At 44.1% G+C, this 57671-nt stretch carries 34 protein-coding genes and 1 pseudogene (2 of these 35 only partly in view); 23 read left to right on the forward strand and 12 right to left on the reverse strand.

Annotated elements, in window-relative coordinates:
- The 3 genes in view from BFS30_RS20980 to BFS30_RS20990 are tightly spaced (at most 26 nt apart) and all read left to right on the forward strand, a layout consistent with a single transcriptional unit that may run on beyond the window.
- Positions 1–2259, forward strand: the 3' portion of a protein-coding gene (locus tag BFS30_RS20980; RefSeq protein ID WP_069382578.1) for a SusC/RagA family TonB-linked outer membrane protein. Its footprint begins 846 nt before the window's first position; only the last 2259 of its 3105 coding nucleotides appear in the window; the start codon falls outside the window, past its left edge; it ends in the stop codon at positions 2257–2259.
- Between the two features lie 18 nt (positions 2260–2277).
- Complete coding sequence (locus tag BFS30_RS20985) at positions 2278–3876, forward strand: RagB/SusD family nutrient uptake outer membrane protein (RefSeq protein ID WP_069381081.1); 1599 nt, start codon at positions 2278–2280, stop codon at positions 3874–3876.
- A 26-nt stretch (positions 3877–3902) separates the two neighbouring features.
- Positions 3903–5318, forward strand: a complete 1416-nt coding sequence (locus tag BFS30_RS20990) for a hypothetical protein (RefSeq protein WP_069381082.1) — start codon at positions 3903–3905, stop codon at positions 5316–5318.
- Positions 5319–5455: 137 nt separating this feature from the next.
- Here BFS30_RS20990 and BFS30_RS20995 read toward each other — a convergent pair whose 3' ends face one another.
- Positions 5456–5974 carry a GNAT family N-acetyltransferase gene (locus BFS30_RS20995; protein WP_069381083.1) on the reverse strand — a complete coding sequence of 173 codons (519 nt, stop codon included), beginning with the start codon at positions 5972–5974 and terminating at the stop codon, positions 5456–5458.
- Between the two features lie 20 nt (positions 5975–5994).
- Positions 5995–6600, reverse strand: a complete 606-nt coding sequence (locus BFS30_RS21000) for an FMN-binding negative transcriptional regulator (protein ID WP_069381084.1) — start codon at positions 6598–6600, stop codon at positions 5995–5997.
- A 73-nt stretch (positions 6601–6673) separates the two neighbouring features.
- Here BFS30_RS21000 and BFS30_RS21005 point away from each other — a divergent pair, with 73 nt between their 5' ends.
- Together BFS30_RS21005 and BFS30_RS21010 are read left to right on the forward strand one after the other, a co-directional pair.
- Positions 6674–8155 (forward strand): PLP-dependent aminotransferase family protein, encoded by a 1482-nt coding sequence (locus tag BFS30_RS21005; protein ID WP_069381085.1) that lies wholly within the window; start codon positions 6674–6676, stop codon positions 8153–8155.
- 66 nt (positions 8156–8221) lie between these two features.
- Positions 8222–9397, forward strand: coding sequence for an aldose epimerase family protein (locus BFS30_RS21010; protein WP_069381086.1), 1176 nt, complete (start codon positions 8222–8224; stop codon positions 9395–9397).
- Between the two features lie 97 nt (positions 9398–9494).
- Here the strand turns inward: BFS30_RS21010 and BFS30_RS21015 are convergent, their stop codons facing one another.
- From BFS30_RS21015 to BFS30_RS21040, 6 genes are all read right to left on the reverse strand, one after another.
- Entirely contained in the window at positions 9495–11180 is a 1686-nt protein-coding gene (locus tag BFS30_RS21015) for a sodium/sugar symporter (protein WP_069381087.1), read from the reverse strand.
- A gap of 36 nt (positions 11181–11216) precedes the next feature.
- The gene (araA, locus tag BFS30_RS21020) at positions 11217–12707 is read right to left on the reverse strand and encodes an L-arabinose isomerase (RefSeq protein WP_069381088.1); all 1491 of its coding nucleotides are present in this window, start codon (positions 12705–12707) and stop codon (positions 11217–11219) included.
- A 38-nt stretch (positions 12708–12745) separates the two neighbouring features.
- The gene (locus BFS30_RS21025) at positions 12746–14131 is read right to left on the reverse strand and encodes a glycoside hydrolase family 27 protein (RefSeq protein ID WP_237028630.1); all 1386 of its coding nucleotides are present in this window, start codon (positions 14129–14131) and stop codon (positions 12746–12748) included.
- Complete coding sequence (locus BFS30_RS21030; protein WP_069381090.1) at positions 14091–14789, reverse strand: L-ribulose-5-phosphate 4-epimerase; 699 nt, start codon at positions 14787–14789, stop codon at positions 14091–14093. The genes BFS30_RS21025 and BFS30_RS21030 overlap by 41 nt, the downstream gene beginning before the upstream one ends.
- A complete protein-coding gene (locus BFS30_RS21035; protein ID WP_069382579.1) occupies positions 14776–16485 on the reverse strand; it encodes a ribulokinase in 1710 nt (569 codons plus the stop codon). The genes BFS30_RS21030 and BFS30_RS21035 overlap by 14 nt, the downstream gene beginning before the upstream one ends.
- An 82-nt stretch (positions 16486–16567) precedes the next feature.
- Positions 16568–17278, reverse strand: a complete 711-nt coding sequence (locus tag BFS30_RS21040) for an NUDIX hydrolase (protein WP_069381091.1) — start codon at positions 17276–17278, stop codon at positions 16568–16570.
- 173 nt (positions 17279–17451) lie between these two features.
- On the opposite strand from BFS30_RS21040, the gene BFS30_RS21045 reads away from it, so the two are divergent.
- From BFS30_RS21045 to BFS30_RS28090, 4 genes are read left to right on the forward strand one after another with little or no spacing between them, the layout of a single operon-like run.
- Positions 17452–18411 (forward strand): glycoside hydrolase family 43 protein, encoded by a 960-nt coding sequence (locus BFS30_RS21045; protein ID WP_083252157.1) that lies wholly within the window; start codon positions 17452–17454, stop codon positions 18409–18411.
- Position 18412: 1 nt separating this feature from the next.
- A complete protein-coding gene (locus tag BFS30_RS21050) occupies positions 18413–20395 on the forward strand; it encodes an alpha-L-arabinofuranosidase C-terminal domain-containing protein (protein WP_069381092.1) in 1983 nt (660 codons plus the stop codon).
- Positions 20396–20412: 17 nt separating this feature from the next.
- Positions 20413–22569, forward strand: coding sequence for a family 43 glycosylhydrolase (locus tag BFS30_RS21055; RefSeq protein ID WP_069381093.1), 2157 nt, complete (start codon positions 20413–20415; stop codon positions 22567–22569).
- On the forward strand, positions 22569–25022 hold the full coding sequence (locus BFS30_RS28090) for a BNR-4 repeat-containing protein (RefSeq protein WP_237028631.1): 2454 nt from the start codon (positions 22569–22571) through the stop codon (positions 25020–25022). Before BFS30_RS21055 ends, BFS30_RS28090 begins: the two co-directional genes overlap by 1 nt.
- 24 nt (positions 25023–25046) lie before the next feature.
- Here the strand turns inward: BFS30_RS28090 and BFS30_RS21065 are convergent, their stop codons facing one another.
- On the reverse strand, positions 25047–28169 hold the full coding sequence (locus BFS30_RS21065; protein ID WP_420488427.1) for a hybrid sensor histidine kinase/response regulator transcription factor: 3123 nt from the start codon (positions 28167–28169) through the stop codon (positions 25047–25049).
- 765 nt (positions 28170–28934) lie between these two features.
- Positions 28935–29093: pseudogene (locus BFS30_RS28235) on the reverse strand (two-component regulator propeller domain-containing protein); the annotation flags it as partial.
- A gap of 365 nt (positions 29094–29458) precedes the next feature.
- Between BFS30_RS28235 and BFS30_RS28135 the strand changes: the two are divergent.
- The 12 genes from BFS30_RS28135 to BFS30_RS21120 all read left to right on the forward strand — a co-directional run bounded on the left by BFS30_RS28135 (position 29459) and on the right by BFS30_RS21120 (position 52331).
- Positions 29459–29587, forward strand: coding sequence for a hypothetical protein (locus BFS30_RS28135; protein ID WP_257785586.1), 129 nt, complete (start codon positions 29459–29461; stop codon positions 29585–29587).
- Positions 29580–32783 carry a SusC/RagA family TonB-linked outer membrane protein gene (locus BFS30_RS21070; protein WP_083252158.1) on the forward strand — a complete coding sequence of 1068 codons (3204 nt, stop codon included), beginning with the start codon at positions 29580–29582 and terminating at the stop codon, positions 32781–32783. The genes BFS30_RS28135 and BFS30_RS21070 overlap by 8 nt, the downstream gene beginning before the upstream one ends.
- Before the next feature lie 38 nt (positions 32784–32821).
- Positions 32822–34798, forward strand: a complete 1977-nt coding sequence (locus BFS30_RS21075) for a RagB/SusD family nutrient uptake outer membrane protein (RefSeq protein WP_237028632.1) — start codon at positions 32822–32824, stop codon at positions 34796–34798.
- 19 nt (positions 34799–34817) lie between these two features.
- Positions 34818–36020, forward strand: a complete 1203-nt coding sequence (locus tag BFS30_RS21080; RefSeq protein ID WP_069381095.1) for a DUF5000 domain-containing lipoprotein — start codon at positions 34818–34820, stop codon at positions 36018–36020.
- 29 nt (positions 36021–36049) lie between these two features.
- On the forward strand, positions 36050–37303 hold the full coding sequence (locus BFS30_RS21085; protein ID WP_069381096.1) for a DUF4998 domain-containing protein: 1254 nt from the start codon (positions 36050–36052) through the stop codon (positions 37301–37303).
- A 78-nt stretch (positions 37304–37381) separates the two neighbouring features.
- Entirely contained in the window at positions 37382–38212 is an 831-nt protein-coding gene (locus BFS30_RS21090) for a family 16 glycosylhydrolase (RefSeq protein WP_083252159.1), read from the forward strand.
- Positions 38213–38228: 16 nt separating this feature from the next.
- Entirely contained in the window at positions 38229–39467 is a 1239-nt protein-coding gene (locus BFS30_RS21095) for a hypothetical protein (protein WP_069381098.1), read from the forward strand.
- Between the two features lie 217 nt (positions 39468–39684).
- Entirely contained in the window at positions 39685–43776 is a 4092-nt protein-coding gene (locus tag BFS30_RS21100; protein ID WP_069381099.1) for a hybrid sensor histidine kinase/response regulator transcription factor, read from the forward strand.
- Between the two features lie 209 nt (positions 43777–43985).
- On the forward strand, positions 43986–47162 hold the full coding sequence (locus BFS30_RS21105) for a SusC/RagA family TonB-linked outer membrane protein (RefSeq protein ID WP_069381100.1): 3177 nt from the start codon (positions 43986–43988) through the stop codon (positions 47160–47162).
- A gap of 11 nt (positions 47163–47173) precedes the next feature.
- Entirely contained in the window at positions 47174–48871 is a 1698-nt protein-coding gene (locus BFS30_RS21110) for a RagB/SusD family nutrient uptake outer membrane protein (protein WP_069381101.1), read from the forward strand.
- A gap of 76 nt (positions 48872–48947) precedes the next feature.
- The gene (locus tag BFS30_RS21115; protein WP_083252161.1) at positions 48948–50474 is read left to right on the forward strand and encodes a glycoside hydrolase; all 1527 of its coding nucleotides are present in this window, start codon (positions 48948–48950) and stop codon (positions 50472–50474) included.
- 9 nt (positions 50475–50483) lie between these two features.
- The gene (locus BFS30_RS21120; protein WP_069381102.1) at positions 50484–52331 is read left to right on the forward strand and encodes a glycoside hydrolase family 35 protein; all 1848 of its coding nucleotides are present in this window, start codon (positions 50484–50486) and stop codon (positions 52329–52331) included.
- Positions 52332–52375: 44 nt separating this feature from the next.
- Here BFS30_RS21120 and BFS30_RS21125 read toward each other — a convergent pair whose 3' ends face one another.
- The gene (locus tag BFS30_RS21125) at positions 52376–54004 is read right to left on the reverse strand and encodes a sodium/sugar symporter (RefSeq protein WP_069381103.1); all 1629 of its coding nucleotides are present in this window, start codon (positions 54002–54004) and stop codon (positions 52376–52378) included.
- A gap of 96 nt (positions 54005–54100) precedes the next feature.
- Entirely contained in the window at positions 54101–54991 is an 891-nt protein-coding gene (locus tag BFS30_RS21130) for an inositol oxygenase family protein (RefSeq protein ID WP_069381104.1), read from the reverse strand.
- Positions 54992–55149: 158 nt separating this feature from the next.
- Here BFS30_RS21130 and BFS30_RS21135 point away from each other — a divergent pair, with 158 nt between their 5' ends.
- The gene (locus BFS30_RS21135; protein WP_069381105.1) at positions 55150–56166 is read left to right on the forward strand and encodes a LacI family DNA-binding transcriptional regulator; all 1017 of its coding nucleotides are present in this window, start codon (positions 55150–55152) and stop codon (positions 56164–56166) included.
- A 146-nt stretch (positions 56167–56312) separates the two neighbouring features.
- Positions 56313–57671, forward strand: the 5' portion of a protein-coding gene (locus tag BFS30_RS21140) for a glycoside hydrolase family 127 protein (protein ID WP_083252337.1). Its footprint extends 1047 nt past the window's final position; 1359 of the gene's 2406 nt are visible here — the first part of the coding sequence; its start codon is at positions 56313–56315; its stop codon lies beyond the right edge, outside the window.

Genomic DNA, 57671 nt, shown 5'->3' on the forward strand with positions numbered 1-57671 from the left:
ATCTTCAGCAATGCCGAGATTGATGCACTGGGAGCAGGAACGAACTGGCTCGACGAGATGCTGGTTAAAAATGCGCCGACACAAAATTATGTGCTTGGAGCTTCCGGTGCTTCGGAGACCTCGGTATACTCTCTTGGTTTGTCTTATACCGGACAGGCAGGGGTAGTTGGTGGAAAGAAACTATCTAACTATCAACGCTATGGTTTTAGGATCAATTCTGAGCATAATTTTTATAAAGACATTCTTAAGATCGGTCAGCATCTGACTTATTCCGATATCAAAAACAATGGAATTGGGGTAGGTAATCAATATAATAATTCCTTACGCGGTGCATTTAATACCAGCCCTTTTGTTCCGGTTTATGACGATCAGGGTAATTTCTTTGACAACAGTAAGTCGACCTGGAATAATGGAGAGGCAAATCCATACGCCTTAATGGTGCTTAATAATCAGAACAGACGCAATACTCAAAGGTTGTTGGGCGATATCTACCTGGTGGTGGAGCCTATCAAAAACCTGAAATTCAGAACAAGTCTGGGAATGGACTATAGTGCCGGAGAAAGTAATTCTTTTAAACCGATTTACAACCTTTCTATTTATGCCTACAATACGGTAACCAGCGCAAGCCAGTCGATGAATAAAGGCAAGTCTTTGATTTGGGATAACCTGTTAAGTTATAAGTTCGACCTTAAGAAAGACCATGTTTTTGAAGTCATGGCAGGAAGTTCGGCATATCGTGCCGATGGCTCCAATATTTTTGGTACTAATACGAACCTGATATTTGAAGACCTGGACCATGCCTGGCTGAGTAATGCGCTCAATAAGAACAGTGCAGGAATTATCATTGGTGGGGGGCCTATTGATGCAGATCGCAGGCTTTCTTATTTCGGTCGTTTAAATTATAATTACAAAGAAAAATACCTGATCAATGCGACTTTCAGGGCTGATGGTTCTTCCAGGTTTGCCGCTCAAAACCGCTGGGGCTATTTCCCATCAGTTTCCGCAGGCTGGATTGTAACCAATGAAAGTTTCCTTGAAGGACAGAAAGGATGGCTAGACTTCCTGAAACTCCGCGCCAGCTGGGGACAGGTAGGAAATCAGAACATCGCGGCATTCCAATACTTATCACCAATTACCTTCGATAAAGTCAACTATATTTTTGGAGATAAAGAAGGTGTACTTACGCCGGGTGCTTATCCAAGCAGACTCGGTAATCCTAATGTGAAATGGGAAACTTCTGAACAAACAGACCTTGGTTTTGATGCGACCCTGCTTAAAGGAAAGTTGAGTGTAAATTTCGACTGGTATAAAAAAACAACCAAAGACTGGTTGATTTCCGCTCCGATTCTTGCCACTGCAGGAGCATTACCTCCCTTCATTAATGGTGGGAATGTGAAAAACTCGGGTCTAGAACTGGCGGTATCTTATAAAAGCCACATTAATGAATTCAATTATTCCATAGGAATAAATGGCGCTTATAACAAAAATGAGGTGGGGAAGATTCCTACAGCGGATGGCATCATTCATGGATCATCAAACCAGCTTTACGACAACTCATCGGAATTTTACCGTGCTGAAAATGGATTCCCTATCGGATATTTCTGGGGATTAAAAACTGCGGGTATTTTCCAGAATGTGGACGAGGTGGCCAATTATAAGGCACCTAATGGCAAAGTAATCCAGCCTGCTGCAGCTCCCGGTGATGTGAAATATGTAGACCAGAATGGAGATGGCATTATCGATAACCTGGATCGGGGAATGATAGGTAAGCCTAATCCCGATTATACCTTTGGGATTAACCTGACCGCAGATTATAAAGGATTTGATTTTTCCCTGGTTGCTTCGGGTGTTGTGGGAAATGACATCGTTCAATCTTACCGCAACCAGTCCGGGCAATATGGTAACTATACAACCAGAATTCTGGACCGCTGGCATGGAGAGGGGACTTCTAATACCATTCCCCGTGTTACCGACGACAATAGAAACTGGACTTCTTTCTCTGACTTGTACCTGCAAAAGGGTGATTATTTAAGACTCAGCAACATTACCATTGGTTATGATTTCGGAAAAGTGTTGAAAAAGAGTTACCTGAAGCAATTGCGGTTGTATGCCTCTGCATTGAACGTTTATACTTTCACCAAATATGACGGTATGGATCCTGAAATCGGCTATGGTACAGAAGGGTTCGCTTCCGGCATCGACATTGGCTATTATCCAAGACCAAGAACATTCCTGTTTGGTGCTAACCTTAGATTTTAACCTCCAGAATAGAAAATTATGAAAACTATAACTATAAAATTAAGCATCTGCGCAGTTTTTCTTTTGACAATGGGCGCCTGTAAAAAAGGTTTTCTTGATGCGGAACCCATGACCACAGCAACTGATGTTAACTATTATAAAACACCGAAAGATGCACTTTATGCATTGGTTGGCTGTTATGATGGATTGCAGATCGTTTGGTCTGATGGTGTGGCTTTGCCCGTAGCTGCAGAAGTGATGTCCGACAATACCTTCGGGGGTACTGGAAATTCGGATGGGTTCGGTTATCAGATGCTGGATGAATTTGATAAATCACGTTCTCCCTCAGATCAGAACCTCTTTGGCCGTAACTGGATCTTATATTATCAGGCTTTATATCGTTGCAATGTGCTGATCAGTAAAATGGACCAGATACAATGGGGTAGTGATGCTCAACTGAGAAAGACCTATGAGTCGGAAGCGCGCTTTTTGCGTGCCTACCTGTTATTTGATATGGTCCGTTTATGGGGAAATATTCCTTTATTAACAGCGCCTTCAGCCGAAAATGTTCCCCAGGCAAACCCTGATGCCGTTTATAAGGTAATTGCAGACGATCTGGTTTTTGCAGCAGAAAATATGCCGGCAACTGCATACCCTGCACAAGCAGTAGCTGATCATGGCAGAGTAACCAAATACGCAGCGGAAGCATTGCTGGGTAGGGTTTTTCTATACTATACTGGTTATTATGCAAAGCCAGATCTGGTTGGAGTGGTTAATAAAACAAAAGCACTGGGCTACTTAGAGCATGTAATCAGCACAGGTGGGTATGGTCTGATTCCTGATTTTGCTAAATTATGGCCGGCTGCTTCGCTTGACGCTTATGTCGGAGAAGATCATAAAGAAACTGTTTTCGCCATTAAATATACCTTTACAAGCGATTATAATGGAAATACGGACGGCAACCACTGGATGGTATTTGGAGGCCTGAGAGATCAGTCTTTCTATCCATACGGCAGTGGCTGGGGTGCAGAAACGGTGAATCCTAAATTGTGGAATGCCTATGCCGCTGGTGATACGCGTAGATCAGGTTCAATCATTTCTATCACAGATGAAAAGATTCCATTTGTCAGCCAGAATAAACAAAGGGAGTATACCGGATATTATATCAAAAAATACAGTCCGATGATTGGGCTGGATGGTAAACCTTTACCGAATGCGAATGGGAATCCAAATTTTCCCATTGGGCAATATCAGGATTATGTGTCTATACGCTATGCCGATGTATTGCTGATGGCCGCGGAACTGGGTAGCACAAATGCGCAGACCTATTTCAATGAAGTGCGACAACGTGCCTATCAGGGTGCATTTACGCCATTGGCGGTAAGTCAGGAGAACATTATGAAAGAACGCAGATTGGAATTTGCCTTTGAAGGCATTCGTTATTATGACCTGCTCCGTCAGGGTGTAAATAAGGCGGCGCAAGAGATTGCGGAAAGCACGACCTTACTAAATGGCGGTCAACCGGTCACTAAAACGATCTCAGCGGGCAACATCATCCTCACTAAAGGACTTCAACAAATTCCTAATACTGAGATTACCCTGTCTAACGGAACCTTAAAACAAAATGCGGGCTGGTAGCCGCTTCATCACTTAATCGAATAGAAATGAAACGATATAAAAAATTCCTGGCAATATGCCTACTGCCTTTGCTGCTGTTCGCCTGTAAAAAGGATAAACATACTCTGGGAGAAGTTCTCGATAAATCTGAAATCAAATTTTCAGTCCTGCAAGATAAAAAAGCGGATGCCGGAGGAAATACCGTGATTCTCAAAAATATGACGCCTGGTACTTTGCCTATGTGGGATTATGGTACCGGAACCTCTACAAAAATGACTGATACGGTGAGGTTTGCTTTTGCCGGCGACTATGTAATCCGTTTCTCTGTATCCACGGGTGGCCGAATTGTTAAGCTGGATTCTGTGGTGGTTAAAGTGACGCAGGACAACCTGAATTATGTCAATGATCCGTTATGGAAAGCGCTTACTGGTGGTGTCGGCAATGAAAAAGAATGGGTATTGGACACCGAAGGAAAATTCTTCAATGGGCCGATGTATTTCTATGGAACCAGTAATGGCTGGCTCAAAGAAGGAGGGCCATGGAAAGATGGTGCTGTTCAAACAGGTTGTTATGGCAGTGATTGCTGGGTCTGGGAAGCTGGTTTAGGTGATACCTATCCAAATAATATGACTCAGGGTAATTATGGTTCGATGACCTTCAGTTTAAAAGGCGCCGCGGTTTTTAAAGCTGTAAAACCGATGGAAAACATCAACAGTCAGACTGGAACTTACTTTTTAAATGTTGCCGGAAAGATCCTGACCATTAACAATGCGACGATCTTAAGAGGATATAAACCTGCAAAAAATGGCATCACAGGGATCAGTAACTGGACCAATTACAAGATCCTGTCGCTTGACGAAAATACCATGCAATTGGGGGTATTAAGAGATAGAGATGTGGATGGGGAAGGACCTGCTATGATTGTATACAACTTTTTAACCAAAAATTTCTCCGACAATTATGTTCCGCCGGTGACCGGACCTGACGAAGGTTTTGATCCGACGTTTAAGGCTGGAGAGTTATTAAATATGCTAACCGGAACGGGATCCGCAGGTAGATTGTGGAAGATCGATGCAGAAGGTAATCCCATCGACTGGATTGCCAAAGGCAAAGGCTGGACCAAATCTCATAACGATAGCCGCGACTGGGGTTGGAATAATGCCCTGGATGTAGTGGCTAAAGATTCCTGGATCTTGTTTAGCCGTATTGGAGGATTGAAGTACACCAGAAATCAACATGGCGTAGTCAGCTCGGGAACTTTTACAATTAATGAATCGACGAATGAAGTGACCTTAAACGGAGAGTTATTGATCCAGTTTCCCGGAAGCTTTATTACACCGTTAAAAAACACGTTTAAGGTGGTAAAAGCCTTTCCCGGCAAGGTCGAAAGTAAAGGCATCTGGTTCGGTACGGACTATAATGTCGAAAAAGACGAATGGTTTGCTTTCCATTATATCTTATAAACGTATACGCTCTATATATTAATTAAACCTTTCAGGAGCCTGTTTTTTATAAACAGCGCTCCTGATTTTTTATTTTGCCTTTATGCTGCTCCACTAAAATTCTGAATAGGATCAGGACATCGTTAAGAAGCACCTCCTTACAATCTTTTTTTCATCATGATGTCAATCTGTTCATCATCGCCCATTTTAAAGATGTGCTGATCGAAGGCTACAAACCCATTCCTGGTATAGAATTTTATCGCCCTTAAGTTTTCTTCCCAAACGCCCAACCAGATGGAGGATTTCTTCAATAGCCTGGCTACTTCCAGTGCTTTTTCATATAACAGTTGTCCTACTTTTTTACCATGGTAGGCGCTTAGCACATAAATGCGCTCTATTTCAAGCGAATTTTCGTCCTGTAGCTCAGTCTGCGCCTGTCCTGTATTTACTTTCAGGTACCCGATGGGACTTTGATCTTCCCAGGCGATGTAGAACCTGGAATCCGGATGGTTAACCTCCGTACTCAGTTGTTCCTGACTGAAATGACCATCCAGGTATTTTTTCATATCAGCTTCGGTATTGCTTTCTGCAAAGGTTTCAAAAAATGTTTGTCGCCCGATTTGCTGTATCGTCTCCATATCCTCAATGGCAGCCCGACTGATTTTAATGTTCTCCATAGTATGTTGTGATTTCTAAGCTATAATTTTCGAATGTAAGTTGCCAGATCATTTTCAACGGTACTGCCGCCTTTTTCCAGGTGATTAGCGATTCGCTGCCGTTCAACTTCGGTTTTATTCTGGCTTATTTTCTTTTGTCCCTGCAACTCGGTTACTTCCAGCTCAAAAGCAACGATGCCCCTCATCATCCCAATTTTAAACTTGTCGGAAAGGCTGTTCCATTGCGCTAAATAGTTTTGATCATAAAATCCGATCATCTCTTCCAGGACTTTGATTTTGGAACCCTCATCTTCCAGGATTTTTGCTTTGCCATAGGCATGTATAGAAATGTAATCCCAGGTTGGAACACTTTCTACTTTATCGTAATGAACAGGAGAGATATAGGCATGTGGTTCTGTAAATATGATCAAAGAAATATTGGTTTCTATATATTTCACCTGTTCATTGGCAATGGCAAAATGAGAACTTAAAACTAACTTATCCCGGGTGTCATATATAAAAAAGGGCAATTGAGTCGCAATAGGAATCTGCCCCTTGTTGGTGATGATTGTTGCAAAGCTGTATTGCTTCATAAAGGCAATCTTTTCTGCCTTGTCCCTAAACTGAAATTGGTTCGGTATATACATATTTGAGCCCTTCCTTTTGTTTCCTCAAAAATACCCCATAATTGGATTATCTTAGTAGGCCAATCTTGATAAAATGAATAGTCCAATTTCCCTGCAGCTTTTCAATAAGATCTCATTTGCTCCTTCTTCCCACAGAGCTGTTTATCTTCAGCTTTCAGATGTGATCCTATCCTCAATAAAAAAGGGCAAACTTCGCTCCGGACAAAAGTTGCCTGGTTCGAGAGAAGTCGCCGCTTTATTGAAAATTAACAGAATTACAGTTGCCAGGGCCTATGAAGAATTACAAAGCCAGGGCTGGCTGGAAAGCTTTGTGGGCAGCGGCACCTTCGTATCCTCACATATTATAGATCACGAACCAGAAAACCTGGGTGGGGGCCTTGTACCTGCTTCATTAAAAAAGGCCGGTTTTGTAATGCCGTCCCAGAACTACCTGGATAGCGCCTCTGATCATCCCATTATGGAGTTACATTTAGACGATGGTTACCCGGATGCCAGACTGGCACCACTAAAGGAGTTTTATCGGGCTTACCGTACTCAGTTAACGCGTAGCGGATTATATGATAAATTTGGTAGTTACGGCAATCCTGCGGGCCCGGGCTATTACAGGGAGGCGATAGCGAGCCACCTTAATGAGACGAGAGGTTTAAAAGCAAAGGCGGATAATATTCTTTCTGTAAGAGGAACTTTAATGGGCATTAACCTGGTCTGTAGTGCTTTGATCAATCCTGGCGATGTCATAGTTTCAGGTATTCCGGGTTGGAAAAGAGCAGAACATAATTTTATCCATGCCAGGGCCAGACATATCGGAATAAAAATAGATGAACACGGAATCATAGTTGATGAACTGAGGGAAATCTGCAGGAAACAAACCGTAAGAATGGTCTACGTCACACCGCATCATCATTATCCCACTACCGTATCGCTCCGTATCGACCGGAGGTTGGAACTTTTGAGACTGGCTAATGAATATGGCTTTATCATTTTTGAAGATGATTACGATTATGATTTTCACTATAAGCATAGCCCATTATTGCCACTGGCCAGTGCCGATGAAAATGGAATGGTAATTTACTGCGGTTCATTCGGAAAAAGCTTTTCCCCTGCTTTCCGCATGGGATATCTGGTCGCGGCAGAAAATGTGATACAACACCTTGCCCGGGTTCGTATCTTGCTGGACAGACAGGGGGATCATATTTTAGACAATGCAATGGCGGAGCTGTTAAACGATAATACGGTACGCCGTTACCTTAGGAAATCTTTGGCAGTATATGAAGAAAGACGTGACCTCTTCTGCGGATTATTAAGTGCTGAATTGAAAGATAAGGTCAGCTTTGCTATTCCTGAAGGAGGTATGACAGTCTGGACGGAATTTGATCCCTCCATAAATCTGGAAGAACTGGCAAAAAAAGCGTTCAGAAAAGGGCTTTATATATCCGATGGTAAAGCACACCAATACCCTGACTACAAAACGAACGGTGTTCGTCTGGGATTTGCCTCTTCTTCAAAAGAAGAATTGATAAAAAGTGTGGAAATTCTCAAAGGGCTTGAATATTAAATGTTATTTTGACATTTAATATTCTTTTTCTACATTAGAGATGAGATCAAATATAGATTTAAACGTATGAACAACAGACTTTATCCAACCTGCCTGGCCCTGGTTTTTATTGGGGTTTTGAGCGGATGTACCAGTTCCTTAAATAAAAAAAACGCATTCAGTGATACCTCGGCGGTGTCAACCTTGTGGGTTCCGGATTCCGGAGCTTTTAAGGGAGAGGTAAAGGGGAAAACAGTGGGCCTCTATACTTTAGTAAATAAGAACAATGCAAAAGCAGTAATTACCAATTACGGGGGGCGCCTGGTTTCTTTATCAGTACCGGATGCAAAAAACGGGTTCACAGATGTTATTTTGGGCTACGATAGTTTAAAATCGTATCAGAAAAAAGGAGAGCCTTTTTTTGGTGCTTTGATAGGGCGCTACGGAAACCGCATTGCAAAAGGCAAATTCAATTTAGATGGAAAACCTTATCAGCTGGAATTGAATGATGGAATAAATACGCTGCATGGTGGATCCAGCGGTTTTTATGCGCAGGTATGGGATGCTAAAAAAGTTAACGATCAGACCCTGGAACTGAGCTATTTCTCTAAAGATGGGGAAGGGGGCTATCCGGGTAATCTAAAAGTTAAGGTAACTTATGAGCTGACGGATGATAATGAGGTTAAAATCAGCTATACTGCAAATACTGATAAAAATACGGTGGTTAATCTGACTAATCATGCCTATTTTAACCTGAATGGGGCAGGAGATTCTACAATTACCGATCATTTACTAAGCATTGACGCGGATTCTTATACGCCGGTTGATGAGACTTTAATTCCAACGGGAAAAATAGAAAAACTTGCAGGTACGCCCTTTGATTTTAATAAACCAACTTTAATCGGTGCAAGAATCAATGAAAGCAATGAGCAATTGAAATACGGAAAAGGTTACGATCATAATTTTGTGTTAAGAAAAGCTGCAGGTCTGCAAAAAGTGGCCACAGTGAGTAGCCCAAAAACAGGTATCGTAATGGAGATTTTAACGGAAGAGCCGGGTCTTCAGTTTTACAGCGGAAACTTTTTAACAGGAGCCGAACATGATGGAAAGGGTAAAGCTAGTTATCCGCACCGTTCTGCATTTTGCCTGGAAACACAACATTTTCCTGACTCACCAAACCAGCCTGCTTTTCCGACAACAACATTGAAAGCGGGACAGGAATACAAAACTGTAACAGTTTATAAGTTCTCCCTGAAGAAATAAACAAAACGACAGGAATAAAAAAAGAAAAATGCCCCCAAAAAGCTAAACACTTTATGGGGGCATTTTTATGAGTAGAAAAATTAAGCATAGTGAAGTTCTACCAGAACTTCACATACAATGCTGCAATAAGCAATAATGTAATCACAATCAGCGCCATTGTAGATGGGGCCACCTTGAACATGGATTTATCCAGTTCGAAAGCTTTAGGATTTACCTTAGGTCCCGCCAGACTCATCAGAATCATAATGGCCATGGTAAAGAAGAAAGAGAGACCCATACAGATATGGAACGGAATCTCAAAACCACCTTTACCGTTTGGATAAGCGGTGTACAGGAAGGTATCATTGCCAAGCAGACCCGGAGCCATTTCATTAAAGAAAACGGAGAAGAGGAATCCGGCCAGTACACCTGCAATTGCCGCACTACCAGTTGTTCTTTTCCAGAACATCCCCAGGATAAACATGGCAAATACCCCCGGACTGATAAAACCGGTATATTTCTGGATAAAGGTAAACCCACCTTCTCCACCGATTCCCAGAAGATCGTTCCAGGTAAAGAGCACCGCTAGGATCATGCCCACAAATACGGTTGTCCTACCCACTAAAACCAGGTTCTTTTCTTCAGTACCTTTTTTAAAATACTTGGCATATATATCCAGAGTGAAGATCGTCGAAATGCTGTTTACTTTCCCGGCAAGAGAAGCCACGATTGCCGCGGTTAATGCCGCTACAGATAATCCCTTAAGACCGGTTGGTAAAAAGGTAAGTATTGCGGAATAAGCCCCGTCTTTACCACCAATCAGTTGAGGTAAATGCCCGCCTTTGTACAATACAAACGCCGCAATACCTGGCAACATCACGATCAGCGGCATCATTAGCTTTAATAGACCGGCGAAAAGAATACCTGTTCTTGCTGTTTTAAGATCTGCGCCCAAAGCACGTTGGGTGATGTATTGGTTACATCCCCAGTAGTTAAGGTTAATGATCCAGATACCGGCTACATAGGATGCCAATCCAGGGAAGGTAAGGTATTTACTGATCTCATTTTGTGTCGATTCCGCAGTAGGTTTAGGGATGATCATTTTGAAATGCTCTGGAGCATGATCCATCAATACCTGGAATCCGGCGATGGCATTGGCACCAACACCAAATTTCTGACCAACGACTGTTAAGGCAATATAAGTAGTCACCAATCCCCCGAAGATCAGTACCGCTACCTGAATCACATCGGTATAGGCCACTACTTTCATGCCTCCCAGGGAAATGATCAGCGCAAATACCGCAAGTCCGATCATGATCACATGCAGATAATCTCCACCTGTAAGGCCGTTAATGGCCACTGCACCCAGATAAAGAATAGAGGTCAGATTCACGAATACGTATAAAAACAGCCAGAAAACGGCCATAATCAGGGCAACGGATTCATTATACCTGGTCTTCAGAAACTGGGGCATGGTATAGATCTTATTCTTGAGATAGACCGGAATGAACCATACCGCAACGATAATCAGCGCGATGGCTGCAATCCATTCGTAAGCCGCTACAGCGATTCCCAGAAAGAAACCTTCGCCACTCATACCGATAAATTGTTCGGCAGAAATATTGGAGGCAATCAGGGAAGCACCAATGGCCCACCAGGTCAGCGTTCCTTCAGCCAGAAAAAACGCTTTGGCATCATGCTCGTTCTTTTTACGCTGTCGGTAGATGTAATATCCATAGCCGGAAACGACTAAAAAGTAGATGATGAAAACTACATAATCTGTAGTTACTAAATTGTTGTTCATAGTGGCTCTATTTGGTTAGTTTGAACAGGTTTCTGATTATTTATAAAAGATTTCGTTCCATTGCAGCTCATTTCTAAACTGGTTGATTTTTGTGTCGGCACCAATGTTTAGGTATTCTATGCCGGCAATGTTGGCGAAATCCAGTAAATGTGCGGTATTCAGGTTCTGACTATAAGCGGTATGGTGTGCACCTCCGGCATAAATCCAGGCTGCACATCCCGTTTTCATATCAGGAAGTGGTTTCCATAAAACCTGTGCAACAGGTAATTTTGGCAATTGGTGCTCCGGTTCCACGGCTTCCACTTCGTTTACGAGCAGGCGGAATCGATTGCCCATATCGATAATAGAGGCGTTGAGTGCATTTCCGGCGGCTACACTGAAAATCAGTCTGGCAGGGTCTGCTTTGCCTCCAATACCAAGGGGATGTACTTCCAGTCGTGGTTTTTCATTAGCCAGAGAAGCATCAACTTCCAGCATATGTGAGCCCAATACCATGGAGTTGGCGGGGTCAAAATGATAGGTGTAATCTTCCATAAAGGCATTTCCTCCGGGTAATCCGGCACCCATTACTTTACAGGCACGTACCAGTGCTGCAGTTTTCCAGTCGCCTTCTCCGGCAAATCCGTATCCCTCGGCCATTAACCGTTGGGCGGCAATACCAGGCAATTGAATCATGCCATGCAAATCTTCAAAAGTATCGCTGAAACCTTTAAAATTGCCCTCCTCCAGGAATTTCTTAAGGCCAAGTTCTATTTTTGCGGCTTCATAAACAGAGCTGTGTCTGTCGCCACCAGGCAGCAGGTCGGCGGTCATGATGTAACTCGCCTGGTAAACTTTCAGGAGCTCCTGAATCGATTCTTCAGAAATGCTGTTGATCACCGCAACAAGGTCACCGATGCCATAGGTATTGACCTGAAAACCAAACTTCAGTTCGGCTTCTACTTTGTCGCCATCCGTAACAGCTACATAACGCATATTGTCGCCAAAACGGGCAAATTTAGCGCCCTGCCAGTCGTGCCAGCCGGCTGCCGCTCTGGTCCAGATATCAATTTCCTTTAATACTTCCGGGTCCTGCCAGTGTCCCACCACCACCTTTCTGTCTTTACGCATCCGGGTCACCATAAATCCAAATTCACGATCGCCATGAGCACTTTGGTTGAGGTTCATAAAATCCATATCAATGGTACTCCATGGAATGTCACGGTTGAACTGGGTATGCAGGTGAAGCAGCGGTTTTTGAAGGATATTTAAGCCTCTGATCCACATTTTTGCAGGAGAGAAAGTATGCATCCAGGTGATTACGCCAATACAATTTGCCGTGATATTGGCCTGTTGTAACGTTTCAAATATCTCCTCCGGTGTTTTTACTACGGGTTTATATACGACCTTAACGGGGATCTGCGGTGCAGTATCCAGCGATCCGGCAACTTGCTGTGCATGTTCCGCTACTTGTTTTAAGGTTTCTTCCCCGTACAGGTGCTGGCTTCCGGTAATGAACCAGACTTCTAATTCTTTTAAGTTGATCATATTTCGTTGGTTGTCTTAATTATATTTAGGTCTTTTGATTATTTAATTGCTGAAATCCGGTACAAGCCTGCTCCATGTTTATTGATGCTTGCGGTAAAGTTGCCCTTAGCGGTGCCTTTGTCTGTCTTGCTCCATAGGTCTCTGACTTTACAGGACCCGCTAAAACCAAGGTCGTTCAGATTTACAGCGATCTCTATAGGCTGATCAGCATCACCAGGATTAAAAAGTGCGACATACTTATCACCGGTTTTCGGATCATCTGCTACCCAGCAGATCCCGTACTCATTACGGAACAGCTGTTTGTTGTTGCTGCTGCTGTTCAGCACATGAATTACTTCCGGGTTGTTCAGCAGTGATAAGGTAAAGGCATCATTGCTGGGCAGATCGCCGCCAAACATCAATGGAGAGCGGAATATGGTCCAGAGGGTCATCAGGGTATACTGCTCATCTTTGGTAAATGCGCTCATCCTGGGATTTCCACGTTCAGCCCGGATCCCGATTTTTCCGAGAGGAAGCATATCCCCGTCCGGCCAGGCACCAGCTGCACGATATTTGTTCCAGCGCTCAAATACTTCGAAATGATCTTTCAGCATAGGCCAGTTGTCCCAGAAGTCGTCCACCGTGCGCCACATATTGGCATGTCCCTGAACATGGGAAGCACTGGCTATGGGAGTTTCTCCGGGGGAGGTACTCAATACGATTTTTCTCCCCGTCAATGCAATCGCTTTACGGATCATTTCCACTTCTGCGGTATGGTAAGGCCTGGAAAGGTCATCTACCTTTATGAAATCCACGCCCCAGGAGGCATATAGTTTGAATAAAGAATTGTAATATTCCTGGGCACCATCACGCCCAGCTACTACAGTGTACATATCGCGCAGCCACTGACACTGCAATTCTGTACTGTAAATGTCTTTCGCAGTTGCCTTACTTCCCATAATGGGCAGGTTGCGTTTTACGGCTTCAACCGGAATACCCCGCATGATATGGATGCCGAATTTCAATCCTTTCTTATGAATATAGTCTGCCAATGGCTTAAACCCTTTACCACCAGCTGCAGAAGGGAAACGGTTTACTGCGGGTTGAAACCTGCCATATTCATCAAGTACATAATCCGGATTGGTCTCATTATACCCATGTGCTTTGTCATTGCCTACATACCAGCGGATATCTACGATCACATATTCCCATCCAAAAGCCTTCAGGTTTTTAGACATATAATCTGCATTGGCTTTTACTTCTGATTCCACTACGGTAGGACCAAAGCAATCCCAGCTGTTCCAGCCCATAGGAGGCGTCTTTGCCCAGTCATGAAAGTCTTTTTGCTGTGCCTTTACGGTGGCCAGTGTTCCAAACAGGAACGCTGTTGCCAATACGATTTTTTTACTGACCATAATAACTGTCCGGACCATGTTTACGTTCAAAATGTTTTTTAATTAATGCAGCTTTCAATTTTGGCGACTGCGGATTAATCTGATTGGTCAGCATAGCCATTTGTGCTACAGATTCCAGTACAGCGCTATTATACACTGCTTTTTCTGCGGTCTTCCCCCAGGTAAATGGAGCATGATTTCCAACCAGGATCATTTCGACTTCATGATGACTATAGCCGAGTTCTTTAAAATGGTTAATGATCTGGAAACCGGTTTCATACTCATAATTTCCTTTGATCATTTCATCATTCATCGGTGGGGCGCAAGGAATATCCACCGTCAGGTGATCAGCATGGGTGGTCCCAAAAATAGGAACATCCATTTGCGCCTGAGCCCAGGAAGTGGCATAAGTAGAATGCGTGTGTACAATGCCATTTATGCCATCCCAATGCTTGTAAAGGACGGCATGGGTTTGGGTATCTGAGGATGGTCTGAGTGATCCCTCGATGGTATTTCCGTCAAAATCTACGATCACCATTTTATCTGGCGAAAGATCTTTGTAGGGCACCCCACTTGGTTTAATGGCAAAAACGCCCTCATCCCGGTCGGCCGCACTCACATTTCCGAAAGTAAAAAGTACCAGGTTTAGCCTTGGTAGCTCCATGTTGGCCTCGTAGGCCATTTCACGTATGTTTTTATAACTGCTCATGATAGCTTGGTTTGATATCTTTCTGATGATGGTGTTCCAGGTAATTGCCTAAGGCCAGGTATTCCTGGTATTGTTTGCGGTATCGCGCTATATTTTTCTGATTTGGCTGATATTCTGCTTCGAATCCTGTGCCCATTGCTTCCATTGCCGCTTCAATATTTGGATGAATTCCAGCCGCTACAGCTGCAAACATGGCGGCTCCCAATGCGCAGGTATGCTCAAACCGGTGAATTCTGATGGGCATTTCCAATACGTCTGCCATCATCTGCATGATGTAAGGTGATTTTTTGGCTACTCCGCCTATGCCGATAATACCTTCTACCGGTACACCCTGATCTCTGAAACGTTCAACGATACACTTGGCACCAAAACAGGTCGCCGCTACCAGGGCCCGGAAAATACGGGGGGCATCGCTGCCCAGGCTTAAGCTGGTGATAGCTCCTTTGAGTTCCTGATTGGCATCTGGAGTTCGTCTGCCATTTAACCAGTCAACAGCCAGCTCTCCTGACTCTTCATCAGTCAATAGCTGGGCTTGTTCGCTTAGACGGGAAATAATTTTCGATTCCAATTCCTCTTTTAAAGCAATAGCAGTTGCTCCATCAATCAGAGCAGATGCAGAAAGCAATTGATTTAAAGGCCAGCTGATTAAGTTTTTAAACCAGGCATATACATCACCAAAGGCCGATTGGCCTGCTTCCAGCCCCATCATTCCCGGAATAACAGAGCCGTTTACTTGTCCGCAGATGCCCTTTACCAGTCTGCCATCAAGGTCGGCAGAAGGAGCAATCAGGATGTCGCAGGTACTGGTACCCATGATTTTACATAGGTGATAAGGGGCGATTTGTCCACCCACTGCACCCATATGTGCGTCAAATGCACCTACTCCAACTACTACCTCAGTGGATAATCCTAAACGGGTTGCCCATTCCTCACTCAATATCCCCGCTGCCTCATCTGAAGTATGGGTGTCCTGAAAAAGTCTTTCCCTGAATCCGGACAATAGGGGATCCAGCTGACTGAAAAATTCATCAGGTGGAAGGCCGTCAAACTGTTCCGCCCAAAGGGCTTTATGTCCGGCCGCACAGCGACTTCTTTTCATCTTCAGGACATTATTGCCCCCGGTAAGCAGGAAGGGAATCCAGTCGCAGTGTTCTACCCAGGAAAAGGCAGCATCGCGGACAGCTGTATCTGCCCTTAATACGTGAAGAAGTTTTGCCCAGAACCATTCTGAAGAATAAATCCCGCCAACATATTGAAGGTAATTGGTCTCAAATTTAGTTGCGTGTTCATTAATTTCTGCAGCTTCCCTGATTCCGGTATGGTCTTTCCAGAGCACGAACATGGCATTTGGATTTTCTTCAAAACCGGGGGTAAGCGCCAGAGGCGTTCCGGTTTTGTCGACAGCTACAGGGCTGGAGCCTGTGGTATCCACAGAAATTCCTTTTATAGCGCTGGCTATACTGGAACCACCAGCTTTTGCGATACAATCTTTAACCGTATGCTCCAATCCCTCGATATAGTCCAGCGGATGTTGTCTGAACTGATTTGAGGAGGGGTCACAATACAGGTTTTTCTGCCATCTTTTATAATAGTAGACAGATGAGGAGAGCTCGGCTCCATTTTCGGCGTTTACAATTACAGAACGCACAGAGTCGGAGCCGTAATCAATACCGATGACATATTTGGTTAGTTTCATGGTCATTACAATAAACGTCTAATTAACGTTTATTTTTTTGACAAATGAAAATTATTGTGAAATTTCTTTCAGATTGCCTGGATTACATACTAATCAGATGCTCTGGATTAGGGATGAAATTCAGGAAAGATTGGAACTTGGCTTTGTATTTATTTTTATCAAGTGTATAATAAAAAGCTCCCCGTTTGGAGTTGGATTTATCTTTTTCCGTGAGTTTGATGAGCAGGTCGGTAGAGTTGACTTTACGGATAAAATTCCGGTTGTCGATCTTGGTGTTGTATACCTGTTCATAAAGATTCTGCAATTGAGGAATGGTAAACTTTTTCGGCAGCAACTCAAATAGGATAGGGTGTAAGGCCGCTTTGTAACGAATTCTTTTTTTAGCTTCTTCAACCATTAAGTCATGATCAAAGATGAGGGAGGGAGCTTCATTAATCAAAAACCATTCTGCATGGTAGCTGTCGCTGATCTGTGTTTTGTATTTATTGATGTCTATCAAAGCAAAGTAGGCCACAGATATGGTACGTTCTATCGGGTCTCTTTCCGGACTTCCATAAGCTTTCAGTTGCTCCAGGTATAAATCTTTAAGGCCGGTCAGCTGATAGAGAATGCGTTCTGCCGCGCCATATAAGTTTTCATTAGCTTCCACAAAACCACCCATCAGACTCCATTGGTCTTTCGCCGGCTGGAAACCTCTTTTGATAAGTAATATTTTCAATTGTTCGCCGTCGAAGCCAAAGATGATGCAGTCGACCGCAACCAGAACGCGTGTCTGTTCAGTATAGGTAATCATATAGAGGGTATATTTATCAAAAGCAATTTATAAAAATTTAAGGCAAAGCTACAAAAATAATAATCGTTGATTTGACGTTTAATATTTAATTCCTACATTAGCCTTGGTCGGACTGAAAGCCTGAAGGCTCCTTTTCGAACACAACCAGATCACCAACGAAACCAGAACCAAGTATGAATTTTTTAAAATGGCAGCCTGCTCTGCTGATTTTAGCAACTCTTGCCCCTGATATTTCCTTTGCTCAGGCCATAAAAAAAGACGGCAATCCAATCATTACGGATAAGTTTACTGCTGATCCGGCGGCAATGGTTTATAAGGGCAGCGTTTACCTGTACACCGGACATGATGAAGCCCCGGATTCGAAAAATTTCTATGAAATGAAAGAATGGCTGGTCTATTCTTCGGCTGATATGCTCAACTGGAAAGCACATCCTTCCCCTTTGAACGTAAAAGCTTTTGAATGGGCAAAAGGAGATGCATGGGCCTCACAGGTCATCGAACGTAATGGGAAATTTTACTGGTATGTTGCGGTTGAGCATCAGAAAGGAGGGAAGGCGATAGGCATTGCAGTGGCAGATCATCCGCTAGGCCCCTTTAAAGATGCGGTCGGTAAGGCTTTAGTCACTAATGAGATGACCACTTCCTCTAAAATCTCCTGGGATGATATTGATCCTTCGGTAATCATCGATGATGATGGGCAAGCCTACCTTTTTTGGGGAAATACGGCCTGCTATTATGCGAAACTAAAAGAAAACATGCTGGAGTTTGATGGCCCGGTAAATACGGTTCAGGGTTTGCCAAAATTCACAGAAGCACCGTGGATCCATAAACGTAATGGCTGGTACTACCTTTCTTATGCGGTAGAATTTCCGGAAAAGATAGCCTATTCGATGAGTAAAAATATCAATGGGCCATGGACCTATAAAGGTATTTTAAATGAAATAGCCGGCAATTCTAATACGAACCACCAATCCATCATCCAATTTAAAGGAAAAGATTATTTCATTTACCACAACGGCGCAATCAACCCCAATGGAGGCAGTTATCGGCGTTCTGTTTGTATAGACAGGTTATACTACAATAAAGATGGGAGTATGAAAAAGATCATCATGACTACTGAAGGCATAAAATAATATGAAATACAAAAGCAACTTAATCGCCCTGCTTATGGCCGGGACTTTTTTTAGTGCAGCGGCACAACAACCGGAAGTTATTGTAGTCAATGCAGCTAAATCCGAAGGGAAAGTATCACCTACCATGTGGGGGGTGTTTTTTGAAGACATCAATATGGGGGCAGATGGCGGGATCTATGCAGAAATGGTAAAGAACCGTTCATTTGAATTTCTAAAACCATTGATGGGTTGGTCCGTACAGGGAAAGAAGATCGGAGAAGGCGACCTGCTGATATTGAACAGGCAGGGGGCAAACCTTGCAAACCCGAGGTTTTTGAGGGCAGCCATTAAAGGCGCTGCAAAAGGAGAGGCAGGGATGAGTAATGAAGGCTTTAAAGGAGGCATGGGCGTGAAAAAAGGTCTTAAGTACGACTTCTCGCTGATGTACAGACAGCAAAGCCCCGGGATCACTTTGCATGTGGAACTGGTAGACGGCCAGAATAAGGTACTGGCTGCGGGCTCGCTGAAACCAGCTGATGCTTCCGGGGAATGGAAGAGCCAGGAGCTGAGTTTCATTGCGGATGCCACGGCAGCGAAAGCCAGAATGAACATCTGGTTCGAAGGTAGCGGAGTATTAGATATGGACATGATTTCTTTATTTCCTACGGATACCTGGAAGGGACGTAAGAAAGGAATGCGTGCAGATATGATCCAGATGCTGGCAGATATGAAACCTGGTTTCATACGTTTTCCAGGCGGTTGTATTGTCGAAGGAATCGACCTGGCCAACCGGTATCAATGGAAAAAAACAATAGGCCCTATCGAGGAACGTCAATTGATCGTGAACCGCTGGAATGTCGAATTCGAGCATCGCCCATCGCCGGATTATTTTCAGACTTTCGGACTCGGGTTTTTTGAGTATTTTCAACTGGCTGAAGATATTGGTGCAGAGGCTTTGCCGATCCTGAACTGCGGAATGGCTTGTCAATTCAATACTGCTGAGGTTGTTCCGCTAGACCAACTGGATCCTTATATTCAGGATGCCCTGGATCTGATTGAATTTGCCAATGGCGATGCTTCTACAGAATGGGGTAAGGTGCGTGCAGGAATGGGACACGCGGAGCCATTTAATATGAAGTATTTAGGAGTAGGTAATGAGAACTGGGGACCTCAGTATATTGAACGTGCAAAAGCATTTCAGCAGGCCATCAAAGCAAAATATCCGGCAATCAACCTGATCTTCAGCTCAGGCACAGGCCCTGATAATGATGAATTCCGGTACCTGGATAAAGAACTGCGTAGTATGAAAGCGGATATTATAGATGAACACTATTACCGTTCTCCGGAATGGTTCCTCAAAAATGCAGCACGTTACGACAATTACGACCGTCAGGGGGCAAAGATTTTTGCCGGAGAGTATGCGGCACATATCAAAGGAAACGCTATTGGAAGCAACCGCAACATCTGGCAGGCAGCACTTGCTGAAGCGGCCTTTATGACGGGATTGGAACGCAATGCCGCCGTAGTCAACATGGCTTCTTATGCCCCTCTGTTTGCGAATACTGAGGGCTGGCAATGGGCGCCCGACTTAATCTGGGTAGACAACATGAACATCTACGGGACACCAAATTATTATGTTCAGAAGCTTTTCTCTACCAATAAAGGTACGCAGGTTTCAACAGCTTTGCTGGATGGGAAGGCGCTTTCCGGTCAGGATGGCCTGTATGTTTCTGCAGTGCTGGATGAGCTTAAAAAAGAAGTCATCGTTAAATTGGTCAATACCAATGAAACAGAACGAACCAAACAGGTTAATTTCGAAGGAATAAAGAAACTGGCTGCGAGCGGAAAGCTGACGACGGTTAAAGGTGATCTTACAGACCAGAATTCTATAGAGAAACCTTCAAATATTGTTCCTGCAGAATCGATGCTGAAGCTGAAAGGAAAAAATGCAGTGATAAAAATGCCGGCAAACTCTTTTGTAATGCTCAAAGTCAGTTATAAATAGGTCACAAATAAACCACAATGAATATAAAACTCAACTTTTACCATCATAAATTATTACTGAGCTGCATTGTTTTTGTGCTGGCCGGCTGGCCCGCGATGGCCCAGAAACAGAAAAACTCAGCTTATCTTTTTACCTATTTTACCGGTAATGGTGGTTTAGAAGAGTCCATCCGTTTTGCAATCAGCAACGACGGCTATACCTACAGGGCACTGAATAATGACCAGCCCGTTATCAGCTCGGCAGCAATCAGTTCAACAGGAGGGGTGCGTGATCCCCATATTTTAAGGGGAGCAGATGGTAAAACCTTCTATATGGTGGTTACAGATATGGTGGCCGCTAAAGGTTGGGACTCGAACCGGGCAATGGTCCTGTTAAAATCTACCGATCTGGTCAACTGGACTTCAAGTATCATCAATATTCAGAAACGCTTTCCCGGTCAGGAAAATTTATTGCGCGTATGGGCACCCCAGACAATATATGATCAGAAAGCAGGTAAATATATGATCTACTGGTCAATGAAACATGGTGCTGAGCCGGATAAAATTTACTGGGCTTATGCCAATAAGGACTTTACGGATCTGGAAACAGCGCCTAAACAACTTTTCTTTAGTCCAACCAATGGCGCTTGCATTGATGGCGACATCATCTTCGACCAGGGAAAATACCATTTGTTCTTTAAAACCGAAGGAGAGGGGTTAGGAATTCGTGTGGCCGTTTCGGATCAGCTAAAAGAGGGCTATGTGCTGCGGGAAGGCAATGTACAGCAGACAAAGGACCCGGTGGAAGGTGCGGGGGTATTCAAACTCAATAACGGAGAAGGTTATATCCTGATGTATGATGTATACACCAAAGGGCGCTACCAGTTTACCAAAACAAAAGATTTGAAGCAATTCACAGTAGTCGACCATGAGGTGAATATGAACTTTCATCCCCGTCATGGAACGGTGCTCCCCATTACTACGCAGGAAGTAACAGCATTACTAAAAAAATGGTATAGCCCTGCGAATGTGTTGAATTCTTTCCGGTCGGCCGCAATTAAAAAGAAAAATGTGGTTACAGATACGGTCGCCTCAACACTTTATCTGCCGCTAAAACAGGGTACTTCGCTTAAATCTTTTGATCCGGGTTTTCTGATCTTTCCAGGTGTGGAAATCAGTCCGAAAGCACCTTACGATTTTTCAAAAGGCCCCCTAAAGCTAAAAGTCAGTGTACCTGGCAGGAAATCAGCGGTATATGAAGTTACTGCTGCTGTAGACGGGAATCCGGTCCTGAACGGCTATTATGCCGACCCGGAAATTTTGTACTCGCATAAAACAGGAAAATACCATTTGTATCCTACCACGGATGGTTTTACAGGTTGGTCGGGAACGTATTTCAAAACATTCTCTTCATCAGATCTTGCAGACTGGAAAGATGAAGGAGTGATTTTGGATTTGCCTAAGGAGGTGAGCTGGGCAAAGAAAAATGCCTGGGCACCAACAATCGCGGAAAAAAAGGTCAACGGCAATTATAAATACTATTATTATTTTACTGCTGCACAGAAAATAGGAGTGGCAGTTTCAGATGATCCTTCCGGCCCTTTTAAAGATAGCGGAAAGGCACTCATCGCAGAAAAACCTCAGGGAATTAAAGACGGACAGGAAATAGATCCGGATGTATTTACAGATCCTGAGAGCGGTAAAAGCTATTTGTACTGGGGAAATGGTTACATGGCTGTGGCCTTATTAAATGAGGATATGGTCTCTATTGATTCTTCATCAGTTAAAGTAATCACTCCTGATGAGACTTTTAGAGAAGGAACAGAAGTGTTTTACCGGAAAGGTAAGTACTATTTTTTATGGTCCCAGAATGATACCAGAGATGCAGATTATGGGGTGAGGTATGGGATTGCTGATTCACCTACCGGTAAAATCAGTAAGCCTGAAAATAACCTGATCCTTTCTAAAGATGTAAAACAGCAGATCTATGCGACAGGACACAATTCCGTGATTCAGATTCCTGGAAAGGACGAGTGGTATATTGTTTATCATCGTTTCAGCCGCCCCGAAGGACTTGGAATGGGACAATCCGCAGGTTATCATCGGGAAGTATGTATCGATAAACTGGAGTTCGACGCAAATGGAAATATAAAAGTGGTACAACCTACATTAAAGGGTGTTTCCCTGCTAAAGTGATGAGAACGCAGATCGTCACCTTATTGCTGATGCTGTCTGTCATTCAGCTTTCCGCACAAAATGCACAAACACAAGAACTGCAAAGGCAGGTTCCGCAAACAAAAAGACAGGCAGAACAAACAAAAGGAGAGGCAGAACAGCAACAAAAAGCCGACAAAGCAACCTTGCTGGAGATGTTAAAAAGGGTAAATAACCATTGGCAGGCTAATCATAAGCCTGAAGTCCGGGCATTTTGGGATGAGGCGGCTTATCACACCGGTAATATGGAACTGTTTGCCATCACACAGGAAGAAAAATACAGGTCGTATTCCGAACGCTGGGCCAGGTACAACCAATGGATGGGGGCTAAGTCGGCGGATAAATCAACCTGGAAATATCAATACGGTGAAAAAGAGGAATATGTACTTTTTGGCGACTGGCAAATCTGTTTTCAGACTTACATCGATCTGTATCACCTGAATCCCGAGCCTCATAAAATAGCCAGGGCCTTAGAGGTGATGGAATACCAGATGAGCACCGCTGCAAAGGACTATTGGTGGTGGGCGGATGGATTGTATATGGTGATGCCGGTGATGACTAAGCTCTATAAACTGACTGGAAATAAACTATATCTGGAAAAATTACAGGAGTACTTTGAGTATGCAAACCGCATCATGTACGATCAGAAAACCGGTTTATATTATAGAGATGCTAAATATGTATATCCCAAACACAAAAGTGTAAATCATAAGAAGGATTTCTGGGCCCGAGGCAATGGCTGGGTCTTTGCCGGTTTGGCAAAGGTACTAAAGGAGCTGCCTGCAGAGGATCCGCATCATACGGTGTATGTGTCAAAATACAGAAAACTGGCTAAAGCCATTTTGAAAAGTCAGCAGCCGGAAGGGTATTGGACCAGGAGTATGCTGGACAAAGATCATGCACCAGGACCGGAAACCAGCGGTACGGCTTTCTTTACCTACGGCTTATTATGGGGCATTAACAATGGTTACCTGAAGGAAAAAGCATATCTAAAGGCAGCACTGAAAGGGTGGAAATACTTATCTGAAGTCGCATTGCAGAAAGATGGCAAGGTCGGATACATTCAACCGATCGGAGAAAAAGCGATTCCGGGACAAATCGTAAATGCAAATTCAACCGCCAATTTTGGGGTCGGTGCCTTTCTGTTGGCAGGTGCCGAATGGTATCGATACCTGGATAAACACACACCATCTACGCCTGCGATCAGTACAATCGCAGAGAATGGATGGGCCAATAATTCAGTAAATACGGTGGTATTCCGAAAAAACTCCCTGGTTACCTTTAAAAACATACAATATGCCGCTTATTATGATGCGGATCAATACCTCGTGCTTGCCAAACGCAATATCCAGGAAAAAAAATGGACAGTCCTGCGCAGTAACTATAAAGCTGATGCCGGAGATGCGCATAAATCCATCAGCATCATGGTAGACGATAGTGGTTACCTGCATGTCGCCTGGGGCCAGCATAACAACGGACTCAATTACGTCAGGGGTATTGCAGCGGGTTCTCTGCAATTGGGAGAACCGGAATCCATGCTGGGTACTAAGGAAAATAAGGTAAGCTATCCTGAGTTTTATAAACTCGCTAAGGGAGAACTGCTGTTTATGTACCGAGATGGGGGATCGGGTAATGGAAACCTTATGATCAACAGATACGATCCGGAGACAAAAAAATGGCAGCGCATACAGGACAACCTGATTGACGGGGAAGGTCAGCGCAATGCCTATTGGCAAACAGCGATAGACAATAAGGGAACCATACACCTTTCATGGGTATGGCGGGAAAGTCCGGATGTAGCCAGCAACCATGATCTTTGTTATGCACGATCTAAGGACGGGGGGCGGAGTTGGGAAAATGCTGCCGGCCAGACTTATCAACTCCCGATCAATCATGGAAATGCTGAATATGCGGCGATGATCCCTCAAAAAAGCGACCTGATCAATCAGACCGCTATGTTTGCTGATCCTGAAGGAAACCCCTACATAGCCGGATACTGGAGAGATAAAAGTTCAGCTGTTCCCCAATATCACCTGGTACATCACGATGGCAAAGGCTGGCAGGTCAATGCGCTGAACTTTCGTTCAACTGATTTCACACTTAGCGGATCGGGTACAAAGCGCATTCCCATATCCAGACCACAGGTGATCGCCTGGAAAAGTAAAGGCCTTTTTAATGTCGCCTTAATTTTCAGGGATATGGAGCGGGGAAATAAAGTTTCTATTGCCCTTTGCAATAACCTGAAACAAAATCAATGGCGTATTCATGACCTCAGCGCAGAGCCGGTGGGCGACTGGGAGCCGAGTTATGATACGGAACTGTGGAAAACTAAAGGACGACTGGACCTCTTCCTGCAACGTGTAGAACAGATAGACGGGGAGGGGAAAGCAAATAACAAACCAAGTCCGGTCCAGGTATTGGAATGGAAGCCCTGATCATGTTTATCCGTTGATTAGGCGCTACCTGTTCAGCTTATAACCTTTTGCAAATGGCTTACGGTATTTCTTCAGGTATTCAGATGGCCGCAACCCGAATAACTTGTGAAACTGCTCCCTGAAATACTTAATGTCGCTAAAGCCGGATTGAAAGGCAACCTGATTTACATTGTGTTCAGAATTGATAAACAGCTGAGCAGCCGTTCTCAATTTGATATAGCGTATAAATTCATTAATGGTTTTTCCGGAAATGGTTTTTACCTTTTTGTATAATGCAGAATGGCTCATACCAACCTCATCAGCGAGTATTTTGATGCTGAAATCCGGATCATTCAAATGCTTTTCTGTGATCAGGATGCATTTTTCCAAAAATTCTTTATTCTCTTTTGATACCCTGGAATTGTCGGATTGCAGGGTGATCTCATTGTAAAAATAGTTTTGCAGGGTGCTTCTGCTTTTCAAAAGATTGGCCACTCTGGCCAGGAGCATATCCTTGTCAAAAGGTTTGGTAATGTGATCGTCGGCACCGCCTTCAATTCCTTTCAGCTTAATTTCTGCCGAAGAACTGGAGGTCAGTAAAATTACAGGAATATGGCTCAGATGAGGATCCTCTTTAATCTTTGTGCAGAGCTCTACTCCGCTAAGTTCCCTCATGACCACATCGGTAATCACAATATCAGGCATGTTGGACCGTACCATCGCCAATCCTTCCTCGCCACTTGCGGCTTCGTACACGATATAGGCAGGAATAAATAGTTGTTTGATGTAAGTACGGATCTCCTCATTGTCGTCTACAATAAGAATTCCGGGTTTATCTGTACTGATTTCATTTGATACTTCCTCCTGAACCTGCCTTACCGGTAAATCCGTATGGCCGGCAATCAATTCCTCCAGAAATACGGGTGTCTCATCCGCATGTTCATGTATCAGCTGCCCGGGAAAATGGGCCTTGCCTTTTAGGAGTGTTAACCGAAAGTCTGTGCCTTTTCCAGGTGTACTCGAATAACTTACTATTCCAAAATGCTGCTTGATAAACTTATTGACCAGGTAAAGACCAATTCCGAAACCGGCCTGGGAACTCTGATTTTTTTCCCTGGCCTGATAGAACCGCGCAAATAATTTGTCACCTACCTCAGCTGATATCCCGCTTCCCGTATCTTTGATGTGAATTTCTACGGCATCCTCATCTTCCTGGATGCACATTTCGATGCTGCTGCCATCAGGACTGAACTTAAAGGCATTGGAAATCAGGTTAAATAAGGAAATTTCAATTTTCTCCCGATCAATATAGATGTCGATGTGTTCTGCTGTGCTGGAAAAACCAAACCGGATATTCCTGGATCTGGCCTGCTGACTGAAACAAAAATAAACCTCTTTGCAAAAAACAACCAGATCTGTTTTGCTGATCTTCAGGTTTTCTGCATCAGACTTCCTGAAAAGTAACAGCTGATCTACCAGGCTCAGTAACCTTCTTGCGTTTCTGTACACAACGGTTAACTCTTTGGCATCTACCTGGCTGTTGTGATTCAGGATATCTTTAAGGGGATTGATGATCAGGGTGAGGGGAGTCCGGAACTCATGCGACACATTGGTGAAAAAGCCCAGTTTTTTCTCGTTCAGTTCTTTTTCCTGTTCTACTTTAAGATGGGCCAGTTCTACCTGATACTTTAATGCAGTTTGCCGCTTCTGATGATTCAGATAAATATAAATGGAACCGGCAAAGCCAATTGCATAAAGAACATATGCCCAGTATGACCTCCACCAGGGGGGCATCACTTCGATCAGCAACATGCGTTCATTTTGGAGCCATTTACCCTCTGCATTGGTCGACTTAATTCTCAGTCGGTAACTGCCTTCTGGTAATTTGGAGTAATTGACGGTCCTGTTGATTCCGGGGTCATTCCAGGCATCGTCCCAGCCTTCAAGATAATAGGCATAGGAAATTTTATTAGGAGAGGAATATTCCAGCGCAGCAAAGCCAACAGAAAGTACGGCTTTATCGTAAGGTAAAGTGATCTTATCCACCTCAAATACGCTTTTTTTATCCTCAAAGCTGTCATCCTGCTCATAGGGTACATTGTTTATTTCCAGATCGGTGAGGAGTAAAGGGGCTTCGATGGAATGGGGTTGGATTTGTTCGGGCCGAAACAGGTTGAACCCTTTAATGCCCCCAAATAAAAACTCTCCGGATTTGAGTTTCAGGGCTGCATTATAATTAAATTGATTGCTTTGCAGGCCATCCATTTCATGGAAATTTTTGAACTGTCCGTTGGCAGGGGTAAACCGGCTTAAGCCGCTAAATGTAGAGATCCAGAGGCAGCTGGCATCGTCTTCCAGGATATTCAGTGCGGCATTACCGCTTAAACCGTTTTTTTGAGACCAGGTTTTATAGGTTCCTGTCCGGCGGTCAAACAGCAATAAACCTGCACCTTCGGTCCCGATCCAGAAATGGCCCTTTTTATCTTCATAAATGGCTCTTACTGCGGTATTCAGCTTAAAGAAAGTATGTTTTTTATTTTTGACATCCACCCGGATCAGGGAAGAGAAGGTGCCCATCCACAAGACCCCTTGTTTGTCCTCATTAATGGATATTACATTTTTAAGCTTCGCATCAAAGAGCTCAAATTTATTGCTTGCGGTATTGAGCCGATAAGTTCCGCCATCGGAGCAGGTGCCCACCCACAGGTTTTTAAATTTATCCTGATAAATGCTCCAGGCATTTTTATCCATTATGCCGGTTACCTGATTAAAACAGGGATAGTGTTGAAAATTGCCTGTAGCGGGATTTAATAGGTTAACTCCACCACCATAGGTGGCCATCCAGAGGTTATTTTTTTCATCTCTGACCATCCCGGCAACGTTGTTGTTGCTTAAGGTGTTCGGTTTGGATGGTTGATGGGCGTAACTGGTAAAAAGATTGTCCTTTCTGTTCCAGTAGCTTAATCCCTCACCGTCTGTTCCTACCCATACATTACCATGCTGGTCCTCGCAAAAAGAAAGAATAAAATTGCTGATCAGCCCGCTGGCTTTAAAAGGGGTGGAGTTGATGGTCTTAAACCTGGTTTTATTTTTATCGATGATGTTGATCCCGCCCCTTAGTGTACCAATCCACAGCCGCTGGTCTTTATCCTCAAATACGGTGGTCACCGCACTGCTGGTTAGCATTCCCGGTTCTTTCCCGGATTTTAGCTGAGTTGATTTCCCTCTTTGAATGTCGTAAATAATAATTCCGCCACCATCGGTACTGATCCATAATTTATGGTCCTGGTCCACGGATAAGTCAAGCACGGTATTGCTCAATAAAATGCCATTATGACGGCTATAAGGGGATAATTTTTTGGCCGAAAGCTCATATTTATAAAGGCCCGATTCATTTCCAATCCAGATGTTGCCTAAATTATCAGGTGCGATACATTGTACGTCCATAGCAAAATCCTGTAGGGGTATAATCTGGTTCTTTTCGGGATGATATAAGCATAGACCATATTCCTGGATATAGAGCCATATATTTTTCTGCCGGTCCGTTTTTATAGATTTTATATGATAGGAACCGGATAAGGTGCTCCCGTTTTTAAAGAGGACCTGTTTTGCAATAGTCTCATCTTTTCCATACACAAGCAGTCCCTGTCCATCGGTCGCAATATAGACGTTACCCCGATCATCCCTTGCCAATCCATTGATGGCATAAGAGGCGTTTCTGATTTCTTTTTTATGCTGAAAGCGGATCATGCTAAACTTACCGGTAGCCACATGATATAAGTTTGCTCCTTTTTTTGTTCCTACGATGATATTGTGATGTGCATCTTCCTGAATGCAGACAATGCGGTTGTCAATCAGAGAAGCCGGATCGTTGAGTTTGTTCCTGAACACCTGAAATCTGTAGCCATCATACCGGTTTAAGCCCTCGTAAGTTCCAAACCACAGGAAGCCATATTTGTCCTGATAAATACTGGTGACGGCATTGTTGGACAAGCCATTTTCTATCCCCAGATAATATAAATACGGATGATTAGCCGCGCTCGAATAAAGACTGCTCAAAAGTATGAGAACAAGACAAAAATATCCCTTCATGAAAATGTGATAGTACCCTCTGATTTGGTTAGAATTAACTTACACAAGTTACTCAATTCCGGCAGAAATAAGCCTGAAAAACGATTTCGCCCCTTATATTTTACCATAATACCCCCCATATTTATGCTGATATCCTGATTAGATTTGTATACAACCAAATAAAAAAACAGGAATCAACAAACTGAGGTATAGCTGGAGCACGGCTATATTTTTTTGCCGGAATTAATAACTGTTATATTGACGCTTAATGTTTATTAAATCTATTCCTTTTTTATAGAAAATGCCTGCCTCTTTTTAGAGCGCCCTGCCTCGAATGCCGAATACATTAAACCAAAATAAATAATTAACAAACCAAACAAACCAGTATGAAACGAACCAATGGAAGCGCCGATGCTTCTGAACTAAAGAAACACTGTTCCTGTTCCAGTCCCGGAATTTTGCAGGATGCAAACAGAAGATTAACTCACCACATAAAACAAAACAGACATGAATAAAAAGCTACTTATTTACAGCTGGTGTCTGTGCTGCTTTCTTGTGGGAATTACTTTTAGCGCATCTGCGCAAACTGAGGTAACCGTGAGAGGAATGGTAAAAGACAGTGTTGGCGGGATCCCCGCTGCAACAGTAAGACATGCAGATTCAAAAAATGGAGTGTCTACCGATCAGGAAGGACGATATACCATAAAGGTTCCTAAAACCTCAAAACTGGTATTTTCATTTATCGGATATAAATCAAAAACCATCTCTGTTGCAGATTACAAACCGAACTCTGAAGGTATCTATTTAATTTCTGTGGTCCTGTCGCCAGACAACAGCTCACTGGATGAAGTTACCGTGGTGGGCTTTGGAACACAAAAGAAAACAAGTGTCATCAGTTCCATCATCTCGATTAGTCCGAAAGAACTGAAAGGGCCTACCAGTAACCTGACCACCATGCTTGCCGGAAGGGTAGCAGGGATGGTTGCTTACCAGCGTAGCGGAGAACCTGGCGGCGATAATGCAAACTTCTTTATTCGTGGATTGGGAAGTTTTGGTGCGGGAAAGCAGGATCCCTTAATCCTGATCGACGGGATAGAATCCAGTAACAACGACATGGCACGTTTACAACCGGATGATATTGCTTCATTTAACGTATTGAAGGATGCGACAGCTTCGGCAGTTTACGGTGCACGTGGTGCCAATGGGGTCATTTTAATCATCACCAAATCAGGGGTAGATGGAAGAACAAAATTTAATGTCAGGGCGGAAACCTCTTTATCAGGCAACGTCCGGAACTTTCAGTTTGCAGACAATATCTCTTATATGAGGATGGCAAATGAGGCTTCTCTGACCAGAAACCCTTTAGCCATACTTCCTTACCTGCAGACCAAAATTGACGCCACCGCGGCAGGAGAAAATGAACTGCTGTATCCAAATAACAACTGGATCGACCTCCTGATTAAAGACCGCACCATCAATAACCGGTATAACATCAGTGCTACAGGAGGAAGTGCAAAAGCGCGCTATTATGTGGCCGGAACTTATAATGTAGACAATGGGGTATTGAAAGTGGATCAGCTGAACAATTTCAATAGTAACATCAAAATGAAAAACTATTCGGTCAGGTCCAATGTCAATTTAAACCTCACGGCAACCACAGAGGCCATTATCCGGGTGTATGGTCAGTTTGATGACTACCGCGGACCGGTTGGTGGGAGAGATGCAAATAACAACCGCATTAACGGGGGAGAGAAAATCTTCAATCAGGCCATCTGGTCAAATCCGGTGATGTTCCCAGCAGTATATCCGGCCAGCTATTCTCCTTTTACCAAACACCCTTTATTCGGGAATGCCAGAACGATCGGAGATGGAACCTATATCAACCCATACGCGGAAATGGTGAAAGGGTATGAGGATAGAAATGCATCGACCCTGCAGACGCAATTGGAACTGAAACAGGATTTAAACTTCCTTACAAATGGCTTAAATGCAAGAATGATGGCCTATGCACGCAGGTATTCCTTTTTTAATGTAACCAGACAATATAGTCCGTTTTACTATAGTTCTAATGTTCAGCCCGACGGACAAATTACTTTATCCCCGCTTAACGATGGCGGAATCGGGTCCTTATTGCCGGTAGGTGCGGAATATTTGAGCTACGGGGAGGGTGATAAAGAACTGAACTCTACTTTTTATGTGGAGACGGCCCTGAATTACAACCGGACATTTAATGATAAACATGCGGTAACGGGGATGGTCATTTCTACCATGAGAAATTACCTTTCGGGAAATGCGGGTTCCTTACAACGTTCTTTACCGTCCAGGAACCTTGGGGTCTCAGGTAGGGCTACCTATGGTTATGACAACAGGTACCTGGCCGAATTTAACTTCGGTTACAACGGTTCTGAACGTTTTTCTGATAAAAACAGGTATGGCTTTTTCCCTTCTTTTGGTCTGGGTTACCTGGTATCCAATGAAAAGTTTTTTGAACCCATCAAGTCTTTTGTGACGAGCATGAAACTGAGGGCTACTTACGGACTGGTGGGCAATGACCAGATCGGAAGGTCGGAGGACCGGTTTTTTTATATGTCTGAAGTCAACATGAACGATGGCACATATGGTGCACAGTTCGGTGAACTTTTACAGGGATATAGAAACGGGATTTCACTATCCAGATATGCCAATAACCTGATCACCTGGGAGCGGTCTAAACAGATCAACTTCGGACTTGATTTTAACCTGAAAAATGCACTGGACATCAATATTGATGTGTACCGGAATACCAGGTCGAACATCCTGACAGAACGTACTTTCTTACCTTCAAGTATGGGGCTACAGGCTCCGGTAAGGGCCAATACCAACAAAATGCAAAGCCAGGGTGTCGATTTTGCCATGAACTATAACAAGAGTTTTGCTAATGGAATGTATGTTCAGGGCCGGGGTAATTTTACCTATGTCACCAATAAAATATTAGTCTATGATGAACCCAGTTTTTCTGATAAAGAATCTTACCGGTATCATGTAGGCCGCCCGTCTACACAACGCTTTGGCTATATCGCAGAACGTCTCTTTATCGATGACCAGGAAGCGATGAACTCTCCTCAACAGTTCGGAGCGGTAGCGGGGGTTGATTACCGTGGTGGAGACATCAAATACCGTGATGTAAACCAGGACGGGGTCATCAGTGATGCGGATATGGTTCCTCTGGGACTTCCTGAATCACCGGAGATCATTTATGGTTTCGGTGGAACAGTCGGTTTCAAAGGCTTCGACCTGAGCGCTTTCTTTCAGGGATCTGCCCGTTCTTCTTTCTTTATCAATTCTGAAAATATTGCGCCTTTTGTCTTTAGTGGCGGAAGTCAGAACGGATTGTTAAATGTAATCAAAGAGAGCTACTGGTCTGAAGAAAACCGGGATATCTACGCATTCTGGCCCAGACTGAGTCAGAATTTCGTTTCCAACAACAACAAAACGTCCACCTGGTGGATGCGCAACGGATCCTTCCTGCGACTAAAAACTGTGGAGCTGGGTTACTCTCTGAAAGATAAAGCCGCAAAAAAATTAGGCTTATCGAGTCTTCGGATGTATGTGAATTCCTCAAATCTTGCGTCCATCAGCAGTTTCAAATTATGGGACCCGGAAATGGGCGGAAAGGGATTGGGATACCCGATCCAGGTGGTATATAACGTCGGTTTAAACGTAGAATTTTAAGCTAGCCTGATATTTTACGACATTTTAATTAAGAAAACATGAATCATTTAATCATAAACAAAACCAGTAAAATGCGCCGCTATTTCTACCTGGGCGTATTGCTGACGATCTCCTTCTCTTCCTGCAAGAAGTACCTGGATATCGTACCGGATAATATCCCGACCATCGATAATGCATTTACATTACGCAACGAAGCGGAAAAATACCTGTACACCTGTTATTCCTATCTTCCAAAGGATGGAGATCCGACTTATAACATCGGTTATATGGCCGGAGATGAAGTTTGGATCCCATATGACCAAAGAGAATTTGGTCCCAATGCCTGGCAGATTGCCCGCGGCTCTCAGAATGCCGCTGATCCTTACGCGGATGCCTGGAGTTCCCGCAGAGGGGGGGGAGGCCCGCAGAACAATCAGGGAGTCGGATTTTACGGATTATTTACCGGTATCCGCAATTGCAATATCTTCCTGGAGAATGTAAAAAATCCCGCTAAAGTGCTGGACTTAAGACAGGACGAAAGGGAACGCTGGATTGCGGAAGTTCAGTTCTTAAAAGCCTATTATCATTTTTACCTGCTTCGGATGTATGGCCCGATTCCATTGGTGAAAACCAATATTGACATTAGCGCCCCTGAAAACGATGTCCGGGTAAAAAGGGCCCCTTTTGATGAATGTGTAACTTATATCACGAGTCTTTTAGATTCTTCTGCAGCAGTATTACCGGTAATCATCGGCGATAGGGGTTCGGAACTGGGACGCATCACCAAACCGATTGCTTTAGCAGTTAAAGCTAAGGTCTTATTGATGGCCGCAAGTCCTTTGTTTAATGGAAATAGTGATTACAGCAGTTTTAAGGACCAGGATGGCGTGAATCTTTTTAATGCCGGTTACGATGCCAATAAATGGAAGTTAGCTGCTGAGGCGGCAAAAGCAGCTATTGAATCGGCCACAGCAGCAGGTTTTAAACTGTATGAATTTCCGGTAACGGCTTTTAAACTCTCAGACACGACCAAAAGACAGATGTCTATCCGGAATGCATTAACCGAGAGGTGGAATAGCGAACATGTATGGGCAAACCCTAATTCCCTGGCTGCAGAAGGCCTGCAAAGAAATGCCATGGCAAGAATCAATACCAATATCGGAGTAGGTACCGCAAGACAACAGCTGAGTGTGCCGATCAAAATTGCGGAGCAGTTTTATACGGTAAACGGGGTGCCTATTAACGAGGATAAAACCTTGAATTTTAACAACAAATACACGCTGAGAACGGCCATCAGAAGAGAACGCTTCCACGTCAAGCAAGGCTATACTACGGCCCGCCTTAATTTCGACAGAGAGCCTAGATTTTATGCAGATCTTGGATTTGATGGAGGGGTTTGGTATAAGTATGACAGTCCGACGAGTTCAGATTCAGCTACTTATGTATTGGAAGGGAAATCCGTTCAGCTTGCCGGTGCGAACAACTATGGCTGGTATAATGAAACCGGGTACTTCATTAAAAAGGTGGTAGACTGGAATATGGCGAGTACTTCTTCTAATATTTCCTATCGTGCTTATCCCTGGCCACAAATCAGACTGGCAGACCTGTACCTGATGTATGCAGAGGCATTAAATGAAACACTTTCTTCACCTAATGCAGAGGTTTTTGACTACATCAACAGGGTGCGCCAGCGTGCAGGCCTGCTGGATGTTCAGAAAGCATGGACAGACTATTCCAGCAATCCGACAAAATTCGGAAATCAGGCAGGAATGCGCGAAATCATTCACCAGGAACGCTTAATTGAACTGGCTTTTGAAGGTAGCCGGTATTGGGATATCCTGAGGTGGAAAAAAGCGACAGAAATGTTCAATCAGAACATTACCGGCTGGAGCGTATCTCAGGGTACAGAACAGGAATATTATAAAGTGAGGACGATTTACCCTCAGAGTTTTATTGCGCCAAGAGATTACCTGTGGCCAATAAGGACCTATGATATTACGGTGAACCCAAAACTGACGCAAAACCCTGGATGGTAGTTAAATTAAATTGAAGAACATGAGAAATAAGCATATAATGAAATTGGTTTCCTTTTTTCTGGGACTGATTATACTTAACCAAGGTTGTAAGGAAGACGAGATCAAACCTTTAACCGATAACCAGACGCCACCTGGTGTAGTTAGCAATGTGAGCGTGGAAAATGGCCCTGGAAAAGCCAAAATTACGTACTCGCTGCCGAATGAAAAAGATCTGTTATACGTAAAAGCAGTGTATACTTTAGGTACTGGAAAAGAGTATGAGGTGAAGTCGTCGATCTACAACAGCTCATTGGAAGTGGTTGGCTTTGGAGACACAGAGGAGCATGTGGTTAAACTCTACTCGGTAAATCGCAGCGAAGTGGTTTCTGCACCGGTAGAAGTGAAGGTTAAGCCACAGGAAAATGCAATCTGGTCGGTATTCAGAAGCCTGGGCATAATCGCTGATTTTGCGGGAATAAAGCTAACTGCAAAGAATACTTTTCAGTCCGACCTGGCGATTGAAGTGTTGGTTCAGAAAGACGGGAAATATGTTCAGAGTGCAAAAAATATCTATACCAAGGTGGTGGATATTGATCAGTCGGTACGGGGTTTTGATACGGTATCGCAGAAGTTCGCGGTCACCATCAGAGACCGCTGGCTCAACTATAGCGATACTTTGTATGCGACACTGAAACCGCTTTACGAAACTGCGCTCCCTAAATCAGATTATCGTCCGATTACCTTACCTACAGATGTGGCGCAGGAATATACTTCTACCAGCCTGAGCTATATGTGGGATGGAAATATCATGGACTGGCCAAGGATATCACTGACCAAGACGACGATCCTGACGCCTCAATGGGTCACTTTTGATCTGGGTAAACCGGCTACTTTGAGCAGGATTGTGATATGGGATTATCCTGAATACCTGAATTCCGGAAGAACTTATTATTACGGCGGAGGGGTAAATCAGTTTGAAATATGGGGATCTGACAATCCTCCCGGCGATGGCAGCTTTAACAACTGGACGCTGATGGGAACTTTCCAGGCTAAAAAACCATCTGGAAGTGCCTACGGGGTGCAGACAGGAGAGGACTATGCTGCTGCAAATGCAGGGTTCAGCTATAGCCTGAAAATTGGTACGCCTAAAGTAAGGTACCTCCGGATCAAGAACAACAGAAACTGGCAGGGTACCACCTTTATGTCTGTGGCCGAACTGCAGGTTTATGGTGATCCAAGATAGTTAATGACCCAAAATTTAATCCTATAAAGATGAAACATAACCTATTAAATCGCCTGTTTAAGCATCCTGGCTTATTACTGCTGGCGATGATTACGCTGTCTTTTGCCGCTTGTGAAAAAGCGGATCAATACAAAGAATTCGTTAAAGACGGAGAAATCTCCTATATCGGTAAACTGGACTCCGTGAAAGTGTATTCCGGCAAAAACAGGGTCATGCTAAGGGGCATGATTACATCAGACCCGAAAATTGTGGAATGCCGGGTTTTCTGGAACAATAAAAAGGATTCCATAGTCATCCCGGTCACCAAAGAAATGATCGCCGATACGATTCACAGGTTTATTGACATTGCTACTGAAGGTTTTCAGAACTTTGTGATTTATACCTATGACGCTACCGGAAACAGCTCCATACCGGTAAACACATCAGGGCGGACCTATGGCAACAGGTACCAAAGCGGACTGGTAAACAGGGATATTGCTACGGCAAGAACGGATGAAACTACAGGGATCACTACGGTTGATTTTCTGGGTATGGACCGGTTAACCGGTGTATTTGCGACGGATCTTACCTATACAAAGCTCAACAACCAAACGGCCACGGTGAGGATTCCCATAGATTCTTCCAGGATTTCCTTAAAGGATTTCAAATATGGTTCTACAGTAAATTACAAAACGCTGTTCTTACCGGATACAATCAGTGTAGATACCTTCTATTCGGCCATCAACACCAGAGAGATTGCAGCACCTTCGTTTATAAAGATAAACGTAACAAATACCTATCTTAAGAATGCCGGAGCTAATTTTTCGAGATCTACCTGGGACAATTCCAGATGGGGTTTATTGGCCGACTGGACCACAAGTGCCGGAGCTAAAAACGTGAACAATACTTACGGAAGTTATGAACTTAGAAACGGTTCTACGGGTATGATCTCGTTCGAAGCGGGATGGGGACTTCCTGCAGTAAACGACGGACTGATTTATCAGACGGTTACTTTACCTGCGGGCACCTATTCTTTTGAGGCCAATAACCTGGATCAGAACTCGGGTGGAACAAGGTATATCGCGGTAGCAAACGGGACTTCATTGCCGCTGGTTGCAGATATTCCTGCAACAGCGATTAAATACGGAGTGCTCAATCCTCAGCCTGCCAGTTCCACTGTGAAATTAGAATTTACCTTAACCCAAACCACTCAGGTGTCAATCGGTTTCGCGGCTACTATGGCAGCAACCGGTCAGTATACCAAAATTGGAAATGTTCGTCTTTACACGATTCAGTACTTATAAAATAACCTGAATCGAAGGTGCTGGTACATCAGCTGCCAGCACCTTTTTATTAAAAACCAATCGCCTTATTTACCAATCATGCTTACCAAAAAACCGAACTTAATTTTCGTCAGTTTGTTGTCTGTTCTTTTCTGTCAGAGGGAAAGGAGTGTTGCACAACAAAAGGCAGTACTTTTAGCAGCAATTACCAGCCAGAAACCGGTTGTTTTACTGGACTCTGCCTCGTTTAGCAGTCAGGCTAAATTTGAAACACACTGGAATATGTTTTATCCCTGGGGCACAGATCACAATGGCTCGGCAAGAATGTATAAAGAGCAGGTATCTGTTCTTTCCGGAGGAATACTTCAGATTACGGCAAACCGCCGGGAAACCTGGGAAGGCAAGAGTACTGCCGATCCCAAACTAAGAATATTTTACCATTCAGGAGCCGTTCATTGGAAAGAAAAAATAACGGTCTCGGCAAGCAAACCCCGCTGGATCATCAGCGGAGATTTTCAGGTTCCCTCGAATACCGGTACATGGCCTGCATTCTGGATTACAGGTGCCAGCAGCTGGCCGCCGGAAAGTGACATCATGGAGTTTAAAGGGACGGATACGGTTTGGCAGAATACGGCAACCGGACCGGATTGGAAACACCTGTCCTGGCAAAATAAATTGTCCCGGGTTGCCAGTCCCCAAAACTGGCATAACTATAAAATCGTGATGCAGAAGACCTCAGCAAAAGACATGAGCATTGAGTACTATGTTGATGGGGTTAAAACCGATACCCACACCGCAAACTTTGTCGGCAAACCTTTCTGGCTGATCATCAATATGCAAATGGAAGGGGATAGTGGTATCGGAGGTCAGTCTTTGCAGCACGCGGTCATGAAGGGAAAAAATGTTTATGTAGCAGCCTATTCAAACTAAATCATTAATAAATATTATGGAAACTAAATCATTGCTATTCAGTGTTGTAATTTTATCTGTTCTGTCTGTCGGATGCAAAAAGGGAGCGATTCCCATAAAAAAAGATACTACAGAACAAGTGTTATCTACTGCTACAATTCCCAGTCTGACTACTGCTGCTTTTAGCAGTGTAACCACAGTGTCAGCAACCACGGGAGGACTGGTATCCGCCAATGGCGGGGCATCGGTTACGGAAAGAGGAATATGTTACAGCCTCCGTCCCAATCCTACTATCGCTGATATGCTGGTGGTGCCGACCAGCGTTTCGGGCTCAGGTGAGTTTATCGCGAGACTGAGCGGATTAACGGCCTCTACAAAATATTATGTCAGGGCCTTTGCCAAAAACAGCGCCGGAATTGCTTATGGTAACGAGATGGAGTTGAAAACCGCAGATGTAGCCGGGGCAAGTTTCGCTTTTACGCCCATGTTTATCATCGGATCTACGCTGGCTGCCACTGATGTGGAAGTCCTTACCGATGGAGGAGATGCCGTAACAGAAAAGGGGATCTGCTGGAGTACCAGCGCTAACCCAACCATCAGCAATAATAAGTTGAAACACAACAGTACCGGTATCGGTAAATTCCGGACCCTGATCAAAGGACTGACTGAAAAAACAGACTACCACGTCCGGGCCTATGCCATAAACGCAAATGGGATAAGCTATAGTGACGATGTTGCTTTTAAAACGATACGAAAAGGTAACATGACTTACACTTTTAATAAAGCCCAAAACCCTACAGCGGATCAACTGGCGGCCTATGCCCGTCTGCAAATGCCGGTTGATAGCGCCAGCTGGTACATCAATAATTTAACCTCGGCCACAAAACACGTTTACCTGAACTATGATCCCGGAGTGCCAACGGCAGATGCCAATAATGAGGGATGGATGAGGTTTGGTGCCAGCACCGGCGTCCAGAACATCAGGACCATGTTGCATGAGATGAACCATACACTGGGAACAGGAACTTCTACCTGGTGGTCTGGAAAAATTGTAGCTGGTAAATATCAGGGTACGAATGTGAATGAACTATTGAAGAAAATCCAGAACAGCAGCGTTGATGTGAAACTGAGCGGAGATGCTCAACACTGGTGGCCTTATGGCCTGAACCAGAACTCGGAAGTGAGTTCGAGCTGGGATTATGTATACAATTGTCTGATTATCGAAGCGATGAGAAAAGATGGAATGACAGCTTATAGCGGTGCATACACACCCTAGTAAATTGCCGTTTAAATAAAGCCCCCAATATATAGTTATCCCCCTGTTTCGTCAGTATACTCCTTTTTCAAATTAAATTTGGAAAAGAAGTATGCTGGCGATTGTGTTTTATATAGCCGGTGGATCGACTATTTTGTTACATTTGAATCCTAAAAAATTTTAATAGCTGACCAAAATGCGTTTACTGCAACTCTTTACTCTTGTTACGTGTTTTTTAATGCAGTCTCCAGCCGTTCATGCCCAATCCTGGCCTTCGGACAACGGAAAAACGCTATTTGGTAATTATGCGCTTAAAACCTATACCATTTCAGATGGACTTCCCTCTAAAAATACCACAGCTACCTTTAAAGATAAAAGAGGTTTTATATGGGTAGGTACGGAAAATGGCCTGTGTCGTTTTGATGGTTATACCTTCAAAATCTTTTACCATAAGCCCGGCGACCGCTCTTCGATCAGTAATAATTTTATCAGTACCATCGTAGAGGACCGTAAGGGCCGGTTATGGGTGGGTACCATGGACGGACTAAACGTGATGGACCCCCTGACAGAGCAGTTTCAATCCTTTTATCACAATGAATCTGTTGCTTCCTCCATCAGCAATAATAAAATATGGTCACTGCTTTGCGACAAGCAAGGCGTAATCTGGGTAGGGACAGATGATGGCTTTAACCGGTATCAGGAGTCCACAAAGTCTTTCACCGTTTATCAACCCAATCAAAAATCCCCAAATGCCATGGTCGGTAAGTCGGTCAATGCGATCATTGAAGACGGACAGGGCAGGCTTTGGCTGGGTAACTGGAGCGGCGGACTAAACCGTTTCGATAAACAGACACAGCAATTTAAAAACTTTCCGCAACAGCAATTGCCGGGACATAAGAACCCGAATGATGTATGGGCACTTGCCTATGATGAAAGCGGACTGATCTGGGTGGGTACCTATTGGAACGGATTGTTTCGCTTTGACCTGAAGAAAAATACTTTCAGTGCCGTTCAGGCTCCGGGCAAAAGCAATGTTTCTTCAGACAAAAGCAGTACGGGTATTTATAGCATCACTCCGGTATCGGGGCATACTTTACTGATCGGCGGAGACAATGGTTTCCATTGGCTGGATACGCAAAATAACAAATGGGAACCCCTGAAAAACCTGGTCAATTATGCTTTTGGCGATGCGTACAAAGACCGGGATGGAATCATTTGGATCAACGCAAAAAACGGCTTTTTGAAGCTGGACAGTAAACAATATAAGTTCGACCTGAACGCACTTAAGCTTGGAGATGCGGAAGTGAAAAGCATCGCCAGTAAGGACAACCAGATCTGGCTGGGGACGAATAAAGGGTTGTACACTTTTGATTACCAGTCCGGACAGCTGTTGGCATTTAAGAAAACACACAACAGCCTGAAAAGTAACGACATCAGCAAGCTTTACTTCGATGCCAAAGGAATATTGTGGATCCTGACTGAAGACGGATTTGACAGCTATGACCCACAACGGAAAATTTTTTCCCATCATGATCACCATTCTGCTTTGGGAAGCCTGTTTAATGAGGATGTATTCCGGGATATCCTGGAAGTTGAACCGGGAATCTATTACCTGGCCACCGATGCGGGGCTTAAAATTTACAACAGCCACAACAACACCTTTAAACATTATTACAGCAATAAGAATGATCGGTATGCTTTGAGCAACAATCATTTGTATTCCTTGTTAAAGGACGAAAAAGGAGACATCTGGATCGGAACATATGGAGGCGGACTGAACCGTTTTAACCCCAAAACAGAACGTTTCCAGGTATTCCGCTCTTCAGAGCGTGCCAATGGAGGGATCAGCAGCAACATTATCCGGGCTTTGTTTCGGGATTCAAAACAGCATATCTGGGTGGCAACTCCAGATGGGCTCAATAAATTTGAGAGCAAAAACCAGAAGTTTGTGGTCTACTCTAAAAAAGATGGCTTTGCGAGCAATGTATTCAGAGACATCGCGGAAGACCGCCAGGGCAACATCTGGGTAGTTACCGAAAGTGGATTGTCTAAATTTGATCCCCTACGGATGAGGGTACGGAACTTTGATGAAGCGGATGGCATTTACGTAAACTCTGTACTGGCCAATACGGGAAAAGACATTTACCTGGCCGGGGCATTGGGAATGATCAGATTTGATCCCCTGGCCATTCCATTCAATAAAATTATTCCGCCGGTCTATTTTACGGACTTTCAGCTGTTCAATAAATCGGTTGTCCAGGATCCGGAAGGGCCACTGAAGCAAAACCTGAACCTGACCACTGAGCTGACACTGGACTATGAACAAAGTGTGTTCTCTTTCGAATTCGTCGGGCTCAATTACCGCTATCCGGAAAAGAATGAATACGCGTATAAATTGATTGGCTTTGATGAAAAATGGAACCATGTAGGAACCCAGCGAAAAGCCACCTATACGAATTTAAACCCCGGCACCTATAAACTCTGGATCAGGGCTTCAAACAATGATGGGGTCTGGAATGAACAGGGAAAGGTATTGATCATCAGCATTCGTCCGCCATGGTACTGGACCTGGTGGGCTTATACGCTCTATGCGGCCACGGCAGTGCTGCTCATCTACCTGTACCTGCTTTACAGGAATAAGCAGGCAGACCTGAAATACAAAATAAAGGTAGCGAGCATAGAAAGTGAAAAGGAAAAAGAACTCAATGAAAAGAAACTCTCTTTTTTTACCAATATATCCCATGAGTTCCGGACGCCTTTAACGCTGATCATCAATCCGATAAAGGAATTGTTGTACCATGATGATAAAAATGTAGATACCAGTAACCTCAATATCGTATACCGCAATGCAAAGCGGTTGCTCAGCCTGGTAGATCAGTTATTGCTCTTCAGAAAAGCGGATGCACAGGCCGATAAGCTGAAAGCAACGGATCTGGATATCGTCAATCTCTGTAAAGAGGTTTACCTCTGTTTTTCTCATCAGACGAAGTCAAGGGCAATTGCCTACAATTTTACCTGCTCTTCGGATCATATCTGGATTTATGCAGACCGTGAAAAGCTGGAAATTGCCATATTTAACCTGTTGTCTAATGCCATTAAATTTACACCTGACGGAGGGAGTGTCAGTCTTGAAATTCTGGAATTACCGGATAGCGTAACGATCAGGGTCATCGATACGGGTTGTGGCATTCCGGAGGCTGCAGGGGAGAAAATTTACAATAGATTTTACCAGGAAACAGAGGAAAACAGTTCTTTGAGAACAGGTTTTGGAATCGGCCTGTTCCTGGTCCGGAATTTTATCGAAAATCATGGCGGTTCCATCAAATATAGCAGTATACCGGATAAGGGAACGACATTCATCATCAGCCTGCAGAAAGGGAAATTGCACATCCATCCGGATCAGCTGCTTCCCGTTTCGGAAGGAAGTTCGGTGTTATTGATGGAGCTGGCAGCAGAGGAGGTGCATACTCAGCTGGAAGAAAGAGAACAGATTGCTGAACCGCAGGAAGAAGCGCTGGCTTCAGAAAAGAAAAGCATACTGATCATCGATGACAATAAATCAATCCGGGATTACTTAGTGACCGTTTTCAAACCTTATTATCATTTACATGTGGCCACAAGTGGAGAGGAGGGGATGACGATGATCAGGGAGTTACTGCCTGATTTTATCATCAGTGATGTGATGATGCAAGGGATCAGCGGAATTGAGATCTGCAGCCTGGTTAAAGAAGATGCAGCCTTAAGCCATATTCCGGTAGTATTGCTTACCGCCAGTTCTTCTCCGGAGATTAAACTGAAAGGACTGGAAATAGGCGCGGATGACTACATCAGCAAACCTTTCGACAAAGACTTGCTGGTAGCCCGGGTAGCGGGCATCCTGAAAAGCAAGAACAGCCTGCAGAAGTATTTTTACAATGAGATCACTTTAAATCCAAATACCTCGAAAATCTCCGCGGAATACCGGGATTTTCTTCAGGAATGTATCCGTATTGTAGAGAAACACATCACGGATCCGAATTTCAATATCCAGGTGCTGGCCGAAGAAATCGGGATTTCCCGCTCTACCTTATTCAACAAAATAAAGTCCATTTCGGGAAGGTCATCCAACAGCTTCATCCGTTTCATCCGTCTGAGAAAAGCAGCGGAAATCTTCATCAATACAGACAACACGATCTCAGAAACGATGTTCATGGTGGGGATTAACGACATCAAATATTTCCGGGAACAATTCCATAAACTGTTCCTTATGAATCCTTCTGATTATATCCGGAAATACCGTAAGAACTTTTCTAATAACATCACCTTAAGTAAGGACCTTAAAAAAAGATAAGCGGGCGTTTCCTGGTTTTTACCCCGAAAAGCGTATTTCACCCCTCACATATTGTCTGTTTGCCCCCCTGTATTCTCTTCAAAACCATCGAATTTAGCCTTTGTCAACACCATACAAAGATCCTGATCCGGCTGTGCGCAGGCCGGATCCGACAAGATTTAAGGTATAGGTGCTGATGAGCTAAATCCTAAAACCAAATATAAACTGATATGAGAAAAGCTATACAAAACGTGTACACTCCGTTTTGGCTGATGACAAAAAGGGTATTTGTGGTAACTGCAATAAATGCGTTGTTGCTCTCTGCCCAGTCAACGCAGGCCTCCGAACGGCTGACTGTTAATATACGTCAAAACGTGGTGACCGGAACTGTTTACGATGAAAACGGAGGTGCCTTACCGGGAGTCAGTGTGATCGTAAAAGGAACGACAACTGCTGCCATAACTAACGGACAAGGAAAATACTCGATTAAAGTTCCCGCAGACAATGCGGTGCTGGTCTTTAGCTATGTAGGCTATACGAACCTGGAACTTCCTGTTGCGGGAAAAACAGTACTGGATGCTAAACTATCTCCGGATTCCAGGTCATTGAATGAACTTATCGTGGTAGGTTATGGTACCCAGAAGAAAGAAACGGTAACGGGCTCGATCTCGCAGATCAAAGGGGCAGATCTGGTAAAAAGTCCACAACCGAATTTATCCAATTCACTTGCAGGAAGATTTTCAGGGGTAGTGATCAATAACAGGGGTGGAGAACCTGGTTATGATGGCTCCAACATTACCATCCGCGGACAAGCAACAACGGGCAGCAATAGTGTGCTGGTCGTTGTTGATGGAATTCCCGGACAAATCGGCGGACTGGAGCGTCTGGATCCGAACGATATTGAAAGTGTTTCGGTACTGAAAGATGCCTCTGCAGCAATCTATGGTAACAGAGCGGCAAACGGGGTAATTCTCGTGACCACCAAAAGAGGGAAAACCGGGAAGCCGACGATCAGCTATAGCTTCAATCAGGGCTTTAGCTCGCCAACACGACTGCCAAAATTGGCGGATGCGGCAACTTATGCGCAACTGATGAATGAGATCAATTTCGATTCCAGTCCTTCGGGAGGGATGAACCAGTCGTATAGCGAAGAGCAGATTCAGAAATTCAGAGATGGTTCTGACCCTTTACTATTTCCAAATACAGATTGGGCAAGTACTGTTCTGAAAGATGTAAGTACACAAAATCAACATAACCTGGCGGTGTCTGGTGGAACTGATGATGTTAAATATTATGTTTCACTGGGTACGATAAACCAGGATGGATTATATAAAAACGGAGTAACGAATTATAAACAATACAATTTCCGCTCCAATATAGATGCGAATGTCAGCAAACGCCTGAAAGTAGGGTTGTCTCTTGCCGGAAGGGAAGAAAACCGCAAATTCCCGATTACAGGGGCAGGTGATCTGTTTCGCTCCATTTACCGTGCTAAACCTATTGTAGGGGCATATTACCCGAATGGAATGCCAACAAGAGGGATAGAAGGAGCAAATCCGGCTGTATTGGTAACTGATATCGGAGGAATGAGCAAAAGCCCTACACAGGTATTGAATGCAATCCTGAAAGGCAGTTACCAGATCCCCGGAGTAGAAGGCTTATCGGCAGACGGATTTTTCTCCGTAGATAAATCTAATGTGTTCACTAAAACTTTCAATAAGCCTTATTTATTATACGAATACCAGGCTGCATCGGATACGTATAAATCCGACATCTATGGAGGGAATAACAAAAAGGCAACGCTTAAAGAAGCTCAGCAAAGGGAATACCTGTTGACTTCCAATGTTAAACTGAATTTTGCCCGTCGTTTCGGCCGTCATGACATCAATGCTTTTGTAGGTTTTGAGCAAAGCAGAAACAATATTGAGTATTTTGATGCGGAACGTTTCAACTACTTGTCTACACAGTTACCGGAATTGTCGCAGGGCGGAACAGCAGCTACAGATTTTCTGAATTCCGGCTATAGCTCTAATTATACCCGCAGAAGTATCATCAGCAGAATTGCTTATTCCTATGATGACAAATACCTGCTGGAAGGTCAGCTTCGCCGGGATGGATCGTCTATTTTTGCGAAAGGCAATCAATGGGGAACTTTTCCTTCTGTTTCTGCGGGCTGGCGCATCAACAAAGAAACATGGTTTAGCGATAACGTGACGTTCTTTGATGAATTGAAATTGAGGGCTTCTTATGGTTCACTGGGAAATGACAATGTAAAAGCTTTCCAGTTCTATGATAACTATATTCTTGTGGGCAATGGATTTGTGGCACAGGCACCAGGAGCTACACCGACCATTCAACCGGGCGTGGGCTTATCGAAACTGGCAAACCCGGACATTACCTGGGAGGTGTCAAAAAAACTGGATATCGGTATCAATGCGACTTTCTTAAAGAACTTTACTTTTGAAGCCATCTATTTCAAACAACAAAGATCTGATATCCTGGCGGCACGTAATGCCTCCCTTCCGGGTTCTTCAGGAATTGTGAATCCATACAATGATAAAAGCGCAAATTATAACCCGCTGGTTCCTTCGGAGAATATTGGTAAAGTAAATAGCGAAGGTTTTGAAGGTACACTGGGTTATGCTCATCGTGGTGCTGAATTTAACTGGGGAGTATCGGGTAATTTCACCTATGCCAAAAGTAAAATCGTCTTCATTGATGAGGCCTCGGGTACTTTGTCGTACCAGAGAGAAACCGGTGGTCCTTTAAACAGCTACCTATTGTACAACAGCATCGGAATGTTCCGCACGCAGGCAGACTTGGACAATTATCCGCATGTTCCGGGAGCAAAAGTAGGCGACCTGATGTTTCAGGATTTCAATGGGGATGGCGTCCTGAATGCGGACGACATGACGCGTCAGAAATATGGCAACATTCCTCAGATTACTTATGGCTTTAATCTGAACGCTTCCTACAAAAACTTCGACCTCTCGGTTCTGTTTGCAGGTCAGGCACAGGTAAGTCAGTATGTATTGCCGGAGTCAGGTAGTATCGGAAACTTTTACAGCAGCTGGGCAGACAACAGGTTCAGCGCTTCAAATCCGAATGGCTCTTTTCCAAAAGTTACTGAACGTGCATCGAATGCCATCAGCGGTGGGGGATACAGAAATACCTTCTGGCTAAACAACGCTTCCTTCCTGCGATTAAAAAATGTGGAATTGGCTTATAACCTGAAAGCAGATTTTCTGTCGAAGATCAACATCTCAGGAGTCCGCTTATTTGCAAGTGCATTCAACCTGTTCACCATCACCAAAGTAAAAGATTATGACCCGGAAGGCAACAGCGAAAGCGGTCAGTTTTACCCTCAGCAAAGGATCATCAACTTAGGTGCAAACGTTAAATTTTAAATCTTGTCAAAATGAAGTACAAATATAGCATACCAGTTTTTATCCTATTAGGCGGTGTACTGGCACTGAGTTCATGTAAAAAAGACTTTCTGGATGTGACAGCAACAGACCGGATTCCTACCAATACACTGGAGTCGGATACGGCGGTTTTTGAAGCCTTTGTCACCAACGCTTATATCGGAACTAAGCTCCAGGATAAAGAAGCTGATGGCACAAATCCGGGATTCGGCCGTGGCTTTGAATACAGCATGTGGAGTTCCTTAACGGACGAATCAATTTATAATAATGATGATGCCACCTGGATCATCCAGAGAGGACAGCTTGCACCGGAAAGCCTGGGTGCATTGGGTGTGCTTTGGGGCAGAAGCTATCGTGGCATCCGGGAATGTAATTACGCATTGAATGTGCTGGCGAAAATCGAAATGAGTGCTGCCCATAAAACCATGCTGGAAGGGGAAATTAAATTTATCAGGGCGTTCCGTTATCAGGACCTGATCAGAAACTACGGAAAAGTAGTGCTGGTTGGTGACAAAGTAATGGGCCTGAAAGATGACCTTCAGGATCCTGCCTTATTTAAAAGGGCAACCATCAAAGAGGGTATAGATTATGTAATCGCTCAGCTAGATGATGCGGCCTCAAAATTACCTTTAAACAACAGCAATTCCTGGGTTGGTGGAAGAGCGACCAAAGGCGCAGCACTGGCGCTAAAATCCAGGCTGACTTTATATGCGGCCAGCCCGTTATATGTTGCAGGTACCTGGGAAGCTGCAGTAACTGCTGCACAGCAAGTCATTGCGCTCAACAAATACAATCTATATCAGGGTGGTTACGGGAATTTATTCCTGATCAACCAAAGCTCAGAATCTATATTCGAACGGGTATACACTAAGAATGCGAATCATGTACACCTGGAAATTGCAAACGGGCCGAATGGTTATGGCGGATGGGCAGGAAATACCCCTACGCAGACGATGGTCGAAGCTTACGACCTGACCAATGGCTTGCCGGCAAACACCAGCAACCCCCTGTTTGATCCCGCAAAACCTTACGAAAATCGCGACCCGCGTTTCAAAGCAACGATATTGTACAATGGTGCAGCGTACCGCGAACGCAACATAGAGACCTTTATCCCAGGTGGAAAAGACAGCAGGGACGGGAACGACAACTGGAACACAACCAAAACAGGTTACTACCTTAAAAAGTTCATGAACGATGCTTATCCACTACAAAACCCATGGGGCAATGCAGGTTTCCAACCCTGGATCTATTTCAGGTACGCAGAGATCCTGCTTAACTTTGCAGAAGCTTCGAATGAAGCCTATGGACCTGATGCGATACCGGCAGGATCTTCCATCAGCGCCCGTCAGGCCATCAATATGATCCGGGCAAGGGCAGGTGTAAACATGCCGGCTATCGGTACCTTGAACCAAAACGATATGCGTACAGCCATCAGGCATGAACGTCAGATCGAACTGGCATTTGAAGAACACCGCTTTTATGATGTCAGAAGATGGAAAATTGCAGAGACCACAGAAAACCTGCCTTGCCGAGGAATCATCATCACTAAAAACAGCAACGGCAGTTTCAGTTTTACAGGTAAAATTGCCCTGGACGGACGTAAATTCGAAACCAAACATTACTGGTTGCCAATTCCAAGAGCAGAAATTCTTGCTTCGGGCAATAAACTGGAACAAAATCCTGGCTATTAAGCTCCATACACACACAAACACACCTAAACTCCGGAAAGCATCGCTTTCCGGATGTTTTTATTCCAATTCAGTAGATATGTATAAGAACAACAGTATGGTCATGGTTAGGATGACCTTTGCAGTTTTACTGCTGTTGCCGGTGCTGACCAAAGGTCAGAATGCGCTTCCTGTTAAAATCCAGGTCGATCCGCAACATCCGGTACAAACGATAGAAGGATTCGGCGCTTCAGATGCCTGGACCTGCCAGTATGCAGGCCTCTGGCCGGAAGAGAAGAAAAATAAAATGGCCGACCTGCTTTTTAGCAATGGCTTTGATAAAAAAGGAAAACCGCTTGGAATCGGACTGAACTTATGGCGGTTCAGCATCGGTGGCGGAAGTGCGGAACAGGGCACTGAAAGTGGGATCAGGGACAAATCCCGCAGACAGGCTTCCTTTCTAAAACTAAACGGAACATACGATGAGCATGCCATGCCTGGACAGGTATGGTTCATGAATGCGGCGAAAGCAAGAGGGGTAAAGAAATTTCTGGGCTTTGTAAACAGCCCGCATGTTAACTTCACCTTAAACGGGAAAGCTTTTTCCAGTGATGGTAAAGGCAACCTCGATTTCAGTAAAAAAGAGGCGTTTGTACAGGATCTTCTGAAGACGGTTCAGATCTTAAAAAAACAGACAGGGATCACTTTGGATTACCTTAGTCCGGTAAATGAGCCCCAATGGAAATGGAATGAAGGGAATCAGGAAGGTTGTCCTTATACCAATGAACAGATCGCAGAACTGGTCAGAACATTGAGCCCGGCGTTAAAGAACGGCGGACTAAACACGAAAATACAAATTGCAGATGCCGGACAACTGGATTACCTGACGGATCATAAGGATACGCCGAAAAGTCAGCAGATCTCCTATTTTTTCAACCCGGGATCTCCGGGGTATCTGGCGGGGCTGCCTAATGTAGACCGGAGCATTTCCGGGCACAGCTATTTTACCACCAGCTCTGAAGAGCGCTCCATCCGCATCAGAACAAAGGTGGCTGCTGAAGTAGAGAAAGCCGGAAATCTTCGGTTCTGGATGTCGGAATACTGCGTGCTTGGCGATAGTCTGTTAAAAGGAGAGGGCAGGGATACCGGAATGACCACGGCATTGTTTATTGCAAAACTGATTCATCATGATTTCAGCTATGCGAACGCAACCTCCTGGCAATGGTGGCTTGGCATTTCAGCAGGCGATTATAAAGATGGCCTGGTGTACATAGACCGGGATAAGAACAAGGATAAAAACGACGGACAGGTGGTGGAAAGTAAAATGCTTTGGGCGATGGGCAATTATAGCCGGTTCATCCCGGAAGGAAGCAAAAGATTACCCCTGAAAATGGAAAATGCTGATCAGGTTTATGCTTCCAGCTATAGTCATGCAGGTAAAGTGATTACGGTAATTGTCAACACCAGAAAAGAAGCACTGTCTCTGGAAATCAAGGGGATCAACAAAAAACAAAGAAAGATAAAAACGTACACCACTTCAGCTGGTTTAAGTCTGGCGCCGGCCACTATCCAGTCAGATTCCATACAGATCCTGCCGGAATCTGTCACCACACTTATAACAGATTAACCCATCAAAATGAAAAATTTAAGATACCTGGTTTGCCTGCTGGCACTTCCCTTAGCGATACTGACAGACAGCGAAAAAGTCAATGCCCAGCAACATACTTTCGCATTGGGTGATTCCACATTTTTACTGGATAACAAACCCTTTCAGATCATCTCAGGTGAGATTCATTACCCGAGAGTTCCCAGAGAGGCCTGGAGACAACGCATGAAAATGGCGAAAGCCATGGGCCTCAATACCATCGGGACCTATGTATTCTGGAACCTGCATGAGCCGGAAAAGAACAAGTTTGACTTCAGCGGTAACAACGACATCGCGGAATTTGTGAGAATTGCGAAAGAAGAAGGTCTCTGGGTCATCCTCAGACCGAGCCCTTATGTTTGTGCAGAATGGGAATTTGGTGGCTATCCTTACTGGCTGCAAAATGAAAAAGGCCTGGTGGTAAGGAGCAAGGAAAAGCAATACCTTAAAGAATACGAAACCTATATCAAAGAGGTGGGCAAACAGCTGGCTCCCTTACAAATCAACCATGGTGGAAACATTCTGATGGTGCAGGTAGAAAACGAATATGGTTCTTATAGCAATGATAAAGAATACCTTGCCATCAACCGGGAATTGTTCAAGGAAGCAGGATTTGACGGCTTACTGTATACCTGTGATCCGGAAGCAGACCTTAGCAATGGACATTTACCTGGGTTATTACCGGCCATCAACGGACAGGACAATCCTGCCATCGTAAAAAGCAAAATCAAGGCTTTAAACGAAGGAAAAGGCCCGTTTTTTATCGCCGAATGGTATCCCGCATGGTTCGACTGGTGGGGAACGCCACACCATACGGTTCCTGCAGAAAAATATACGGGTAAACTGGATGCGGTGTTAAAAGCAGGCATCTCGATTAACATGTACATGTTCCACGGAGGAAGTACCCGCGATTTTATGAATGGGGCAAACGATAAAGATGTGACGCCTTATGAGCCGCAGATCAGCAGCTACGATTATGACGCGCCGCTGGATGAAGCGGGGAATGCAACGGATAAATTTATGAAGTTCAGGGCCGTGATCCAAAGCAATCTGCCGGCGGGACAAACACTTCCGGAAGTGCCTGCAGCGAAACCTGCTATGGTGATCCCGGCAATACAGTTTTCATCTGCCATCAAAGTAAAAGAAATGCTCAGCAATCCGGTACGCAATGCAAAACCCATGACTTTCGAAGACCTGAATCAGGCTTATGGATTTGTCTGGTACCGCAGTACACTGGATGGCGGCAAGACTGGTGTCCTGAAAATCAAAGCACTGAGAGATTATGCCATCGTCATGATCAATGGTAAACGGGTAGGCATATTGGATCGCCGGAATGCTCAGGATAGCCTGTCGGTTACGCTTCCAAAAGGAAAAGTGACGCTGGATATTTTAGTAGAAAACCTGGGCAGGGTCAACTTCGGGCCTAACCTGCTTAAAAACAAAAAAGGAATCACAGAATCGGTGAGCTTTGCAGGTAAGGAAATAAAAAACTGGGAAATGTTTAAACTTCCTTTCAATGCGGTTAACCAACTGAAATTTAAACCTGCATACCGGAAAGACAATACTCCGGTAGTCAGAAAAGGAACATTTACCTTAAAAGAGACTGCCGATACTTATCTGGATATGCAGAAATGGGGAAAAGGAATGGTTTGGGTGAACGGTAAAAACCTGGGTAAATACTGGGAGATAGGGCCGCAACAAACGCTTTACCTGCCGGCAGAATGGTTAAAGAAAGGTGAAAATGAGATCGTGGTACTGGAACTGTACAAGCCGGAACAAACTACCTTATCCGGACTGGCCCGACCTATATTGGATCAGATCAAAACGAATGTAAAATAAGGAATCCTGAGCTGGCTGAAATGCCGGCTCAGGATCTTGATTTCCTACCAGAACACGGTGTAAAGGGCGGTCAGTATACCCATAATAAGAAGGGATCCGATGACAAAGCCGGTGTTGACTTTAAACATATTGGGGTCCACTTCAATGGCCCGCTGATCAGCCTCTTTTTCCGGTTTCCACAAACTAATGATCACCATGATGACCACAATTAAAACAAAATCAATGGTCATCCTGTCCAGGAAAGGATAATCCGGAAATGCTCCGTTTGTCCATAGCGGCAGGAATTTCAATACGGTTGAAATTGGAATGGTCAATAAGGCTCCGGTCATCGCTGCTGCAGCTGTGGTCCGTTTCCAGTAAAAACCAAGTAAGAAAATGGCCAGTACACCAGGAGAAATAAAACCGACATATTCCTGTATGAACTGATAAGCCTGATCCAGTGATTTTAATGCGGGGGTAACCAGGGCGGCAACAGTGATGGAAATGACAACTGCCCAGCGGCCAACACTGACCATCTTTTTATCAGCTGCGTCCTTTTCAAAGTATTTCTTATAAATATCCAAAGAGAAAATGGTCGATATGCTGTTTGCCTTACCTGCCAGTGAAGCAACAATGGCTGCGGTAAGCGCGGCAAATGCAATGCCTTTTACACCTGGCGGCAGTAGATTCATTAAGGTTGGATACGCATGATCTGGTTTTACTACGCCTGCAACAGACATTTCCGCATGAAACAAGCCTTTATGGTGCAACACATACATCACAATTCCCGGAAGTACGGCAATTACCGGAATCAGCAATTTTAAAAATGCAGCAAATAAAATCCCCTTACGTGCGGTAACCAGATCGGCGCCTAAAGCACGCTGCACAATGTACTGATTGCAACCCCAATAGGCGAGGTTGTTGATGAGCATACCTCCAATCAATACAGAGAGGCCTGGAAGTTCTTTATAGTATTTGTGCGAGGAATCAAATATCATATGAAAATGTTCAGGTGCTTCCTTCCTTAAAACAGAAAGCCCCTTGAAAATATCCTGACCAAATCCATATTCCTGAGCAAGCAGGGAAAGTGCAAGATAAGTGGTGATTAAACCGCCAATAATCAACACGACCACCTGGATAACATCCGTATAACCGATCACCTTCATTCCTCCCAGGGTAACCACCATTGAAAAAACACTTAAACCAAAAATACACCATTCAAAACTCAGGGTAGAGATGGAGGAAATGGCCAGTGCACCGAGATAAATAATGGAGGTCAGGTTCACAAATACATAAACCAGTAACCAGAATACGGCCATTACGGTGCTGACTTTATCATTGTACCGCTTCGATAAAAACTGCGGCATGGTAAAAATCTTATTTTTCAGATAAACGGGAATGATAAAAACCGCCACAATAATTAAGGTGGCTGCTGCCATCCATTCGTAAGAGGCAATGGCCAGTCCCAATGCAAAACCGGAACCCGACATCCCGATAAAATGTTCTGCCGAAATGTTTGATGCGATTAAAGAGGCCCCGATTGCCCACCAGGTTAAGGAACCTTCCGCAAGAAAGAAATCCCTGGAGCTGAGGTTGCTGGATTTTTTCTTATGATAAATGTAATAGCCATAGGCAGATACGGCGATCAGGTAAACAAAAAAAACAATGTAGTCTGAGGTTTGTAATTGGTTCATAGTTTGATCTTCTCGGTATTTATCACAGTTTTCACAGCTATTGTACGAAATGTGGTGCTTTCGTACAATAGCAGGGCTTTAAAAAAGCTCAGGAGCTTAGAACTTCAGCGTAGCCGGCAGGTATTTGCTTACCAATGCCTCATAATAGGGTTTCAGTTCCTCCCAGCTTTTTTGGTTGGGGTTCTTGGAGTATAGGTCGTATGGATTAAACAGGTTGACCCATTTAAATAGTTCATGGTCTTTTTCATTCATCAGATGATCATATGCATGTTCCCGGTGCTGGGCATAAAAGGAGTGGTAACGCAGCATATACAAGCCTGGTTCAGGAATATAATCTTTCATCATGTGGTATACATATTCATCATGGCCCCATGACATATGTACCTGATCGAGACCACAGTTTTCGGTATAGATTCCCAGTTTGCTCTGATAGATTTCATTGTTGAAATCCGGATTCTGACTGAAAAATTCAGGAAAAACAATCTTATCAGAATAGGCGCATCCTACCGGAAAAGTATCTCCGACTACCGCCCATTGTGGTTCGCCGAATAAGCAAAGTACCTTTCCCATATCGTGGATCAGGCCTACCAATACCATCCAATCCGGATGTCCGTCATTTCTGATGGCTTCTGAAGTCTGGAGCAGGTGCTGCATCTGATCTAAGTCTGTATCGGGATCAGAGTCGTCTACCAGCTCATTTAAAAAATCAAAAGCTTTCCAGATCGGCATCTCTTTTTTATCAAACTTCAGGTAATCTGCCTTTTTCTGCATCACGAAATCATAGGTCTGGTAAGTATGGTTTAGCCGGTAAAATTCCTTTACCCCATCTTTTACGGTTTCCTCATAATTTCTGAATTCTTCTTCTTTTTTTTCTTTATTGATGGCAGCAGGATCCGGATACCGGTTCAATACATCGTGTTCCCATTCATCTAAATTATCTAAAGGGCCATCGTGTGCTGCTGCGGAATTGATTTGGTTAGTATTCATAGGATGGTAGATTAATCTTAATTGTTAATTCAATCTGTTTATTATATTAAAGTTGTAGTTTTGAAAGGGTAGATGCTCATCTTCTAACCGGATTTATTTACTTAACCGATTAAGTAAATGATCAAGCTAACCAGATTAACCAAACCACCTTTAGTAAAATGGGTAACATTACCATTAAAATGTTGGCTAAGGAGCTGAACTTGTCAACTGCCGCAGTGTCCAAAGCTTTAAATGATAGCCACGAAATCAGCGAGAGCACAAAACAGCGTGTCCTGGAATTGGCTGCTGCTTTAAATTATGTACCGCATCCTTATGCAGGAAGCCTGCGTGAAAAGAAAAGCAATACCATTGCTGTGGTGATCCCGGAAGTGGCAGATAGTTTCTTTTCTCTGGCCCTGAATGGCATTGAATCGGTGGCCATAGAAAAAGGGTATCATGCTTTGATTTATCTGACTCATGAGCGATTTGAGCGGGAGAAGACGATTTTAAAGGACCTGGAATCCGGAAGGGTAGACGGGGTCATCATGTCTCTTACCATGAAAACTAATACTTTTGGGCACCTGAAAACCTTGAATAAGATCGTTCCGATGGTGTTTTTTGATCGGGTATGTGAAGAAATTGATACGGCAAAGATCACCACAAATGATGAGGAATGTGGTTATCAGGCCACACAGCACCTGATAGACCAGGACTGTAAAAAGATCGCCATCCTATCCATCTCAGATTCCCTGTCCATCAGCTCTAAAAGAATGCAGGGTTATCAGCGGGCCTTGCTGGACAGTGGGAGGGCATATGATGCATCCTGCGTCATCGATTATAGCGAAGATCCCGCTGAAAATCTTGAACAGCTCAGAAAGGCGTTTAAGGCTGCCGGCAGACCGGATGGTATAGTAGCCACGGTAAGTAAAATGACAACGGATATTTATCTGGTTGCTATGGAACTGGGCCTTCGGATTCCGGAGGATCTAAAAGTGGTTTCTTTCTCCAACGATTCTACTGTTGCCATACTTAACCCGTCCTTAACCACCATTACACAGCCCGCGTTTGAAATGGGGGAATTAGCGGCCAATATCCTGTTTAGAGCATTGAAAAAAAAGGACCTGATATGGACTGAAGAAAGCCGGGTGCTTCCCTCTCAGCTTTTCATCAGGAATTCCAGCACCGGTTCCCTTTAATATTCTCCCTAGTACTTTAATATTCTCCTTAATAAAGGTAAGATACAACCTCATCTGGTTAAATTTTAAGCATTGATAAGCCGGCCGGTTCCATATTTTTACAGGTACAACTTACAAGACCTGACCTAACGATGAAACCGACCACAATGAAATCATTATTCCTGATACTGGCTGCCGGAACAGCGGTGCTTCCTGCAAGGGCACAGCAGAAGAAAGACTACCCGATACAGCCGGTTGCATTTACCCATGTTCATGTAAATGATCAGTTCTGGGCACCAAAAATGCAGGTGAATGCCACAATTACCATTCCCTATACTTTGCAGAAGTGTGAGGAAAACGGCCGGATAAACAATTTCCTGATGGCCGCCCATGAAATCGAAGGGCGCCCAACTGAAGGAGGCACACTTTCTCAGTTTACTTTTGATGATACAGATGTCTATAAAGTGATCGAAGGAGCTTCCTATGCGATGCAGGTGAAGAAAGATCCGGCAATGGAACATTATATCGATTCCTTGATTACCATTATCGGTAAAGCGCAGGAGAAGGACGGGTACTTATTTACATTCCGTACTGCAAACGTAAAAAAACCTCATGAATGGATCGGAAATAAAAGATGGGAAAAGGAAGAAGACCTGAGCCATGAATTGTACAATGCCGGTCATTTATATGAATCGGCAGCAGCTTATTATGAGGCGACAGGTAAAAAGACATTACTGAATATTGCCCTCAAAAATGCGGACCTGCTGGTTAAAGTTTTCGGCCCGGGGAAACTACAGATCTATCCCGGCCACCAGATTGTAGAAATTGGCCTGGTTCGTCTTTATCGCATTACCGGTAACCAGAAATACCTGGACCTGGCCAAGTTTTTCCTGGATGTAAGGGGACCGAAGGGCGATCCTTATAATCAGGCAAACGAAAAGGTAATCGACCAACAAACGGCTGTAGGACATGCCGTACGCGCTACTTATATGTATACCGGAATGGCTGATGTGGCTGCATTGACCGGCGACCAGAAATACCTGAATGCCATCGATAAAATATGGGAAGATGTGGTTTATAAAAAATTATACATCACGGGCGGTATAGGTGCTACCGGTAATGGAGAAGCTTTCGGAGCGGCTTATCAGTTGCCAAACATGTCTGCCTATGCAGAAACCTGTGCGGCAATAGCAAACATTTACTGGAACAGCAGGATGTTCCAGTTGCATGGTGATGCGAAATATATGGACGTCCTGGAAAGAACACTGTATAATGGTTTACTTTCGGGGGTATCTTTAAGCGGCGACCGTTTCTTTTACCCGAACCCACTGGCTTCTATGCACCAGCACCAACGCAGTGCCTGGTTTGCCTGCGCCTGCTGCATTTCTAACATGACGCGGTTTTTACCTTCTGTACCGGGCTATGTGTATGCGCAGAACAACAATGATTTATATGTGAATCTGTTTATGAGCAATACCGCTGATGTCAATCTTAAAACCACTAAGGTGAAGCTGACTCAGGCCACT

This window comes from Pedobacter steynii (genome assembly GCF_001721645.1).
GTDB classification, from domain to species: Bacteria; Bacteroidota; Bacteroidia; order Sphingobacteriales; family Sphingobacteriaceae; genus Pedobacter; species Pedobacter steynii_A.

What these genes read in the sequence shown, in the direction of transcription:
- BFS30_RS21080 (WP_069381095.1), top strand. Translation starts at nt 34,818, where the DNA reads ATGAGAAATAAGCATATAATGAAATTGGTTTCCTTTTTTCTGGGACTG.
- BFS30_RS21050 (WP_069381092.1), top strand. Translation starts at nt 18,413, where the DNA reads ATGAAATACAAAAGCAACTTAATCGCCCTGCTTATGGCCGGGACTTTT.
- BFS30_RS21070 (WP_083252158.1), top strand. Translation starts at nt 29,580, where the DNA reads ATGAATAAAAAGCTACTTATTTACAGCTGGTGTCTGTGCTGCTTTCTT.
- BFS30_RS21035 (WP_069382579.1), bottom strand. Translation starts at nt 16,485, where the DNA reads ATGAAACTAACCAAATATGTCATCGGTATTGATTACGGCTCCGACTCT.
- BFS30_RS21115 (WP_083252161.1), top strand. Translation starts at nt 48,948, where the DNA reads ATGTATAAGAACAACAGTATGGTCATGGTTAGGATGACCTTTGCAGTT.
- BFS30_RS21090 (WP_083252159.1), top strand. Translation starts at nt 37,382, where the DNA reads ATGCTTACCAAAAAACCGAACTTAATTTTCGTCAGTTTGTTGTCTGTT.
- BFS30_RS21085 (WP_069381096.1), top strand. Translation starts at nt 36,050, where the DNA reads ATGAAACATAACCTATTAAATCGCCTGTTTAAGCATCCTGGCTTATTA.
- BFS30_RS21120 (WP_069381102.1), top strand. Translation starts at nt 50,484, where the DNA reads ATGAAAAATTTAAGATACCTGGTTTGCCTGCTGGCACTTCCCTTAGCG.
- BFS30_RS21045 (WP_083252157.1), top strand. Translation starts at nt 17,452, where the DNA reads ATGAATTTTTTAAAATGGCAGCCTGCTCTGCTGATTTTAGCAACTCTT.
- BFS30_RS20995 (WP_069381083.1), bottom strand. Translation starts at nt 5,974, where the DNA reads ATGGAGAACATTAAAATCAGTCGGGCTGCCATTGAGGATATGGAGACG.
- BFS30_RS21010 (WP_069381086.1), top strand. Translation starts at nt 8,222, where the DNA reads ATGAACAACAGACTTTATCCAACCTGCCTGGCCCTGGTTTTTATTGGG.
- BFS30_RS21075 (WP_237028632.1), top strand. Translation starts at nt 32,822, where the DNA reads ATGAATCATTTAATCATAAACAAAACCAGTAAAATGCGCCGCTATTTC.
- BFS30_RS21130 (WP_069381104.1), bottom strand. Translation starts at nt 54,991, where the DNA reads ATGAATACTAACCAAATCAATTCCGCAGCAGCACACGATGGCCCTTTA.
- BFS30_RS28090 (WP_237028631.1), top strand. Translation starts at nt 22,569, where the DNA reads ATGAGAACGCAGATCGTCACCTTATTGCTGATGCTGTCTGTCATTCAG.
- BFS30_RS20990 (WP_069381082.1), top strand. Translation starts at nt 3,903, where the DNA reads ATGAAACGATATAAAAAATTCCTGGCAATATGCCTACTGCCTTTGCTG.
- BFS30_RS20985 (WP_069381081.1), top strand. Translation starts at nt 2,278, where the DNA reads ATGAAAACTATAACTATAAAATTAAGCATCTGCGCAGTTTTTCTTTTG.
- araA (WP_069381088.1), bottom strand. Translation starts at nt 12,707, where the DNA reads ATGATCAACTTAAAAGAATTAGAAGTCTGGTTCATTACCGGAAGCCAG.
- BFS30_RS21135 (WP_069381105.1), top strand. Translation starts at nt 55,150, where the DNA reads ATGGGTAACATTACCATTAAAATGTTGGCTAAGGAGCTGAACTTGTCA.
- BFS30_RS21040 (WP_069381091.1), bottom strand. Translation starts at nt 17,278, where the DNA reads ATGATTACCTATACTGAACAGACACGCGTTCTGGTTGCGGTCGACTGC.
- BFS30_RS21005 (WP_069381085.1), top strand. Translation starts at nt 6,674, where the DNA reads ATGAATAGTCCAATTTCCCTGCAGCTTTTCAATAAGATCTCATTTGCT.
- BFS30_RS21055 (WP_069381093.1), top strand. Translation starts at nt 20,413, where the DNA reads ATGAATATAAAACTCAACTTTTACCATCATAAATTATTACTGAGCTGC.
- BFS30_RS28135 (WP_257785586.1), top strand. Translation starts at nt 29,459, where the DNA reads ATGAAACGAACCAATGGAAGCGCCGATGCTTCTGAACTAAAGAAACAC.
- BFS30_RS21000 (WP_069381084.1), bottom strand. Translation starts at nt 6,600, where the DNA reads ATGTATATACCGAACCAATTTCAGTTTAGGGACAAGGCAGAAAAGATT.
- BFS30_RS21125 (WP_069381103.1), bottom strand. Translation starts at nt 54,004, where the DNA reads ATGAACCAATTACAAACCTCAGACTACATTGTTTTTTTTGTTTACCTG.
- BFS30_RS21100 (WP_069381099.1), top strand. Translation starts at nt 39,685, where the DNA reads ATGCAGTCTCCAGCCGTTCATGCCCAATCCTGGCCTTCGGACAACGGA.
- BFS30_RS21105 (WP_069381100.1), top strand. Translation starts at nt 43,986, where the DNA reads ATGAGAAAAGCTATACAAAACGTGTACACTCCGTTTTGGCTGATGACA.
- BFS30_RS21095 (WP_069381098.1), top strand. Translation starts at nt 38,229, where the DNA reads ATGGAAACTAAATCATTGCTATTCAGTGTTGTAATTTTATCTGTTCTG.
- BFS30_RS21015 (WP_069381087.1), bottom strand. Translation starts at nt 11,180, where the DNA reads ATGAACAACAATTTAGTAACTACAGATTATGTAGTTTTCATCATCTAC.
- BFS30_RS21030 (WP_069381090.1), bottom strand. Translation starts at nt 14,789, where the DNA reads ATGAGCAGTTATAAAAACATACGTGAAATGGCCTACGAGGCCAACATG.
- BFS30_RS21110 (WP_069381101.1), top strand. Translation starts at nt 47,174, where the DNA reads ATGAAGTACAAATATAGCATACCAGTTTTTATCCTATTAGGCGGTGTA.